General features: G+C 31.3%; 44 protein-coding genes, 4 tRNA genes, 3 rRNA genes and 1 pseudogene (1 of these 52 only partly in view). 46 read left to right on the top strand and 6 right to left on the bottom strand.

All coding sequences use genetic code 11. The annotated features are described in order from the left end of the window. From BLV71_RS03620 to BLV71_RS03590, 7 genes are all read left to right on the top strand, one after another. Nucleotides 1–1,027 (top strand): 16S ribosomal RNA (locus BLV71_RS03620); the annotation flags it as partial. An 82-nt stretch (nt 1,028–1,109) separates the two neighbouring features. Continuing rightward, nucleotides 1,110–1,184, top strand: a tRNA-Ile gene (locus tag BLV71_RS03615). Nucleotides 1,185–1,273: 89 nt separating this feature from the next. Continuing rightward, nucleotides 1,274–1,350: transfer RNA gene (locus tag BLV71_RS03610), tRNA-Ala, on the top strand. Between the two features lie 159 nt (nt 1,351–1,509). Continuing rightward, a 23S ribosomal RNA gene (locus BLV71_RS03605) occupies nt 1,510–4,374 on the top strand. A gap of 101 nt (nt 4,375–4,475) precedes the next feature. Then, a 5S ribosomal RNA gene (gene rrf / locus BLV71_RS03600) occupies nt 4,476–4,584 on the top strand. 187 nt (nt 4,585–4,771) lie between these two features. Beyond that, nucleotides 4,772–6,868: a phosphate acetyltransferase gene (gene pta, locus BLV71_RS03595; RefSeq protein WP_093869207.1), complete on the top strand. Its 2,097-nt coding sequence runs from the start codon at nt 4,772–4,774 to the stop codon at nt 6,866–6,868. Nucleotides 6,869–6,892: 24 nt separating this feature from the next. Beyond that, entirely contained in the window at nt 6,893–8,074 is a 1,182-nt protein-coding gene (locus BLV71_RS03590) for an acetate/propionate family kinase (protein WP_093869206.1), read from the top strand. A gap of 32 nt (nt 8,075–8,106) precedes the next feature. Here the strand turns inward: BLV71_RS03590 and BLV71_RS03585 are convergent, their stop codons facing one another. Genes BLV71_RS03585 through BLV71_RS03570 form a run of 4 tightly spaced genes read right to left on the bottom strand, consistent with a single transcriptional unit; the run spans nt 8,107 to nt 15,678 of the window. Beyond that, nucleotides 8,107–9,567 (bottom strand): glutamate synthase subunit beta, encoded by a 1,461-nt coding sequence (locus tag BLV71_RS03585; RefSeq protein ID WP_093869205.1) that lies wholly within the window; start codon nt 9,565–9,567, stop codon nt 8,107–8,109. A gap of 3 nt (nt 9,568–9,570) precedes the next feature. Beyond that, nucleotides 9,571–14,070 carry a glutamate synthase large subunit gene (gltB, locus tag BLV71_RS03580; protein ID WP_093869204.1) on the bottom strand — a complete coding sequence of 1,500 codons (4,500 nt, stop codon included), beginning with the start codon at nt 14,068–14,070 and terminating at the stop codon, nt 9,571–9,573. Nucleotides 14,071–14,093: 23 nt separating this feature from the next. Beyond that, nucleotides 14,094–15,329 carry an ammonium transporter gene (locus BLV71_RS03575; RefSeq protein ID WP_093869203.1) on the bottom strand — a complete coding sequence of 412 codons (1,236 nt, stop codon included), beginning with the start codon at nt 15,327–15,329 and terminating at the stop codon, nt 14,094–14,096. A gap of 10 nt (nt 15,330–15,339) precedes the next feature. Continuing rightward, nucleotides 15,340–15,678, bottom strand: coding sequence for a P-II family nitrogen regulator (locus tag BLV71_RS03570; protein WP_093869202.1), 339 nt, complete (start codon nt 15,676–15,678; stop codon nt 15,340–15,342). 717 nt (nt 15,679–16,395) lie between these two features. Here BLV71_RS03570 and BLV71_RS03565 point away from each other — a divergent pair. After that, nucleotides 16,396–17,181, top strand: coding sequence for a tRNA pseudouridine synthase A (locus BLV71_RS03565; protein WP_093869201.1), 786 nt, complete (start codon nt 16,396–16,398; stop codon nt 17,179–17,181). On the opposite strand, the gene BLV71_RS03560 is transcribed toward BLV71_RS03565, so the two are convergent. Together BLV71_RS03560 and BLV71_RS03555 are read right to left on the bottom strand one after the other, a co-directional pair. Then, complete coding sequence (locus BLV71_RS03560) at nt 17,171–17,854, bottom strand: GNAT family N-acetyltransferase (RefSeq protein WP_093869200.1); 684 nt, start codon at nt 17,852–17,854, stop codon at nt 17,171–17,173. The two genes, BLV71_RS03565 and BLV71_RS03560, sit on opposite strands and share 11 nt — an antisense overlap. Before the next feature lie 64 nt (nt 17,855–17,918). Next, the gene (locus BLV71_RS03555; protein ID WP_093869199.1) at nt 17,919–19,061 is read right to left on the bottom strand and encodes an acyl-CoA dehydrogenase; all 1,143 of its coding nucleotides are present in this window, start codon (nt 19,059–19,061) and stop codon (nt 17,919–17,921) included. 93 nt (nt 19,062–19,154) lie between these two features. On the opposite strand from BLV71_RS03555, the gene BLV71_RS03550 reads away from it, so the two are divergent. From BLV71_RS03550 to BLV71_RS03370, 38 genes and pseudogenes are all read left to right on the top strand, one after another. Further along, nucleotides 19,155–20,219, top strand: coding sequence for an anhydro-N-acetylmuramic acid kinase (locus tag BLV71_RS03550; protein WP_093869198.1), 1,065 nt, complete (start codon nt 19,155–19,157; stop codon nt 20,217–20,219). Nucleotides 20,220–20,390: 171 nt separating this feature from the next. Continuing rightward, on the top strand, nt 20,391–21,617 hold the full coding sequence (locus tag BLV71_RS03545) for a Glu/Leu/Phe/Val dehydrogenase dimerization domain-containing protein (RefSeq protein ID WP_093869197.1): 1,227 nt from the start codon (nt 20,391–20,393) through the stop codon (nt 21,615–21,617). A 23-nt stretch (nt 21,618–21,640) separates the two neighbouring features. Further along, a complete protein-coding gene (nhaB, locus tag BLV71_RS03540) occupies nt 21,641–23,113 on the top strand; it encodes a sodium/proton antiporter NhaB (protein WP_093869196.1) in 1,473 nt (490 codons plus the stop codon). Between the two features lie 115 nt (nt 23,114–23,228). Next, nucleotides 23,229–23,915, top strand: a complete 687-nt coding sequence (locus BLV71_RS03535; RefSeq protein WP_093869195.1) for a MotA/TolQ/ExbB proton channel family protein — start codon at nt 23,229–23,231, stop codon at nt 23,913–23,915. Beyond that, nucleotides 23,915–24,307, top strand: coding sequence for an ExbD/TolR family protein (locus BLV71_RS03530; RefSeq protein WP_093869194.1), 393 nt, complete (start codon nt 23,915–23,917; stop codon nt 24,305–24,307). The genes BLV71_RS03535 and BLV71_RS03530 overlap by 1 nt, the downstream gene beginning before the upstream one ends. Nucleotides 24,308–24,309: 2 nt before the next feature. Continuing rightward, nucleotides 24,310–25,131, top strand: coding sequence for an energy transducer TonB family protein (locus tag BLV71_RS03525; RefSeq protein WP_093869193.1), 822 nt, complete (start codon nt 24,310–24,312; stop codon nt 25,129–25,131). 72 nt (nt 25,132–25,203) lie between these two features. After that, a complete protein-coding gene (locus BLV71_RS03520) occupies nt 25,204–26,412 on the top strand; it encodes a bifunctional folylpolyglutamate synthase/dihydrofolate synthase (protein WP_093869192.1) in 1,209 nt (402 codons plus the stop codon). A 70-nt stretch (nt 26,413–26,482) separates the two neighbouring features. Beyond that, nucleotides 26,483–26,557 (top strand) — tRNA-Val (locus BLV71_RS03515). A gap of 26 nt (nt 26,558–26,583) precedes the next feature. After that, a tRNA-Val gene (locus BLV71_RS03510) sits at nt 26,584–26,658 on the top strand. A gap of 117 nt (nt 26,659–26,775) precedes the next feature. Further along, nucleotides 26,776–27,759 carry an SDR family oxidoreductase gene (locus BLV71_RS18470; protein WP_093869191.1) on the top strand — a complete coding sequence of 328 codons (984 nt, stop codon included), beginning with the start codon at nt 26,776–26,778 and terminating at the stop codon, nt 27,757–27,759. A gap of 3 nt (nt 27,760–27,762) precedes the next feature. Continuing rightward, nucleotides 27,763–29,046, top strand: coding sequence for a nucleotide sugar dehydrogenase (locus BLV71_RS18465; RefSeq protein WP_093869190.1), 1,284 nt, complete (start codon nt 27,763–27,765; stop codon nt 29,044–29,046). Next, nucleotides 29,046–29,987, top strand: a complete 942-nt coding sequence (locus tag BLV71_RS03495; RefSeq protein WP_093869189.1) for a Gfo/Idh/MocA family oxidoreductase — start codon at nt 29,046–29,048, stop codon at nt 29,985–29,987. Before BLV71_RS18465 ends, BLV71_RS03495 begins: the two co-directional genes overlap by 1 nt. A gap of 252 nt (nt 29,988–30,239) precedes the next feature. After that, nucleotides 30,240–31,618, top strand: a pseudogene (locus BLV71_RS03490) (nucleotide sugar dehydrogenase). Between the two features lie 9 nt (nt 31,619–31,627). Then, complete coding sequence (locus BLV71_RS03485; RefSeq protein WP_176974344.1) at nt 31,628–32,566, top strand: UDP-glucuronic acid decarboxylase family protein; 939 nt, start codon at nt 31,628–31,630, stop codon at nt 32,564–32,566. Nucleotides 32,567–32,611: 45 nt separating this feature from the next. After that, on the top strand, nt 32,612–33,799 hold the full coding sequence (locus tag BLV71_RS03480) for a UDP-N-acetylglucosamine 4,6-dehydratase (protein WP_093869187.1): 1,188 nt from the start codon (nt 32,612–32,614) through the stop codon (nt 33,797–33,799). A gap of 19 nt (nt 33,800–33,818) precedes the next feature. Beyond that, a complete protein-coding gene (locus BLV71_RS03475) occupies nt 33,819–35,351 on the top strand; it encodes a lipopolysaccharide biosynthesis protein (protein WP_093869186.1) in 1,533 nt (510 codons plus the stop codon). 1 nt (nt 35,352) lies between these two features. Further along, nucleotides 35,353–36,279 (top strand): glycosyltransferase family protein, encoded by a 927-nt coding sequence (locus BLV71_RS03470; protein ID WP_093869185.1) that lies wholly within the window; start codon nt 35,353–35,355, stop codon nt 36,277–36,279. A gap of 4 nt (nt 36,280–36,283) precedes the next feature. Further along, nucleotides 36,284–37,204: a DegT/DnrJ/EryC1/StrS family aminotransferase gene (locus BLV71_RS03465; protein WP_218131765.1), complete on the top strand. Its 921-nt coding sequence runs from the start codon at nt 36,284–36,286 to the stop codon at nt 37,202–37,204. Further along, entirely contained in the window at nt 37,191–37,418 is a 228-nt protein-coding gene (locus BLV71_RS18735; protein WP_218131764.1) for a DegT/DnrJ/EryC1/StrS family aminotransferase, read from the top strand. The genes BLV71_RS03465 and BLV71_RS18735 overlap by 14 nt, the downstream gene beginning before the upstream one ends. Next, complete coding sequence (locus BLV71_RS03460) at nt 37,411–38,577, top strand: ATP-grasp domain-containing protein (RefSeq protein WP_093869184.1); 1,167 nt, start codon at nt 37,411–37,413, stop codon at nt 38,575–38,577. The genes BLV71_RS18735 and BLV71_RS03460 overlap by 8 nt, the downstream gene beginning before the upstream one ends. Before the next feature lie 39 nt (nt 38,578–38,616). Next, nucleotides 38,617–39,174, top strand: coding sequence for a GNAT family N-acetyltransferase (locus BLV71_RS03455; protein ID WP_093869183.1), 558 nt, complete (start codon nt 38,617–38,619; stop codon nt 39,172–39,174). Between the two features lie 37 nt (nt 39,175–39,211). Beyond that, complete coding sequence (locus BLV71_RS03450) at nt 39,212–40,201, top strand: 3-oxoacyl-ACP synthase III family protein (protein ID WP_176974343.1); 990 nt, start codon at nt 39,212–39,214, stop codon at nt 40,199–40,201. A 33-nt stretch (nt 40,202–40,234) separates the two neighbouring features. Further along, complete coding sequence (locus tag BLV71_RS03445) at nt 40,235–40,909, top strand: SDR family NAD(P)-dependent oxidoreductase (RefSeq protein WP_093869182.1); 675 nt, start codon at nt 40,235–40,237, stop codon at nt 40,907–40,909. Between the two features lie 35 nt (nt 40,910–40,944). Continuing rightward, nucleotides 40,945–42,168, top strand: a complete 1,224-nt coding sequence (locus tag BLV71_RS03440) for a glycosyltransferase (RefSeq protein WP_093869181.1) — start codon at nt 40,945–40,947, stop codon at nt 42,166–42,168. Then, nucleotides 42,152–43,222, top strand: a complete 1,071-nt coding sequence (locus tag BLV71_RS03435; RefSeq protein WP_218131763.1) for a nucleotidyltransferase family protein — start codon at nt 42,152–42,154, stop codon at nt 43,220–43,222. The genes BLV71_RS03440 and BLV71_RS03435 overlap by 17 nt, the downstream gene beginning before the upstream one ends. Beyond that, complete coding sequence (locus BLV71_RS03430; protein WP_093869180.1) at nt 43,219–43,767, top strand: acyltransferase; 549 nt, start codon at nt 43,219–43,221, stop codon at nt 43,765–43,767. The genes BLV71_RS03435 and BLV71_RS03430 overlap by 4 nt, the downstream gene beginning before the upstream one ends. Nucleotides 43,768–43,769: 2 nt before the next feature. Further along, on the top strand, nt 43,770–44,879 hold the full coding sequence (locus tag BLV71_RS03425; RefSeq protein WP_093869179.1) for an EpsG family protein: 1,110 nt from the start codon (nt 43,770–43,772) through the stop codon (nt 44,877–44,879). A 6-nt stretch (nt 44,880–44,885) separates the two neighbouring features. Beyond that, nucleotides 44,886–45,890: a polysaccharide biosynthesis protein gene (locus BLV71_RS03420; RefSeq protein ID WP_093869178.1), complete on the top strand. Its 1,005-nt coding sequence runs from the start codon at nt 44,886–44,888 to the stop codon at nt 45,888–45,890. 8 nt (nt 45,891–45,898) lie between these two features. Then, entirely contained in the window at nt 45,899–46,339 is a 441-nt protein-coding gene (locus BLV71_RS03415; protein ID WP_093869177.1) for a dTDP-4-dehydrorhamnose 3,5-epimerase family protein, read from the top strand. Continuing rightward, nucleotides 46,324–47,457: a polysaccharide biosynthesis C-terminal domain-containing protein gene (locus BLV71_RS03410; RefSeq protein WP_093869176.1), complete on the top strand. Its 1,134-nt coding sequence runs from the start codon at nt 46,324–46,326 to the stop codon at nt 47,455–47,457. The genes BLV71_RS03415 and BLV71_RS03410 overlap by 16 nt, the downstream gene beginning before the upstream one ends. Nucleotides 47,458–47,469: 12 nt before the next feature. Further along, nucleotides 47,470–48,606: a non-hydrolyzing UDP-N-acetylglucosamine 2-epimerase gene (gene wecB / locus BLV71_RS03405; RefSeq protein WP_093869175.1), complete on the top strand. Its 1,137-nt coding sequence runs from the start codon at nt 47,470–47,472 to the stop codon at nt 48,604–48,606. Nucleotides 48,607–48,609: 3 nt separating this feature from the next. Beyond that, nucleotides 48,610–49,779: a glycosyltransferase gene (locus BLV71_RS03400; protein WP_093869174.1), complete on the top strand. Its 1,170-nt coding sequence runs from the start codon at nt 48,610–48,612 to the stop codon at nt 49,777–49,779. A 70-nt stretch (nt 49,780–49,849) separates the two neighbouring features. After that, nucleotides 49,850–50,914, top strand: coding sequence for a glycosyltransferase family 4 protein (locus tag BLV71_RS03395; RefSeq protein WP_176974342.1), 1,065 nt, complete (start codon nt 49,850–49,852; stop codon nt 50,912–50,914). Between the two features lie 9 nt (nt 50,915–50,923). Continuing rightward, nucleotides 50,924–51,535: a sugar transferase gene (locus BLV71_RS03390; RefSeq protein ID WP_093869172.1), complete on the top strand. Its 612-nt coding sequence runs from the start codon at nt 50,924–50,926 to the stop codon at nt 51,533–51,535. After that, nucleotides 51,519–52,277, top strand: a complete 759-nt coding sequence (locus BLV71_RS03385) for a GNAT family N-acetyltransferase (RefSeq protein WP_176974341.1) — start codon at nt 51,519–51,521, stop codon at nt 52,275–52,277. Before BLV71_RS03390 ends, BLV71_RS03385 begins: the two co-directional genes overlap by 17 nt. Further along, nucleotides 52,274–53,188, top strand: coding sequence for a DegT/DnrJ/EryC1/StrS family aminotransferase (locus BLV71_RS03380; RefSeq protein ID WP_093869170.1), 915 nt, complete (start codon nt 52,274–52,276; stop codon nt 53,186–53,188). Before BLV71_RS03385 ends, BLV71_RS03380 begins: the two co-directional genes overlap by 4 nt. Beyond that, entirely contained in the window at nt 53,181–54,260 is a 1,080-nt protein-coding gene (locus BLV71_RS03375; RefSeq protein ID WP_093869169.1) for a GNAT family N-acetyltransferase, read from the top strand. Before BLV71_RS03380 ends, BLV71_RS03375 begins: the two co-directional genes overlap by 8 nt. 45 nt (nt 54,261–54,305) lie before the next feature. After that, nucleotides 54,306–55,430: the 5' portion of a DegT/DnrJ/EryC1/StrS family aminotransferase gene (locus tag BLV71_RS03370; RefSeq protein ID WP_093869168.1), read on the top strand. It continues 15 nt past the right edge of the window; only the first 1,125 of its 1,140 coding nucleotides appear in the window; its start codon is at nt 54,306–54,308; its stop codon lies beyond the right edge, outside the window.

Raw genomic sequence — 55,430 nt, 5'->3', positions numbered from 1 at the left:
AATAAGCACCGGCTAACTCCGTGCCAGCAGCCGCGTAATACGGAGGTGCAAGCGTTATCCGAATCATTGGTTTAAAGGGTCCGCAGGCGGTCAATTAAGTCAGAGGTGAAATCCCATAGCTTAACTATGGAACTGCCTTTGATACTGGTTGACTTGAGTTATACGGAAGTAGATAGAATGTGTAGTGTAGCGGTGAAATGCATAGATATTACACAGAATACCGATTGCGAAGGCAGTCTACTACGTATATACTGACGCTCATGGACGAAAGCGTGGGGAGCGAACAGGATTAGATACCCTGGTAGTCCACGCCGTAAACGATGGACACTAGTTGTTGGGATTTATCTCAGTGACTAAGCGAAAGTGATAAGTGTCCCACCTGGGGAGTACGATCGCAAGATTGAAACTCAAAGGAATTGACGGGGGCCCGCACAAGCGGTGGAGCATGTGGTTTAATTCGATGATACGCGAGGAACCTTACCAGGGCTTAAATGTGGTCTGACAGCTTTAGAGATAGAGTTTTTCTTCGACAGATCACAAGGTGCTGCATGGTTGTCGTCAGCTCGTGCCGTGAGGTGTCAGGTTAAGTCCTATAACGAGCGCAACCCCTATCGTTAGTTGCTAACAAGTAAAGTTGAGGACTCTAGCGAGACTGCCGGTGCAAACCGTGAGGAAGGTGGGGATGACGTCAAATCATCACGGCCCTTACGTCCTGGGCTACACACGTGCTACAATGGTATGGACAATGAGCAGCCACTATGCGAATAGGAGCGAATCTATAAACCATATCACAGTTCGGATCGGAGTCTGCAACTCGACTCCGTGAAGCTGGAATCGCTAGTAATCGGATATCAGCCATGATCCGGTGAATACGTTCCCGGGCCTTGTACACACCGCCCGTCAAGCCATGGAAGCTGGGGGTGCTGAAGTCGGTTACCGCAAGGAACTGCCTAGGGTAAAACTGGTAACTAGGGCTAAGTCGTAACAAGGTAGCCGTACCGGAAGGTGCGGCTGGAACACCTCCTTTCTAGAGAAAGATGGTGAGTTACAAAAGAGGTACATTTTGCTCTTTGCTGTTAATTTTAAAACACACTAATATATAGCTATTATAGTCTCGTAGCTCAGCTGGTTAGAGCGCTACACTGATAATGTAGAGGTCGGCAGTTCGAGTCTGCCCGGACTACAAATAAAGAAGTATATATTAGGAAGGAAATTCTGGAAGTTAGAGAATTCAACATTCATAATTGAGGATTCATATTCTGAATTTCATAATGGGGGATTAGCTCAGCTGGCTAGAGCGCTTGCCTTGCACGCAAGAGGTCATCGGTTCGACTCCGATATTCTCCACCATTAGACTATAGGTCTAAAAACGTTCATTGACATATTGGTAAAAATGATATCGTAAAGAATCAAGATAGAGAAGTTAGATTACGATCTAACAACAATATTTTTATAAAAATAAAGAATTATAAAGAGCTCGTTGTAGTAGAGATACTGCAGCAAAAAGTACAATAAGCTAAATAAGGGCGTATGGCGGATGCCTAGGCTTTCAGAGGCGATGAAGGACGCGATAAGCTGCGATAAGTTACGGGAGTGGCACACACATTATGATCCGTAAATTTCGAATGGGCAACCCGGCATGTTGAAGACATGTCACCTATTTATAGGAGCAAACCCGGAGAACTGAAACATCTAAGTACCCGGAGGAAGAGAAAACAATAGTGATTTCCGTTAGTAGCGGCGAGCGAACGCGGATTAGCCAAACCAATGCTGTTACGGCAGTATTGGGGTTGTAGGGCTGCGACATTAGAGTCTAAGTGAACTAGAATCGTTTGGAAAGACGAACCAAAGAGAGTGATAGTCTCGTATAGGTAAGCGAAGATAATATAGCAGTACCCTGAGTAGTGCGGGACACGAGTAATCCTGTATGAATCTACCGGGACCATCCGTAAGGCTAAATACTCCTGAAAGACCGATAGTGAACTAGTACGTGAGGGAAAGGTGAAAAGAACCTAAGTAAGGGAGTGAAATAGAACCTGAAACCGTACGCCTACAAGCGGTCGGAGCACATTTACTGTGTGACGGCGTGCCTTTTTGCATAATGAGCCTACGAGTTACTGTTGCTAGCAAGGTTAAGGATTTAAGGTCCGGAGCGAAGCGAAAGCGAGTCTGAATAGGGCGACATAGTTAGTAGTAGTAGACGCGAAACCGAGTGATCTACCCATGGCAGGTTGAAGCTGTGGTAACACACAGTGGAGGACCGAACCAGTTGACGTTGAAAAGTCTTTGGATGACCTGTGGGTAGGGGTGAAAGGCCAATCAAACTCGGAAATAGCTCGTACTCCCGAAATGCATTTAGGTGCAGCGTTGAGCGAAAGTTTTATAGAGTAGAGCTACTGATTGGATGCGGGGCTTCACCGCCTACCAATTCCTGACAAACTCCGAATGCTATAAAATGTTACTCAGCAGTGAGGGCATGGGTGCTAAGTCCATGTCCGAGAGGAAAGAACCCAGACCATCAGCTAAGGTCCCCAAATATATGTTAAGTTGAAAAAACGAGGTGAAACTGCTTAGACAGCTAGGATGTTGGCTTGGAAGCAGCCATTCATTTAAAGAGTGCGTAACAGCTCACTAGTCGAGCGGTTTTGCATGGATAATAATCGGGCATAAACATATTACCGAAGCTATGGATTTTATACTAAGTATAAAGTGGTAGGGGAGCATTCTATTTGCGCAGAAGGTGTACTGTAAGGTATGCTGGAGCGGATAGAAAAGAAAATGTAGGCATAAGTAACGATAAAGGGGCGAGAAACCCCCTCACCGAAAGACTAAGGTTTCCTCAGCGATGCTAATCAGCTGAGGGTTAGTCGGGACCTAAGGCGAATCCGAAGGGAGTAGTCGATGGCCAACAGGTTAATATTCCTGTACTTCTTATAATTGCGATGGGGTGACGGAGTAATGAAAGCACCGCGAACTGACGGAATAGTTCGTTGAAACATGTAGGTATTAGACTTTTAGGTAAATCCGCTAGTCTAGCTGAAGTGTGATAGTACAACAAGTCTTCGGATGCGTTGATAGTGTGCCTAAGGGCTTCCAAGAAAAACCTCTAAGCTTCAGATTATGAGAACCCGTACCGTAAACCGACACAGGTAGTTGGGATGAGAATTCTAAGGTGCTCGAGAGATTCATGGCTAAGGAACTAGGCAAAATAGACCTGTAACTTCGGGAGAAAGGTCGCCAGCAGCAATGCTGGCCGCAGTGAAAAGATCCAGGCGACTGTTTATCAAAAACACAGGGCTTTGCTAAATTGAAAGATGATGTATAAGGCCTGACACCTGCCCGGTGCTGGAAGGTTAAGTGGAGGGTTTAGCTTCGGCGAAGATCTAAAATGAAGCCCCAGTAAACGGCGGCCGTAACTATAACGGTCCTAAGGTAGCGAAATTCCTTGTCGGGTAAGTTCCGACCTGCACGAATGGTGCAACGATCTGGATACTGTCTCAGCCATGAGCTCGGTGAAATTGTAGTATCGGTGAAGATGCCGATTACCCGCAGCGGACGAAAAGACCCGTGAACCTTTACTATAGCTTCGTATTGACTTTGGATAAGTAATGTGTAGGATAGGTGGGAGATAATGAAGCGGCGTCGCTAGGCGTTGTGGAATCATCCTTGAAATACCACCCTTTGCTTATCTAGAGCCTAACTCAGCGATGAGAACAGTGCGTGGTGGGTAGTTTGACTGGGGTGGTCGCCTCCAAAAGAGTAACGGAGGCTTCTAAAGGTTCCCTCAGCACGCTTGGTAACCGTGCGTAGAGTGCAATGGCATAAGGGAGCTTGACTGAGAGACATACAGGTCGATCAGGTACGAAAGTAGAGCATAGTGATCCGGTGGTTCCGCATGGAAGGGCCATCGCTCAAAGGATAAAAGGTACTCCGGGGATAACAGGCTGATCTCCCCCAAGAGCTCACATCGACGGGGGGTTTGGCACCTCGATGTCGGCTCGTCACATCCTGGGGCTGGAGAAGGTCCCAAGGGTTGGGCTGTTCGCCCATTAAAGTGGCACGCGAGCTGGGTTCAGAACGTCGTGAGACAGTTCGGTCTCTATCTGCTGTGGGCGTTAGAAATTTGAGTGGATTTGACTTTAGTACGAGAGGACCGAGTTGAACTGACCTCTAGTGTACCTGTTGTCACGCCAGTGGCACTGCAGGGTAGCTACGTCGGGAAGGGATAAGCGCTGAAAGCATATAAGCGCGAAACCCACCACAAGATGAGATTTCTTTAAAGGGTCGTGGGAGATTACCACGTTGATAGGCTATAGGTGTAAGTGCAGTAATGTATGTAGCCAAGTAGTACTAATAACCCATAGGCTTATGTACGTACTTCCCCTCCTTGTGAGGGGAAGCAAACTCTTTGAAACTTTACAATATTATATTTATCAATATGTTAACTTATACAGTTGAAATACACTGAAACAATTTAAGGTGATTATTGCAATGGGGCTCACCTCTTACCATTCCGAACAGAGAAGTTAAGCCCATTAGCGCCGATGGTACTGCCACAGGTGGGAGAGTAGGTCGTTGCCTTTCTTTTAAACCGTTCTTTAGTAAGATAAAGAACGGTTTTTTTTTGTTCCAAACTATACTTCTTTATTAAAACCTAAATAATCAGTAGTTCAATACTGTGGGGAGTATTAGCTTATGTATTTGTTTTAAACTTTTATTAATTTTTCAATTATTATATTGATTTAGCTTAATTTTGCAAAAAAAGGAAGTAATGAATAAAGCAATTTATATAGCAGCAAGTGAAGCAAACTCAGGTAAATCAATGCTTAGTCTTGGTCTAATGCAATTATTTCTTAGAAATAAACCAAAAGTAGGTTATTTTAGACCCATTATTGATAATCCTATAGAAGGAGCTAAGGATAATCACATAAACACAATTCTTAATTATTTCAAATTAAAAACTAAATATGAAGATTCGTATGCATTTACTCGTTCAGATTTAATAAAAAAATTAAATGATGATCAAGAAGATGAAGTTATTAATATAATAATAGAGAAATATAAAAAACTAGAAGAAGAAAATGATTTTGTAATAGTTGAAGGAACTGATTTTTCCGATCATGCAGCTGTAATTGAAATGGATTTAAATGTTTTAATTGCTAAAAATTTAGGAACTCCAGTTATTATTGTTTCAGGTGGTGTTAATAAAACATTAGAAGAATTTATTCAAAGTTTGCGCTTAACTTACGATTTATTTAATAGTAAAGATGTACAAGTTATAGCGGTTGTAGCTAACAAAGTTCAAGAAGAGAATATTCCAGTTATCTTAGATCAAGTAGGAAAAAACTTATCTAATTCTGTTTCTATTAATGCTATTCCAATTAACAAGAAGTTAAATAACCCAACTATTAAAGAATTTCTGAATGAAATTGATGGAAAGGTTTTATTTGGAAAAGAATTATTGAACAATGCAACTGGTGATATAAAGGTTGGAGCCATGCAGTTATCACATTTTTTGCATCATTTAGCAGAAGATAGTGTAGTTGTTACTCCAGCGGATAGATCTGATATTTTATTAGGTACATTACAAGCAAATATTTCAACTAATTATCCATCAATATCTGGTATTATTTTAACTGGAGGGATGGAACTTAATCCGTCTATAATTAAATTAATTGAAGGTTTGGAAAAAGTTGTACCTATTCTTTGGGTAGAAGAAGGAACTTTTGCTATTACCTCAAAATTAAGTAATGTTAGATCTCATATATATGCCGAAAATGTTGATAAGATTAAAATGTCAATTAATATTTTTGAAAAATACGTTGATGTTTCTTCTTTGAGAGAAAAATTATCAAATTTTAAAGGAACAGAAACTTTAACTCCTAGAATGTTTCAATATAATTTATTGAAAAGAGCAAAAGAACAAAGAAAGCATATAGTTCTTCCGGAAGGAAGTGATGATAGAATTTTAATTGCAGCTTCACAATTGCAAAAGAATAATGTTGTTGATTTGACTATTTTAGGTAAAAAAGTGAATATTGAAGCTTCTATAAAAAGATTAAACATTCCTTTTAACTTTGATAAAACGCCTATTATTAATCCGATAGAATCAAAATATTTTCAAGAATTTTCTAATACTTTATATGAATTAAGAAAACACAAAGGAGTAAGTCCAGCAATGGCAGAAGATTTAATGGCAGATGTTTCTTATTTCGGAACTATGATGGTTTTTAAAGGCATAGCAGACGGTATGGTTTCTGGTGCAGCTCATACCACACAACATACTATCAAACCAGCATTACAATTTGTAAAAACCAAGCCAGGTTTTTCTGTTGTATCATCAATATTTTTCATGTGCTTAGAAGATAGAGTATCTGTTTTTGGAGATTGTGCTATTAATCCAAATCCTACGGCAGAACAGCTAGCTGAAATAGCAATTTCATCAGCTGACTCAAGTATTGCTTTCGGTATAGACCCTAAAATAGCAATGCTTTCTTATTCATCTGGTTCATCTGGAAAAGGTGAAGATGTTGATGTTGTAAGAAGAGCTACAGAGATAATTAAAGAAAAAAGAACTGATTTAAAAGTAGAAGGACCTATACAATATGATGCAGCTGTAGATCCAAGTATTGGAAAAAAGAAACTGCCAAACTCTAAAGTGGCAGGGCAAGCAAACGTGTTAATTTTTCCTGATTTAAATACTGGAAATAATACCTATAAAGCAGTGCAACGTGAAACTGGAGCTTTAGCAATTGGTCCTATGCTACAAGGTTTAAATAAACCAGTGAATGATTTAAGTAGAGGCTGTACCGTTGATGATATTTTTAACACTGTAATATTAACAGCAATACAAGCACAGGAAAAATAAATCATTTAATTATAAAGATAATTTATGAAGATATTAGTTATTAATTCAGGGAGTTCATCTATTAAATATCAATTGTTTAGTATGCCTGAACAAGATGTGATTTGTCATGGTTTGATTGAAAGAATTGGTTTAAGTGATAGTGCAATTCATTATGCATCAAAAACTGAAAAGATAGAAGAGTTAACAACCCTTAATAATCATAAAGAAGGATTAGAAAGAGTAGTGAATCTTCTTTTAGATGATAAGATAGGGGTAATTAAATCTACTGAAGAAATAAAAGCGGTAGGGCACAGGGTTGTTCATGGAGGAAGTACTTTTACGAATATTGTAGAAGTAACTAAAAAAGTTAAAGATAAAATCAAAGAACTATTTTCATTAGCACCATTACACAATCCTGCAAATTTGGAAGGAATAAATGTAGCCGAGGCTATTTTTAGTGCTGCAAAGCAGATTGCTGTTTTTGATACAGCATTTCATCAAACAATACCGGTTATAGCTCATAAATATGCTATTCCAAATAAATTTTTAGTAGAAAATAATATCCGTTTATATGGTTTCCACGGTACGAGTCATAAATATGTTTCTGAACTAGCTAATGAATATTTAAAGAAAGAAAAATCTAAAATTATTACTATTCATTTAGGAAATGGTTGTAGTATGACAGCTATAAAAAATGGAATAAGTATTGATCATAGTTTAGGGTTTGGACCTGTTACAGGATTAATTATGGGAAGTCGTTCTGGTGATATTGATCATAGCTTAATTTTTTATCTAATAAATGAATTAGGATATAAAATAGACGATGTCTATACTATGTTGCAGGAAGAAAGCGGGATGTTAGGGTTAACTGGTTATAGTGATTTACGTGATATTGAAAAAGAAGCTTCTCTAGGTAATGTAGCTTGTAAATTAGCTTTAGACATGAATGCTTATAGAATTAAAAAGTATATCGGTTCTTATGTAGCAGCTATGAATGGTTTAGATGCTATAGTTTTTACAGCTGGAATTGGAGAGAATTCAAGTATGATAAGAAATTTAGTATGTACCGAAATGGAAACTTTTGGTATTGAATTAGATAAAAATAAAAATGATATTAGAGCTAAAGAGTTAATAGATGTTAGTTTAGATTCATCAAAAGTAAAAATATTGGTTATACCTACAAATGAAGAATTAGAAATAGCAAAACAATCATTCAATTTATTATAAAAAAAACTCCTTAATTTTTTAAGGAGTTTTTTTTAGTTATTTGAATTTAGTAAATCACCTTGACCTTTATATGGTAAGAGATTCTTTTTAAGAAGAAATTTATTAACAGATTTAGCAGCTTCTCTTCCTTCAGAAATAGCCCAAACAATTAATGATTGACCTCTTCTCATATCACCAGCTGTAAATATTTTAGGAATATTTGTTTGATATTCTTTTGCCGAATAATTACCTCTTTGATTGGTTTTAAGTTCTAATTGTTCAGCTAATGTTTTTTCAGGACCAGTAAAACCAAGTGATAAAAGAACTAAGTCACAAGGCCATATTTTTTCTGAACCTGATTGTTCAATTAGAACTGGTTTTTTATTTGAATCAACTTCCCATTTTACTTTAACCGTTTTTATGCCAGTTAAATTTCCTGAATCATCTGTCAAAAATTCTTTAGTGTTAATTAACCAATTTCTATCGCAGCCTTCGTCATGAGAAGTTGTAGTTTTTAGTTGTAAAGGCCAAAAAGGCCATGGAGTCGAAGTATCTCTATTTTTAGAAGGCTTAGGTAATATTTCAAAGTTAACTACTGAACTAGCTCCTTGCCTATTTGCAGTACCAACACAATCAGATCCAGTATCACCACCACCAATAACAATTACATTTTTATTCTTTGCATTTATAGCTATTTCCTGTTTTTGGTTATATAGGGCTTTTGTTTGTTCTTTTAAATAATCCATAGCTTGATGAACTCCATTTATAGTAAACTTATTTATAGGTAAATTTCTAGGAATTGTAGCTCCTCCACATAAAACAATTGCATCAAATTTTTGTAATTTTTCAATACTATAATTTATCCCAACATTTACATTAGTTTTAAAAATAATACCTTCTTCTTCAAGAATATTAATTCTTCTATCAATAATATTTTTTTCTAATTTAAAATTAGGTATACCATAACGTAATAAACCACCAAGTTTATCGTCTCTCTCAAAAACAGTAACTAAATGGCCACTTCTATTTAATTGTTGAGCGACAGCTAATCCAGCTGGACCTGAACCTACTATTGCAATAGTTTTTCCAGTTCTTTTAGTAGGAGGTTTAGGTTTAATCCAACCTTCCTTGAACCCTCTCTCGACTAAATATTTTTCTATGTTTTCGATAGAAACAGGAGCGTCAATAATACCTAAAACACAAGCTTTTTCGCAAGGAGCAGGACATAGTCTTCCTGTAAATTCTGGAAAATTATTAGTACTATGAAGTATGTTAAGAGCTTTTTTCCATTCGCCCCTATGTATATAATCATTAAAATCAGGAATTAAGTTTCCTAACGGACATCCACTATGGCAAAATGGAACTCCACAGTTCATGCATCTTGATGCTTGACTTTTTAATGTGTCTTGATTTAAACTAATAGTAAACTCATTATAGTTCTTTAAACGTTTACTAACTGGTTGTTGCTTTTCGTTAATTCTCTTGTATAATTTAAAACCTCCAATTTCTCCCATTGTCTATGCTGTTAATTGTTTTACCTCTTTATGTGTTTTCTGTATTGCTTTTTTGTATTCTTTTGGAAAAACTTTAATGAAATTCATTGATTCTTTTTTCCAGTTCAACAAAACTTTATTAGCAATGTTGCTTTTTGTATGAGTGTAATGGTTATTTATTAACTGATATAACTCATTTAAATCTGAAGATGAGGGAGCTTCTAAATCAACCATTTCTATATTACATAGTGATTTTTTATAACTGTTATTTTTATTGTATAAGTAAGCAATCCCTCCACTCATCCCAGCGGCAAAGTTTTTACCAGTATTACCAAGAACAATTACTTTTCCTCCAGTCATATACTCACATCCGTGATCTCCAACTCCTTCAACAACAGCAATAGCACCTGAATTTCTAACAGCAAACCTTTCTCCTGCAATACCATTTATATAAACCTCTCCAGCTATTGCTCCGTATAAACTAACATTACCCGTAATAATATTTTCTTCAGCTTTAAAACTTGCAATTTGAGGTTTTTTTATAATTAATTTACCTCCTGAAAGTCCTTTACCTAAATAATCATTGGTTTCTCCTTCAACACTTAAGGTTAGTCCTTTACAAGCAAATGCTCCAAAACTTTGACCGGCTGAACCGATGAAGTTTAGTTGTAACGTGTTTTCAGGAAGCCCGTTTTCTCCATGGATTTTTGAAATTTCATTAGAAAGAATTGCTCCAACTGATCTGTTAGTGTTTTTTATCTGATATTCAAAAGACATTGGTATTTTCTTTGAAATTGCAGGTTTAGCTTCTTTATAAATTCTTAAATCAAGCACATTTTTTAATTCATGATCTTGTTGTTCAGTATTACAAAGTAATTTGTTTTTTGTTTTTGGTTGATAAAGAATATTAGATAAATCAATGCCTTTTGCTTTATAATGATTGATAGCTTTTTTTGTGCTTAGTTTATGTACTTGACCTACCATTTCATTTATTGTTTTGAAACCAAGTTTAGCCATGATCTGTCTAAGCTCTTCAGCAACGAAATACATGAAATTAATTACGTGCTCAGGTGTTCCTTTAAAGTTTTTTCTTAATTCTGGATCTTGAGTAGCAATACCAACTGGGCATGTATTTAAATGACAAGCTCTCATCATTATACACCCTGATGCAACCAAAGGAGCAGTAGCAAAACCGAATTCTTCAGCTCCTAAAAGAGTAGCGATGGCCACATCTCTCCCGGTTTTTAACTGTCCATCACATTCTAAAACAACTCTATTTCTTAGATTGTTTAAAATTAAAGTTTGTTGGGCTTCAGCAATTCCTAATTCCCATGGAAGTCCAGCATGTTTTAGTGAAGTTAAAGGAGAAGCACCAGTTCCTCCATCAAATCCCGACACTAATATAACATCTGCTTTAGCTTTTGCAACCCCAGCTGCAATGGTTCCAACTCCTACTTTTGATACTAACTTAACATTAATTCTAGCTTCTCTATTTGCATTTTTTAAATCGTAAATTAATTGAGCTAAATCTTCAATAGAATAAATATCATGATGTGGAGGTGGAGAGATAAGACCAACAAAGGGCGTTGAATTTCGTACTTTAGCTATCCAAGGAAATACTTTCTCGCCAGGTAATTGCCCGCCTTCTCCAGGCTTAGCACCTTGTGCCATTTTAATTTGGATTTCCTTAGCATTCGTTAAATAATTACTAGAAACTCCAAATCGACCAGAAGCAACTTGTTTTATAGCACTCTTTTTTGAATCTCCATTTTTTAAAACTTTAAACCTTTCTATATCTTCACCACCTTCTCCAGAATTACTTTTACCTCCAATTCTATTCATTGCTATAGCTAAGTTTTCATGAGCTTCCTTACTAATAGAACCATAAGACATGGCACCAGTTTTAAAACGTTTTACGATCTCTGTCCAAGGTTCAACTTCATCAATAGGTATTGGATTCAAATTATTAAATTCTAATAAACCTCTAATCGTCATTAAATTTTCACTTTGCTCATTAATTAATTTGGAATAAGTAGCATAGCTTTCTTTACTTTTTAGTCTTACTGCTTGTTGAAGTTTAGCAATTGAGTTTGGATTAAATTGATGGTTTTCACCATTTCTTCTCCAACGGTAATCACCTCCAATAGGTAATTCAAGATTTGCTTCAATTTTTTTAGAAGGGAAAGCACTTTTATATCTAGATAAGATATCTTTTTCTAATACGTATAAACCAATACCACCAATTCTTGAAGGGGTGTTAGGGAAATATTTATTAGTAAAAGATTGTTTTAATCCTAAAATTTCAAATATTTGGGAAGCTCTATATGAATGCAAAGTAGATATTCCAATCTTATTCATAATTTTGAGTAACCCTTTACCTATTGCTGTATTGTAATTTTTAACAGCATTAGCTTTGCTTAGGTTTTTTATAGTTCCTTGTGCTACTTCTTGTTCAATAATTTCATTAACTAAATATGGATTTACTGCACTTGCTCCATAGCCAAAAAGAGTGGCAAAATGATGTGGTTCTCGTGCTTCAGCAGTTTCTATTACAATTCCGAATTGTGAACGTTTACCTTTTCTGTTTAAAGAATGATGTAAATATGAACAAGCAAGTAAGGCTGGTATTGGGGCTTTTTTATTAGTAATTCCGCGATCAGATAAAATTATAATATTTGTGCCTTTATCTATTGCTTTTTCAGCTTTGTCTAATATGTTATCTAAAGCGATTTCTAAGCCATTTACACCTCTTTTATGTTTATATAATATGGGAATTAATTTAGATTTAAAATCAGGATGTTTTATATTTTTAATCTTATCAAGATCTTCATTAGAAATTACAGGATTTTGAATACGAAGCTTTTTTGCTTGCTCTGGAATTGTATCAAATATGTTTCTGTCTCCACCAATTGCTAAACTAATGTCTGTGATTATTTCTTCACGGATGCCATCAAGAGGAGGGTTTGTTACTTGAGCAAATAATTGCTTAAAGTAGTTATATAACAATTGTGATTTATTAGATAGTACAGCTAAAGGGGTGTCAGTTCCCATTGAACCTATAGCTTCTTTAGATTTTGTAGCCATTGGGTTAATAACTGTAGAAATGTCTTCAAAAGTGTATCCAAAAGCTTTTAAACGTGTTTTGTAATCAGTTACTTCATATGTTGGAGGGTTTTCAGTATAAGGAACTTCTGCTAAAGGAAGCGAGTGATCTTTAATCCATTTTTTATAAGGGTGCTTGTGTATTATTTGATCTTTAACTTCTTTATCTTCTATAATTTTTCCAGCGTTCATATCAACCAAGAATATTTTCCCAGGTTCAAGTCTTCCATGTTTAGCAACGTTTTGAGGAAGTACTTCAACAACACCAATTTCTGAAGCCATAATAACAAAACCATCTTTGGTAACTGTATACCTTGATGGGCGTAACCCATTCCTGTCTAATACTGCACCTATATAATTTCCATCTGTAAATGGTATGGATGCTGGGCCATCCCAAGGCTCCATGATACATGAATTATATTCATAAAAAGCCTTCTTTTCATTTGACATTGTTTGGTCTTTTTCCCATGCTTCAGGAACCATCATCATGAGAACTTCAGGAAGGGTTTTCCCTGTCATTAATAATAACTCAACAACCATATCCATTGAGGCTGAATCTGATTTGTTTTCATGAATTATAGGGAACAGTTTTTTAATGTTGTTTTTAAACAATGGGCTTTTCATGAGCTCTTCACGAGCACGCATTCTACTTACGTTTCCTTTTAATGTATTGATTTCACCATTATGACACATATAACGAAAAGGTTGTGCTAAATCCCAAGAAGGAAAAGTATTTGTTGAAAATCGTTGATGTACTAACGCTAAACGAGTAACTACATCTTCTTCTTGTAAATCTTTATAATAAATGCCAATATCTTCAGGTATTAACAATCCTTTATAAATAATAGTTGTAGTTGATAAAGAGGGTACGTAAAAATAATTAGCTTCAGATAATTTTGAGTTTGCTATTATGTGTTCAGTTATTTTTCTTGCAGCAAATAATTTAGCATTAAACTCTAAATCTGTTAAGCTCTGAGCGTTTTTATCAATAAATATTTGTTTTGTATAAGGTTCTGATTTTGCAGCGATGTTTCCAATACAATTGCTATCAACAGGAACGTCTCTCCATCCTAAAATTCTTAAATCTTGATTTTTAAGTTCTTCTTCAAAAATATTAATACAAAAATTTAATTGATATTTATTTTGAGGAAGAAAAACCATACCAACTGCATATTCTTTATACGATGGGATTTCAAAATTACAAACTCGTTTAAAAAAATCATGAGGTATATCAATAAGAATACCTGCTCCATCACCAGTTTTTCCATCAGAACTAACGGCACCTCTATGCTCTAATTTAACAAGTATTTCGAGGGCATTATGTATTATTTTATTTGATTTTTTACCGTGTAAATTACAGATAAAACCAGCTCCACAATTATCTCTTTCAAATTCATTTAAATATAATCCTTGATCTTTCATTATTTGATGGTTTTATAGTTTAATTATTCGTTTAATCTAAATTCAGGATAAGCACTAATACCATGTTCTGATTTGTCTAAGCCTTTTAGCTCGTCCTTTTCTGAAACTCTTATTCCTATAGTTTTTTTAAGTGTATAAATGATGATAAATGATGTGGATATACAAAACAAGGCATATGCAATAACTCCAATAAGTTGAGATACAAATTGATTAAGGCTAGCAAGGTCTCCAAAAATACCAACCGCTAAAGTTCCCCAGATACCACAAAAAAGATGAACAGCAATAGCACCTACTGGGTCATCTAACTTACAAGTGTCAATAAGAGCAACAGCTAATACAACCAAAATACCGGCAATTGCTCCAATAATAATAGCATTCGTAGGAGACATTAAATCTGCACCAGCAGTTATTCCAACAAGTCCTCCTAATATTCCATTTAAAAACATTGTTAAATCATAGTTTTTATAAATGATTGAAGAACTAATAAAAGAAAATACACCTCCGCTTGCAGCAGCTAAGCAAGTTGTAACTAGGGTTAAAGATGTTTTGGTGGGGTCTGCTGATAAAACTGAGCCACCATTAAACCCAAACCATCCAAACCAAAGTATTAACACACCAGCTGTAGCTAAAGGAATATTATGACCAGGAATGGCAAATGATTGATTGTTTTTAAATTTTCCAATTCTTGGTCCCAACAACCAAATAGCAATTATAGCTGCCCATCCTCCAACTGAGTGAACTAAAGTAGAGCCCGCAAAATCATAAAAAGGAGTTTCTAAGTTTTCTAAAAAGCCTTTGCCCCATTTCCATGATCCAGCTATTGGATACACAAATCCAACATAAATTACTGTGAAAAGAATAAAAGGGCCAAGCTTCATTCTTTCTGCTACTGCTCCAGAAACTATGGTAGCTGCTGTTGCCGCAAACATCCCTTGAAATAAAAAGTCTGTCCAAAAAGTAAAACCATTGTTGTAGGTTAAATCTAACACATTATTAGTTAATGGAGGGGTTAAACCAACTCCAGAAAAACCAATGATACCAAATGAACCTTCCCCAAAATTTGGATACATTAAATTGAATCCAATTAAAAAATATAAAAGTAAGCCTACGGTAATTATAAAAATATTTTTAAATAAAATATTCAGAGTGTTTTTTTGTCTGGTAAGTCCAATTTCTAAAAAAGTAAAGCCTAAGTGCATAATAAAAACAAGGGCAGTACAAATCATCATCCATAAATTATTTACAGTAAGTATATCCATGTTTTATTTTTTAATTTAAAGTGTTATTTCCTTTTTCACCAGTTCGTATGCGGTAGCTTTCTTCAATGCTAGAAACAAATATTTTACCATCTCCAACTTCACCAGATGCAGCAGCTGATAAAATTGCTTGTATTGCGGGTTCTTTAAATTCATCATTAACTACAATTGATAAATATCTTCTTTGAATGTCGCTAGTGCTAAAAGAGACACCTCTATAAACGTGACCTTCTTTTTCATTTCCTAGTCCAGTTACATCCCAATAAGAGAAAAAGTTAACACCAATGTTATGTAAAGCTTCTTTAACTTGATGGAATTTTGATTTTCGAATTATGGCTTCTATTTTTTTCATTAAATAATGATTATTTAGGTTGTTAATAGTCAATACTTGTTGCTTGCTTAGTATAAAAGACTAAACATTAATGATGTAATTTTAAAATTTACTAGACACTAACTCAAGGTTAGTTAATTACTCTACGATGGTATATTTATTCCGAAATTTAACAGAAGCTTGGATAAACTTAGATTGTTTATCAATATTGTTATAATGGCTAAAAAAGAAAGTCCTCTTTCTTTCTAAATATTTAATAAAGCATACGTTTTTAAATAATGGTTTTTGTGATAAAAAATAAAAAAAATTATGCTTAATATTTTTTAAATAGATGTATGGTATATGTGTTAAATATGTTTTCAGAGTATTAAAATATTAGTTCGTTACTCTACAAATCTCTAATAAAACTACTTAAAAAACAAATGGTTAGTGGGGTTGTGTTTAGCGAAAACGTTTTCATGATTAAGGGATGAATTAAAAAAACACCCTTTTAAATAACAATATATTAAATAGTGGTGTTTAGAAGTGTTTTAAAATTCAGACTACTCAAAAAAGAGTAGAAAAATCACGAATATCATAAAAATGAATTATTATCAATAAAAACACTAATTTGTAAGTTTTTGTTTATTTTTATTTTTGTTTTTGATCTTTTTAATGTGTTATTATTTGTTTTTTAATGTTTTTTGTGATAAAAATGTAATTTTATATTTGGGTGTGTTTGATGTAGATTTGTAAACTATGAATTACACGTGCTCATATTTAATAAATGTTCAATACCTTGGTTTTCGTTTTCATGGTTGGCAAAAGCAGCCAAATTTAAAAACAGTACATTGGGCAATTGACAAAACATTAAAATTTGTTTGTAAAGGGGTTAGAAATAAATCTGTTGGAGTAGGAAGAACCGATGCAAAAGTATCGGCTACTGATTACCATTTCCAGCTATTTATTGATAAAAAACTTGAAGAAGATGAATTTATTAAAAGTTTTAATAAAAATTCACCATCGGACATTAGAGCACTATCAATTGAACCAATATTAGACGAGTCGTTTAATATTATTCAACATAGTAAAGTTAAAGAATATCGATATTATTTTTCTTTTGGAGAGAAAAATCATCCTTATTGTGCTCCATTTCTTACAGGGATATTAGTAGACCTAAACATTGAATTAATGAAAAAAGGAGCAAACTTATTTAAAGGGTTTCATAACTATAAAAGATACTGTACTAAACCTTCTGAAGAAACAAAAGTTGAAAGAGAGATTATTGAATGTAATATTGAAGAAAATACTGAATTAACTGCTTCTTTTTTTCCAGAAACAAGTTACGTATTAATTGTAAGAGGAGAAGGCTTTTTAAGAAATCAAATTCGATTAATCATGGGAGCTTTATTTGAATTAGGTAAAGAAAATTATGATTTAGAATTTATAGAAAAATCATTGAATCCAAAAAGTGATATAGAGTTTTTAAAAACGATAGCACCATCTTCAGGTTTACATTTACATAAAATTGAATTTAAACATTAATATAATGTCTCCATATTATCTTTCTAATAGTCTTATAGCCTAAACTTTCATATAATTTAATGGCACCAGTATTTATGTCGGCAACATGTAATATTGGTGTTTTGTTTTTTTCTATAATTTTCTTCGTTGTATGTGCTACTAATTGTTTAGCGAATCCTTTTCTAGTATAATCAGGGTGTGTTACTACTGCACTAATTTCAATAAAATCATTTAATTGTAACCGTTCTCCTGTAGCAGCAATAAGCTTATTGTCTTTAATTATTCCATAATAATCACCCATTTCAAAAGTTCTTTTTTTATAATAACCAGGCATTACCAACCAAACTAGATCATACAGTTCATTAATATGTTTCTCAGTTAGTTTTATTATTTCAGAATCGTATTTAGGCTCTTTAAGTGTTTTAAGGATCATTTGATCACAAGGAACAATTCTATTTAATTTAGTGTTAGAACTATTATTCGGTTCTTGACCAACAACAAATAAACTAGAAGTTAAGTTAGCGTATTTTTCTATTGCGTTTTTAGTTTCATTTAAATTAGTAAAAGCTCCAAACGGGCAAACATCTGGGTCGTAAAATTTAACACCATTGTAGTCAACAGTAAATTTACTATGTGCTTCACATAAAGAATACCATACAGGGTTTTCTAATTTTTTTAATATATCCTCAGTCATAGTATAAAAATAAAAAAGTCCATCGATAACGACGGACTTTTTAATGATAATATTTTTAATTAATTTACCCTTTAATTAAGCTTCTAGAAATTACAATTTTTTGAATTTCAGAAGTACCTTCATAAATTTGAGTAATTTTCGCATCACGCATTAAACGCTCAACATGATATTCTTTTACAAAACCATTACCTCCGTGTATTTGAACAGCCTCAACAGTTTGTTCCATTGCAACTTTAGAAGCATATAACTTAGCCATTGCACCAGATTGATCATAGTTTATACCAGCATCTTTATCACAAGCAGCTTTCATTACAAGATGACGTGCAGCTGAGATTTCTGTATACATATCAGCTAATTTAAAAGCGATAGCTTGATGATTACATATTTCAGTGCCAAAAGCTTTACGCTCTTTAGAGTATTTTAAAGCTAATTCATAACCTCCAGATGCTATTCCTAATGCTTGAGCAGCAATACCAATACGACCACCAGATAAAGTTTTCATGGCAAATTTAAAACCAAAACCATCTTCTCCTATTCTGTTTTCTTTTGGAACTTTTACGTCATTAAACTGTAGTGTATGAGTATCAGAACCACGAATTCCTAATTTATCTTCTTTTGGACCAATATGAAAACCTTCCATACCTTTTTCAACAATAAAAGCGTTAATACCTCTATGTTTTTTACTACGATCTGTTTGCGCTATCACTAAAAAAACGTCAGCACGACCACCGTTAGTTATCCAGTTTTTTGTACCATTTAATAAATAGTGATCACCTTTATCTTCGGCAGTAGTTGCTTGTGAAGTAGCATCACTACCAGCTTCAGGTTCACTTAAACAAAAAGCACCAATTTGTTCACCAGTAGCTAATTTTGTTAAGTATTTTTGTTTTTGCTCTTCATTACCGTAAGCCTCCAAACCGTAACAAACTAATGAGTTATTTACCGATACCATTACAGATGCAGAAGCATCAATTTTAGATAACTCTTCCATAATCAATACGTAAGAAACGCTATCCATTCCACTTCCTCCATATTTAGGATCTACCATAATCCCCATAAAACCTAGTTCTCCCATTTTACGAACTAGTTCGTTTGGAAATTCTTGTTTCTCGTCTCTTTCAATTACTCCTGGTAATAATTCGTTCTGTGCAAAATCGCGTGCAGCATCACGAATCATTAAATGCTCTTCTGTAAGATTAAAATCCATTACCTATTAATGTTTATTAAATTCGTAAAAAATGTTTCCAAAGATACTTTTTTAATGTGAAATATTCAATGAATTTTTATATTTTTACTGAATATGTTAGAAGACTCTTATAGGATTATTGGTTTGATGTCAGGAACTTCTTTAGATGGAATAGATTTGGTTTATGTTGAGTTTAAGAAGTCTAATTTTCAGGAGTTTGAAATTTTGTTTTCTGAAACCATTTCTTATTCTAAAATTTGGAGAAAACGGTTAGAAGAAGCTATTTCTTTTTCAAAAGAAAAATTAATTGAACTAGATGTGTTATATGGTAATTTTTTAGGAAAGGTTATTAAAAAATTTATACAAGAAAAAGGCATTGAGAAAATTGATTTTATTGCATCGCATGGACATACTATTTTACATCAACCTGATAAAGGATTTACTTTACAAATAGGCAATGGACAAATAATAGCTAATGTTACTCAACAAAAAGTTATATGCGATTTTAGAAGTCAAGATGTAGAATATGGAGGGCAAGGAGCTCCTTTGGTTCCAATAGGTGACAAGTTATTATTTTCAAATTATGAGTATTGTGTAAATCTAGGTGGTTTTGCAAATGTTTCATTTGAGAAAGGTAATGAACGATTAGCTTTTGATATTTGTCCAGTTAATATTGTACTTAATTATTATACAAGAAAAATTGGTTTAGAATATGATGATGGTGGTCATTTAGCATCTAAAGGATTAATAAATAAAGAATTATTAGAAGCGTTAAATAATTTGTCGTTTTATAAGGCAGTATCTCCAAAATCATTAGGATTGGAATGGGTTAAAGAGTTTATTTATCCTCTAATTGATAAAAATGAAAAAGATATTCCATCTATATTAAGAACTTTTATTGAGCATGTAGCTATACAAATTGGTTCAATAATAAAAGAATCTTCCAGAACTTTATTTACTGGAGGAGGTGTTTTTAATGCATTTTTAATAGAACAAATAAAATTCTACACAAATCAAAGAGTAGTTTTACCTAAAAAAGAACTTGTAGATTATAAGGAAGCTTTAATTTTTGCTTTTTTAGGATTGTTACGTGTTGAAAATCAGGTTAATTGTTTAGCATCAGTAACTGGGGCAGCAAAAGACCATTCTTCTGGTGAAATTTTTTATCCAAATAATTAACTTTTAACAGTTTGAGCAATCATATTTTTACAGTAAGTTTGTACGTTAGTAATAATTAATAGTATATAAAAATGGATCAACTTTAACTCCCCATTGGGGTAAATTTTTTAGAATAACAAGTTTTAACGAATTAAGAGAAAGAACATATAGTTGAACATAAATTTATATAAGATGAAAGAATTATTAAAAAAATACGAAGAAAAGCAACCAGAGATAGTTTTTAATTGGAAAGATTCAGAAACTGAAGCAGAAGGTTGGACAGTTATAAACTCATTAAGAGGAGGTGCTGCTGGTGGTGGTACTAGAATGCGTAAAGGATTAGACAAGTACGAGGTAATGTCACTTGCTAAAACAATGGAAGTAAAGTTTACAGTATCTGGACCTGCAATTGGAGGTGCTAAATCTGGAATTAATTTTGATCCGCATGATCCTCGTAAAAAAGGTGTTTTAGAGCGTTGGTATAAAGCTGTAGCTCCATTGTTGAAAAATTATTATGGAACCGGAGGTGATTTGAATGTAGATGAAATTCATGAAGTAATTCCTATTACTGAAGACAGTGGTGTTTGGCACCCACAAGAAGGAGTTTTTAATGGGCATTTTAAACCAACTGAGGCTGATAAAATAAATAGAATTGGGCAGTTAAGACATGGAGTGATAAAAGTATTAGAAGACGAGAGTTTATCACCAAGTGTAACTAGAAAATATACTGTGGCAGATATGATTACAGGATATGGGGTTGCTGAAGCTGTACGTCATTACTATGATATATATGGAGGTAATGTTGAAGGTAAAAGAGCTATTGTTCAAGGTTTTGGGAATGTAGGTTCTGCTGCTGCATACTATTTAGCTCAAATGGGAGCTAAAGTTGTAGGTATTATTGATAGAGTTGGAGGAGTTATTAATGAAGAAGGTTTTTCTTCTGAAGAAATAAGAGATCTGTTTTTAAATAAAGACGGAAATACATTGGTAGCTGAAAACATGATTCCTTTTGAAGAAATGAACGCTCGTATCTGGAATTTACCATGTGAAATATTTGCACCATGTGCTGCATCTAGATTAGTTAAACAAGAACAAATAAATCAGATGATAGAAACTGGTTTAGAGGTTATTTCTTGTGGAGCAAATGTTCCTTTCGCCGATAAAGAAATTTTCTTCGGATCTATAATGGAAGATACTGATAAAAAAGTAAGTTTAATTCCAGATTTTATTTCTAATTGTGGAATGGCAAGAGTGTTTGCTTATTTCATGGAGCGTAGAGTTGAAATGAGTGATGAAGCAATTTTTGAAGACACATCTAATACAATAAGAAAAGCATTGCAAAGAACTTTTGCAAAAAGTGCATCAAAAACAAAAATAAGTGAAACGGCTTTTGAAATAGCTTTAAAAGAGTTAGTGTAAAGGCTACAAATTAAATAGATACTATGTTTAAATATTTTTTAGGGAACAGTCCTAGGTGGTTTAAAATGACCATGATTGGTTTTTTAATCTTTAATATAATTTCTTTTTTCGTTTTAGGAAAAACAATAACAGCTTGGCTTTTTATAGGGGAATTTATATTTACTCTTGCAATGGCTTTAAAATGTTATCCTCTCCAATCAGGAGGGTTGTTAGCAATAGAGGCAATAGCCTTAGGATTAACCACACCTAAAAATGCATATCACGAAGTAGATCAAAATCTAGAGGTTGTTTTGCTTTTAGTGTTTATGGTAGCAGGTATTTATTTTATGAAGCCTTTATTAATGTATATTTTTAGTAAGGTTTTTACCAAAATAAAATCTAAAGTAGTATTGTCATTACTTTTTGTTTTTTTATCAGCAGTACTTTCAGCATTTTTAGATGCACTTACAGTAACCGCTGTTTTAATTAGTGTAGCGGTAGGTTTTTATGGAGTTTATCATAAAATTCATTCTAGTTCATCTGATTATGACCATGATGGTATTTTAGATAGAAAAGAATTGAGTGGAGAAACATTAGAGCAATTCCGTAGTTTTTTAAGAAGTTTAATAATGCATGGAGTTGTAGGTACAGCTTTAGGAGGTGTATGTACTTTGGTTGGTGAACCACAAAATCTTTTAATAGGAGAAAGAGTTGGGTGGGATTTTATTGAATTCTTTTTAAAGATGGCTCCGATAACTATACCGGTTTTATTTGCGGGTTTACTTACTACTGTAGTTTTAGAAACAACAGGTTGGTTTGGCTTTGGTGAAAAATTACCAACAGTAGCCGCTGAAATTATTGAGAGTTATACGATTGAAGAAGATAAAAAACGAACTGATAAACAAAAATATGGATTAATAATTCAAGGGGTATCTGCGATATTATTAATTGCAGGATTAGCGTTACATGTTGCTCCAGTTGGTTTTATTGGATTAGCTTTAATAATCGTTCAAACAGCTTTCATGGGGATAATTGACGAGCATCAATTAGGACATGCTTTTGAAGAAGCTTTACCTTTTACAGGATTATTAGTTGTATTTTTTGTAATAGTAGCAATGATTCACGATCAACATCTATTTAGTCCTATTATACAATGGGCTTTAGATCAGGATCCGGCATCACAACCAGGTTTGTTTTATGTAGCCAATGGTTTTTTATCTGCAATTAGTGATAATGTGTTTGTTGCAACTGTTTATATTGGAGAAGTTGAAAGTGCATTTAAAAGTGGGATAATTGATAGAGAACATTTTGAGAAGCTAGCAATAGCAATTAATACGGGTACTAATTTACCTAGTGTAGCAACACCAAATGGGCAAGCTGCATTCTTATTTTTGTTAACATCGTCATTAGCGCCTTTAATTAACCTTTCTTATGGAAAAATGGTAAAAATGGCATTACCATACACAATAGTTTTAGGAGGTTTAGGATATTTAATGGTAAAATTACTATTGTCTTAAACTTTTAAAAGATATTTATTTTATATTTATAAATCCTGAATTGAACAATTCAGGATTTTTTTAAACAATTTAAAAAGAACTCAATCGTTAGTAATTAAAACTTAAAATTATTTTAATGTTAGCATATTTTCAAGAAAAAACAGAATTGCTAGAAGAAGCAACACAAGAAAAAACATTATCTATCTATAAGTTGATTATGGATGGAGGACCAGGTGGTCAAATTATTATAGCTTTATTATTTGTGCTTTTAGCTGTAGCATTATATATTTATTTTGAACGTTTTTTTGCTATAAAAGCTGCTTCTAATGTGGATAAAAACTTTATGAATCAAATTAAAGATCATATTACTGGAGGGAAATTGGAAAGTGCAAAGGCATTATGTACAAATACAAATACACCTACCGCTAGATTGATTGGTAAAGGGATATCAAGAATTGGTAAACCATTAGAAGATATAAATAAAGCTATTGAAAATGCCGGGAAATTAGAAGTGTATCAATTAGAGAAAAATGTTAGTGTGTTGGCTACAATTGCAGGAGCCGCACCAATGATAGGTTTTTTAGGAACAGTAATTGGAATGATAGTTGCAATTCATGAAATAGCGAATGCAGGAGGTCAAATAGATATAAAAATGTTGTCTGATGGGTTATATACAGCCATGACAACAACTGTAGCAGGTTTAATTGTGGGGATTATAGCTTATATTTCATACAATCATTTGGTAGTTAGAACAGATAAGGTAGTTTATCAAATGGAAGCTAAATCGGTAGAGTTTTTAGATCTTTTAAATGAGCCTGTATAATGAACTTAAGAGGAAGAAATAAAGTAGATCCAAGTTTTAACATGTCGTCAATGACTGATATTGTTTTTTTGTTGTTAATATTTTTTATGCTTACTTCAACGTTGGTTACAGTAAGTGCAATTGATGTTTTATTGCCTAAGGCAGGTGGTAAAACTGAAAACAATACTTCTATTGCAGTAACCATAACTAAGAACTCGGCTTTCTATATTGATAAATCTAAAGTGAATGTTGCTAACTTAGAAAGAGAGATTTTGTCTAAAGTAGGAGGGGATAAAAAGAAAACAGTAGTTATTAGAGGAGATAAGAATGTTCCTTACAAAAATGTAATGAAGGTTATTGATATAGCGAATAAGAATAAATTAAAAATGATTTTAGCTGTAAAAGGCAAATAAATATGTCGATATTAGATACAAAACATAAGAAAAAGTCAGCAGTAATAACAGCAGTTATACTGTTATTATTGTTGTTTGGGATTTTTAATTATGGAATGAAATATCTTGATCCACCAATAGAGTACGGATTAGCTATTAATTTTGGTAATTCTAATGTAGGAAGTGGAGAACCTGTTGAAAAAACTAAAAAACAGTCAGTATCTGAAAAAGTTGAAGAAGTTGTTGAAGAGAAGGTTGAAGAAACTCCTTCAGAAACAATTAAAGAGGAAGTAATTACAGATGATACTGCTAAAGATGTTCCAGTAGTAGAAAAAAGTAAAGAAAAAAAAGAAAAAGTAAAAGAAGTACCTAAAGAAGTTAAGCCTAAAGAAAAACCAAAACCTAAGCCTTCAAAAGCTACAAAGGATGCATTGAATAGTTTGCTAAATGGTACATCAAAAGATGGAGCAAATACAGGTGAGGGAGATGATTCAAAGCAAGGTGTTAAAGGGAATAAAGATGGAGATCCGAATTCCTCTAAATATTATGGTAATTCAGGAAGTGGTTCTGGAGGGAACTATAATTTAGCTGGAAGAAAAGCCGTTTCTAAACCAATTAAAAAGCCCGACTGCCAGGAAGAGGGAGTGGTAGTTGTAAGTATAGAAGTAGATAAAAACGGTAAAGTGATAAAAGCTATAGCCGGGGTAAAGGGATCAACAAATACAGCTCCTTGTTTATTGAAACCTGCAAAAGAGGCAGCTTTAAGAACAAAGTGGAACCCTGATAGTAATGCACCAACTAAACAAAAAGGAACTATTGTATATAAGTTTTCCTTATCTCAATAATTTTATAAATATAATCGAAGTAACTTAATATTTTAGTCTAAATATTTCATTTAGATGATTCAATTATAGCTAATGAACTACCAAGAAACTTTAAGTTGGATGTTTGCGCAGTTACCTATGTATCAAAAGGAAGGTAAAACAGCGTTTAAAAAAGATTTAACGAATATAAAAGCATTCTCAAATCATTTGAATTATCCTTATAGGGAGTTTAAAACGATACATGTAGGAGGTACGAATGGGAAAGGGTCAACAAGTCATATGTTGGCATCAATATTACAGGAAGCCGGATATAAGGTAGGATTATATACTTCTCCTCATTTAAAAAATTTCACAGAACGAATTAGAGTTAATGGTGAAGAAATTTCTAAAGATACAGTTGTAAATTTTATTTCAGAAAATAAAACATTTTTGGAAAGCCAAAGGTTATCGTTTTTTGAAATGACAGTTGGGTTGGCTTTTGATATTTTTAAAAAAGAAAAAGTTGATGTTGCAGTAATAGAAGTAGGTTTAGGAGGAAGATTAGATTCAACAAATGTAATAACCCCTGAAGTGTCAGTGATTACCAATATAGGTTTGGATCATACGCAGTTTTTGGGAGAAACTATGTCAGAAATAGCTTTTGAAAAAGCAGGGATAATAAAAAGAAATGTTCCAGTTGTAATTGGAGAACGTCAAAAAGAAACAACTACTACTTTTATTGACAAAGCTAAAGAATGTAACTCAGAAATAATATTTGCATCCGATATAAAAAGTAAGTATAAAACAGATCTATTAGGAGATTATCAAGCAAAGAATACAAAAACAGCTGTTGAGGTGATAAAACAGTTGAAGAATTTTTCTGTGACAGAAGAAAATATAATAAATGGTCTGTTGAGTGTAGTAAAAAACACAAATTTAAAAGGGAGATGGCAAATATTACAGGAGTCTCCTAGGGTAATTTGTGATACTGCTCATAATAAAGAAGGATTATTTTATGTATTAAATCAACTTAAAAAAGAAAAATTTGAAAAAATACATATTGTTTTAGGAGTTGTATCTGATAAAAATTTAGAAGAGATATTGCCGATGTTTCCAAAAAACGCAAAATATTATTTTTGTAAACCAAATATTCCAAGAGGATTGTCGGAAATTGAATTAAAAGAAAAAGCTAAAGGTTATAATTTGAATGGTGAATCTTTTTTGTCTGTAAAAGAAGCGGTTAAGGAGATGATGCTAAGGATGGGGAAAAGTGATGTAGGGTATATTGGAGGGAGTACATTTGTTGTTGCAGAAATTTTATGAAAAAAAACTAAAAAAACTGTTGGTAGTTTTAAAAAACAGTTATATATTTGCACCCGCAATTAACAAGCAAGGGCGCGTAGCTCAGTTGGTTCAGAGCACTTGGTTTACACCCAAGGGGTCAGGGGTTCGAATCCCTTCGCGCCCACAACCTTGAATAGTTAATTGCAATACGGGCGCGTAGCTCAGTTGGTTCAGAGCACTTGGTTTACACCCAAGGGGTCAGGGGTTCGAATCCCTTCGCGCCCACAGTAAAAAATCCTCTTCATTTTTTTTGAAGAGGATTTTTTTTTAATAATATTTAGTTAATGTAGATTTTAGTATATTCGTTGGCTGAAAAAGAGTGTTAATTTTTCTTTAAAAATTATGGATATAAACCTTTCTGGAAAGAAAATATTAGTTACAGGTGGAGCAGGATTTATTGGTTCTAACCTTTGTAATGAATTGTTGAAAAAAAACAACCAAGTAGTTTGTCTGGATAATTTTGCTACTGGTAAATTAGTGAATATTGAAGCTTTAATACCTGATTCTAATTTTAAGTTGATTGAAGGAGATATTCGTAATTTAGATAATTGTAAAAAAGCTGTAGATAAAGTTGATTATGTTTTACATCAAGCTGCATTAGGTTCGGTTCCTCGTTCTATAAAAGATCCAATTACCTCAAATGATGTAAATGTTGGAGGGTTTTTGAATATGTTGGTGGCATCAAGAGATGCAGGAGTGAAGCGTTTTGTGTATGCAGCAAGTTCATCTACTTATGGTGATTCTGAATCAATGCCTAAAGTAGAAGATGTTATAGGTAAACCTTTGTCTCCTTACGCAATTACTAAATACGTAAATGAATTATATGCAAATATTTTTTCATCAACTTATGGGTTAGAAACAATAGGGTTGCGTTACTTTAATGTTTTTGGAAGAAAACAAGATCCTAATGGAGCTTATGCCGCTGTAATACCTAAGTTTGTTAGTCAGTTAATGACTGGTGAATCTCCAGTGATAAATGGAGATGGAACATACTCTAGAGACTTTACATATATAGATAATGTAATTCAAGCAAATTTGTTAAGTTTAGTAGCTAGTAAGAAAGAAGCTGTGAATACAGTTTATAATGTTGCTTTTGGTGACCGAAATACGTTAAATGATTTAGTTGGATATTTAAAAGAATATCTTTCTGAGTTTAATGAATCGATATCAAAAATAGAAATAAAACACGGTCCAAATAGAGCAGGAGATATACCTCATTCACATGCAAGTGTAAAGAAAGCAAAAGATTTATTAAATTATAGCCCTCAGTTTTCTTTGCAAGAAGGACTTAAAGAAGCTGTAAAGTGGTATTGGGAAAATTTATAAAAAATGAAAGAACCAAAAATAGCAATAATTGGATTAGGGTATGTTGGCTTGCCATTAGCAAGACTGTTTGCAACAAAATACTCAGTTGTAGGTTTTGATATAAATAAAGAACGAGTAGATGAATTAATGTCAGGGACTGATGCCACATTAGAAGTTTCTGATAAAGTATTACAGTCTGTATTAATTAGTGAGTTATCAATCGAAAAAGGATTATTTTGTACAACTTCTTTGGATGATATAAAGGATTGTAATTATTATATAATTACAGTTCCAACACCTGTTGATAAAAATAACAGACCAGTTTTAACTCCTTTAGTAAAGGCAAGTGAAACGGTAGGAGAGGTATTAAAGGAGGGAGATATAGTTGTTTATGAATCAACGGTGTATCCTGGTGCTACTGAAGAGGAATGTATTCCAGTGTTAGAAAAGGTTTCAGGATTAGTTTTTAATAAGGATTTTTATGGAGGATATTCACCCGAAAGAATTAATCCAGGAGATAAAGAGCATACTGTTGAGAAGATATTGAAAGTTACTTCTGGATCAACTCCAGAAATAGGGCAGAAAGTAGATGAATTATATAAATCAGTTATAACAGCTGGAACTCATTTAGCTCCTACAATAAAAGTAGCGGAAGCAGCAAAGGTAATAGAGAATTCACAAAGAGATATTAATATTGCTTTTGTGAACGAATTAGCTAAGATTTTTGGTTTAATGGATATTAACACGCATGATGTTTTAGCAGCAGCAGGGACGAAATGGAACTTTTTACCATTTAAACCTGGTTTAGTAGGGGGGCATTGTATTGGTGTTGACCCTTATTATTTAGCTCAGAAAGCCCAAGAATATGGATATCACCCAGAAATAATTTTAGCGGGAAGACGCTTGAATGATAGTATGGGGGATTATGTGGCATCTGAGGTTGTTAAACTAATGATAAATAAAGATGTAAGAATAAAAGACGCTAAAGTATTAGTGTTAGGGATAACTTTTAAAGAAAATTGCCCTGATGTGCGTAATACGAAAGTTGTAGATGTAGTATCAGCTTTAAAAGCATACGGTACTAATGTCGTAATATATGATCCATGGGCAAATGAAGAAGAAGTAGTTTATGAATATGGATTGGTTTCTTTGAAAGAATTGCCGTCAGATAAATTTGATGCAATAGTATTAACTGTTGCTCATAATGAATTTAAAGAACTAGATTTTTCGTTGATAAAGAAAGAGAAATCTGTTGTATACGATGTTAAGAATATACTTTCTGATACAATAAGAGATAAAAATTTATAGTGAAGAAGAATTTTGCACTTATAGGAGCAGCAGGTTATATAGCTCCACGTCATTTAAAAGCGATTAAGGAAACGGACAATAATTTAATTGCTGCCTTAGACAAATTTGATAGTGTAGGTGTGATGGATAGTTATTTTCCTAATGTAGATTTTTTCGTGGAATTTGAACGTTTTGATCGCCATATAGAAAAGATAAAACGTCAACAAAATATTTCATTAGATTATGTAAGTATTTGTACGCCAAATTATTTGCATGATTCACACATACGAATGGCGCTTCGAAGAGGAGCAGATGCTATTTGTGAAAAGCCTTTAGTGTTAAACCCATGGAATGTAGATGCGCTTGAAGCGATCGAAAAAGAATCAGGGAAAAAAATAAATACAATTCTTCAGTTACGACTACACCCAAGTATTGTAGCTTTAAAAGAAAAAGTAAATAAGGAAGACGAGAATAAGAAAGGGAAGTATGATATCGATTTAACATATATAACTTCTCGAGGAAATTGGTATGATGTTTCATGGAAAGGAGATAAAAGTAAGTCGGGTGGTGTTGCTACAAACATAGGAATTCATTTTTATGATATGTTATCTTGGGTTTTTGGTGATGTACAAGAAAGTATTGTACATCTTAGAGAAAAAGATAAATCGGCAGGATATTTAGAATTTAAAAAAGCTAGGGTGCGATGGTTTTTGTCAATTAATGAAGATTCATTACCAAAAGAAGTTAAAGAGAAAGGACAGAGAACTTATAGATCAATAACTGTTGATGGAGATGAAGTTGAATTTAGTGGAGGTTTTACAGAATTACATACTAAAAGTTATCAAGAAATTTTAATAGGAAATGGGTTTGGTTTATCAGATGCTAGGCCTTCTGTAGAAATTGTATATAATATTAGAAATATTGATTTAACAACAAAAGGATTAAAACATCCCTTTGTGTAACAAAAAAATGAGAGCAGCTATTGTAGGTTTAGTTATATCATTTTTAATAGTTAAGAATTCTATTTTAGTTAACAATTAAGATTTAAGGTTAAAAGGAATGAAGTTATCACTGATTATTTGAAGAGTAAGTAAATTTTAATCAGTTTTTTTTCTTTATGATGTTTGAATATTAGTGAATTAACTTTGTAGTACAAGTTGGTTTATAGTTTTAAAAATTATATGTTATAAATTTATTTTGTAATAAGAGAGAGTATGAAGATAAAAAATATTTGTTGTATTGGAGCTGGGTACGTAGGGGGACCTACTATGTCAGTTATTGCATTAAAAAATCCAGAAATAAAAGTTACTGTTGTAGATTTAAATAAGGAACGTATTTCAGCTTGGAATGATTCTGATTTAAATAATTTACCAATTTATGAGCCAGGCTTAAAGGAAGTAATTAAAGAAACTAGGGGCGAAATTTGTTTTTTTCAACTGAGGTTGATAAAGCTATTGATGAAGCTGAAATGATTTTTATTTCAGTTAATACACCAACAAAAACATATGGAGAAGGGAAAGGAATGGCTTCCGATTTGAAGTATGTTGAATTATGTGCCCGCCAAATAGCCCAAGTAGCTAAGAATGATAAAATAGTAGTAGAAAAATCTACATTACCAGTAAGAACAGCAGAAGCCATTAAAAGTATATTTCAAAGTAATGGAGCTAGTGTTAGATTTGATGTATTATCAAACCCTGAGTTTTTAGCTGAAGGTACAGCAGTTAATGATTTATTGAAGCCTGATCGAATTTTAATAGGTGGAGAGAATGAATATGCAATTAATTGTTTGGTAAAAATTTATGAAAATTGGGTTTCATCTGAGAAAATTTTGAAAACAAATTTATGGTCTTCAGAATTGTCTAAATTAACTGCAAATGCTTTTTTAGCGCAACGAATTTCATCAATTAATTCAATTTCAGAATTATGTGAAGCAACTGGAGCAGATGTTGATGAAGTTGCTAATGCAATTGGAACGGATAGTAGAATTGGAGGTAAGTTTTTAAAAGCATCAGTGGGTTTTGGGGGGTCTTGTTTTCAGAAAGATATACTAAATTTAGTATACTTGGCTAAATCATTTGGTTTGGAAAAAGTGGGAGCTTATTGGAGTCAAGTTATTGAAATGAATAATCATCAAAAAGAGCGCTTTGTAAAAAAAATTGTAAAAACACTATTTAATACTGTTTCTGGAAAGAAAATTGCTTTTTTAGGATGGGCTTTTAAGAAAGATACTAATGATACTAGAGAGTCTGCAGCAATCTATGTAGCCGATAAACTTTTAGAAGAACAAGCCAAAATTCAAGTTTTTGATCCTAAAGTTAATTATCAACAAATTTTATCTGATTTAGATTACCTAGGAACAAGAACAAATAAAGAAAATAAAGAATTAATATCAAGTTCTAAAACACCCTATTTAGCTTTAAAAGGAGCGCATGCTATAGCTGTATTAACTGAATGGGATGAATTTAAAGATTACGATTGGAAAAAAATTTATGATGAGATGGAAAAACCTGCTTTTATTTTTGACGGAAGAGATGTTTTAGTCAAAGAAGAGTTAGAAGAGATAGGTTTTAAATTATATACAATAGGTAAATAAATTATATACATGAAAAAAATTTTAGTTACAGGAGGAGCAGGATTTTTAGGTTCTCATTTATGTGAAAGGTTATTAAAAGAAGGAAATGAAGTTATTTGTTTAGATAATTATTTTACAGGGAATAAAAAAAATGTAATCCATCTATTGGATAATCCACTTTTTGAATTAATCCGACATGATGTTACAGAACCCTTTTATGCGGAAGTAGATCAGATATACAATTTAGCTTGCCCAGCTTCACCACCTCATTATCAATATAACCCTATAAAAACAATAAAAACATCAGTTTTAGGAGCTTTAAATATGCTTGGATTAGCAAAGAGAGTAAATGCTAAAATATTACAAGCTTCTACAAGTGAAGTTTATGGTGATCCTGAAGTTCATCCACAAACTGAAGATTACTGGGGTAATGTAAATCCTATAGGACTAAGGTCTTGTTATGATGAGGGTAAGAGATGTGCAGAATCTTTATTTGTCAATTATAAAGATCAAAATGACGTAAAAATAAAAATTATTAGAATATTTAACACGTATGGTACAAGGATGAACCCTTATGATGGTAGAGTTGTTTCAAATTTTATAGTGCAAGCATTAAAAGGAGAAAACATTACTATTTACGGTAATGGAAAACAAACTAGGAGCTTTCAGTATGTTGATGATTTAGTTGAAGGAATGATAAGAATGATGAATTCAGATGATTCATTTTCCGGCCCAGTTAATCTTGGAAATCCAAATGAGTTTACAATGCTTGAATTAGCTGAAAACATATTGAAATTAACTAAATCGAAATCTAAAATTGTTTATCAACCTTTACCTCAAGATGATCCAATGCAAAGGCAACCAAACATTTCTTTAGCTTACGAAAAATTAAATGGATGGAAGCCAGAAGTAGATCTTAAAGATGGGTTAGAGAAGACAATTAAATATTTTGAACAAATAGTATTATAATCTTTAGATAAATAATTTATTGTAAACTTAAGAATGAATTAAATTATGAATGTTTTAAATATAATAGGACGCCAAAATAAACTTTTTTCGGAGGACATAGTTAAACACAAAAATGAACTTAGTGATATTGTAAGGAACTCTCGTTTTCTAGTTATTGGAGGAGCAGGATCAATAGGACAAGCTGTCACAAAAGAAATATTTAAAAGAGATCCCAAAAAACTACATGTAGTCGATATTTCTGAAAATAACATGGTTGAATTAGTTCGAGATATTAGAAGTTCTTTAGGGTATATCCAAGGTGATTTTCAAACATTTGCTTTAGATATTAGTTCATTAGAATATGATGCATTTATTGAGCAAGATGGAGTATATGATTATGTTTTAAATTTATCAGCATTGAAACATGTAAGAAGTGAAAAGGATCCATATACATTAATGAGAATGATTGATGTTAATATATTTAATACCGATAAAACAATACAGCAATCCATTAAAAAAGGTGTAAAGAAATATTTTTGTGTTTCTACAGATAAAGCAGCTAATCCTGTAAATATGATGGGTGCATCTAAACGAATTATGGAAATGTTTTTGATGAAGAGAAGTGAACAAATTAACATTTCTACAGCTCGTTTTGCAAATGTAGCATTTTCTGACGGCTCACTTTTACATGGGTTTAATCAAAGAATTCAAAAAAAACAACCAATTGTAGCACCTAATGATATAAAACGATATTTTGTAGTTTCGGAAGAAGCAGGAGAATTGTGTCTAATGTCATGTTTACTTGGGGGAAATAGGGATGTTTTTTTTCCGAAATTAAACGAAGCACTACATTTAATTTCTTTTTCGGAGATTGCTGTTAAATATCTTAAAAGTATAGGGTACGAATCTTTTTTATGTAAAAATGAAAAAGAAGCGAGAGATCTAATTAATAAATTACCTAATGAAGGTAAATGGCCTTGCTTGTTTACAGCGAGTGATACTACCGGAGAAAAAGATTTTGAAGAATTTTATACAGAAAATGAAATCCTAGATATGGAGCGTTTTGTTAACTTAGGAATCATTAAGAATGTATTTAAAGTTGAAAATAAGAAGTTAGACTTTTTTGAGAATAAAATTAATGAGTTGAGGAAAGTGAAAAAATGGAATAAAGAACAAATTATAGACTTATTTAATGAAATGATTCCAAATTTTGAACATAAAGAAACTGGTAAGTATTTAGATTCTAAAATGTAATTTTTGGTACAAAATATTGATGAAAAACGCAAAAAAAGTAATATTTAATACTGGAGTTTTATATTTTAGGTTGATAACTGGATTGGTTATTGGTTTATTGACAACACGATTAGTGTTAAAAGCACTTGGCGAAACTGATTATGGTATTTATATGCTTGTCGCAGGAGTCGTAGCCATATTGGGTATCCTAAGTTCTAGCATGTCTAACACTTCTATGCGCTATATGGCGCATAGTCTTGGCTCAAATGATAAAAAACGAATATTAAAAACCTTTAATACAACATTGTACCTGCATTTTATGATAGGATTTATTGTTGTTGTTTTTATGATAGTAATTGGTTTATTAGGTTTTAAATATTTGTTTAATATTCCAATTCATAAAGTTTTTGAAGCAAAGGTTGTTTTTGGTTTTATGGTAGTTACTACTTTAGTTACAATTATATCTGTACCATACGATGCAGTAATGAATGCTCATGAAAACTTCTTAGTTTTGTCTGCAGTTGATATATTGGGAGATATTCTAAAATTTGGAATAGCTATATATTTAACATACTCAACAAATAACTTATTGATAAAGTATGGTTTTTTAATGTTACTTGTTCAAGTGATTTTAAGAATTATAAAACAATGGTACAGTATAGTTAAATATCAAGAATGTAAGATAAAATTACGTTATTTTGATAAAACAATTATGAAATCAATAACGTCATTTACTGGATGGAATTTATTAGGTTCATTAGGAGCTATGGCGGTAACTCAAATGAGGGGGGTATTATTAAATATGTTCTTTGGAGTAAAATTGAATGCAGCAGAAGCAATATCTAGATCAGCGAGCACAGCTGTAAATATGGTTTCAACAAATATGACAAGAGCAATAAATCCGAGACTAGTAAAAAGTGAGGGAGAAGGAGACCGAAAAGGCATGTTATACATGACAGGAATTAGCACTAGATATTCTATTTTTTTATTTGGACTATTTGCAATACCTGTTTTTTTAGAAGCTTCTTATTTGTTGAAAGTTTGGTTGATAGATGTTCCCGACTTTGCAGTCGTGTTTTTTCAAATATCTATAGTTACTTTGCTGTTAGAAAAATTCACGTTTCCAATAACAGATGCTATAAGAGCTATTGGTGATATAAGAGAATTTCAAATTATTGAAACAATATTATTTCTGTTAAATATACCATTTGCTTATGTCGCTTTTAAATTAGATTATTCTCCAGTAGCTATTTATATTATTGGAGTTTTGATTTCATTATTTATATTTATAAATAGACTTTATTTTGGATATAAAATATTTGAATTAAGCCCCTTATCTTTTATCAAAGAGTCCATATTACCAATATTAATACCTATTTTAATTGCATCAATTATAACGCTAATTCCATTTTTATATATTGTTACAACCGGCTTATGGAAGTTAATTATAATTGCTGTGGTTTATATGACCAGTCTAGTGATTCTTTTTTGGAGAATAGGAATGCAAACAAAAGAGAAAGAAAAAATTAAAAAATATTTGTTTTTTTTTAGAAACAAAATAACAGTTAAATAAGATGAGTTTAAATATAGCATCACCGGTATTATTAATAGCATTTAATCGTCCAGATACGACAAGAGAAGCCTTTGAAAGTATTAGAAAAGTAAAGCCAAAAAAATTGTACGTAGCAATAGATGGTCCAAGAAGTGACAAAGAAGGCGAAGATGATTTGTGTAAAGAAGTAATTGAAATTACTAAAAAAGTTGATTGGGAATGTGAAACAAAATATTTAATAAGAGAAAAAAATGTAGGCTGTAAATATGGTGTGTCAAAAGCTATTTCATGGGCGCTAGAAAGTGAAGATAGAGTTATTGTGATTGAAGACGATATAATACCAGTACCATCTTTTTTTGCTTTTGCAGAAGAGCTATTAGAAAAATATAAAAATGATGATACAATAGCAATGATAAGTGGAAACAACTATACTCCTATTGAAAGTATGGATGTTGACTACACTTTTTCAAAATATGGACACATATGGGGCTGGGCAACGTGGAAAAGAGTTTGGGATCAATTCGATGTTGAAGTACCAAATCTTCAGAAAGCTATAGATTCTAATTTGTCGAGCATGGACTTTGTAGATAAAAAAGAAAAAAAAAATACTAAAAAAGCTTTTAAAAAACTGTCTTTAAAGATTGCTACTAAAACAGAGAATACGTGGGATCATCAATTTGTCTTTTTTAGATTTCAAAATAACTTATTATCTATTGTGCCAAAATTCAACTTATGCTCAAATATAGGAGAAAGTAGTTCAAGGACAAATACTATAGCTTCTTCAAATGATTTTTATTACCCATCGGATAATAGTTTTGTTTTGAAAAAACATCCAAATGAGGTGACACGTAATTTGGAATATGATAAGTACCACTTCAAAAAACATATCAATGGAAAAACATTTTTTGAAAAAATATTATATAAAATTAATAAAAAATTAAAAAATTAAAAAAATGGAATATAATATACCACTATTTAAGTTAAATTTTGGAGAAGAAGAAATTGAAGCAGTAACAAATACTATTCGTTCTAAATGGATTTCTACAGGGCCTAAATGTGAAGAACTTGAAAACCTCTTTAAAGAAATGTTTGATGTTAAGTATGCTATTAGTATTTCTAATTGTACTGATGGATTACATTTAGCTATGATTACTAATCATATTGGTGTTGGAGATGAAGTTATATGCCCGTCTTTAACTTTTGCAGCTTCAGTAAATTGTATTCGCTATGTTGGAGCAACTCCTGTTTTTTGTGATATTACTGGTTTGGATAATATGAATATCAACCCAGTAGAAGTAGAAAAGCTTATAACACCTAAAACTAAAGCAATAGTTGTAGTTCATATGGCAGGTTTTCCTGTTGATATGGATGATATTATGCGAATAGCAAAGAAGCATAATTTAAGAGTAATAGAAGATTCATGTCACGCTCCTCTATCAGAGTATAAAGGAAATAAGTTAGGTACAATTGGGGATATAGGAACGTTTAGTTTTTTCTCTAACAAAAATATAAGTACTGGAGAAGGAGGTATGATTATCACAAATAACGAAGAAATAGCCAAACGATGTAGATTATTAAGATCTCATGGAATGACTACAATGTCATATCAGAGAGCAAAAGGACACGCGACGACGTATGATATTGTTGATTTAGGGTATAATTTTAGGATGGATGACATTAGAGCATCGATAGGAGTTGTTCAAATGAAAAAACTTAAATCTGATTTAATTAAACGTGAAGTGGTTAGAGAGTTTTATCTAGATGCACTTAAAGATATAGAACAAGTTATTATTCCTTTTGAAAAAAACAAAGAGTTTGTTTCGAATTATATAATGCCAATTGTATTAAAAGATTCTACGGTTGAAAAAACGTGACGCTGTTCGGGATTATTTACATAGTAAAGGAGTTCAAACAAGTAATCATTATCCTCCTATACATAAATTTTCTGTGTATAAAGAATATAGTAAAGTTTTACCTATTACAGAGTATGTTTGTGATAATGAAATAACTTTGCCAATGTATGCTTCTTTAACAAAAGAAGAAGTTAAATATATAGTTTTGACGTTAGAAAATGCATTAAATGAATAAATCTATTTTAATATTTGGTGTAGCTAAATTACAGCGCTCATTAATTGAACAAGCAAAGAAATTAGGATTGTTCACAATTGGTATAGACCCAGATTCTAATGCTGAATGTAATGGGTTAGTTGATGTTTTTAAAGTAATAAGCGGTGACGATTATACGGGAACATTAGAAATCGCAAAAAAATATAATATTTCAGGTGTAATTACTTCAGCAACAGATAAGCCTTTAGTTATGATGGCTAGAATAGCTGAAGCATTAAATCTTCCATTTATATCAGTAAAAAGTGCTGCAATTTCTACTGATAAATATTTAATGAAAAATGCTTTCAGAGAAAAAGGAATCCCTTTTGCAAAAGGTAAATTAGTTAAAGAAATAGAAAAATTTAATTATCCAATTATATTAAAACCAGTAGATAACTCAGGTAGCAGAGGAGTAATTTATTGTGAGAATAAGGTTGCTGCTGAAAAAGGTTTAAAAGAGACTAAGTCTTTTACTAAGCAAGAAAGTATTTTGGTAGAGGAATATATTGAAGGAAATGAATATAGTATCGAAAGCCTTCATTTTGGAGGGAAATCATTTGTAATTCAATACACTGAAAAAATCACAACTTCTATACCTTATAATGTTGAACTAGGACATAATCAACCTGCAAATATTAGCGAAGAATATAAAGAGCAAATTGAATTAATTATATTAAAAATTGCAAAATCTTTAGGTTTTAATAATTGTGCCTCTCATACAGAATTGAAAATAGGAAAAAAAGGTATCTTTGTAATTGAAAGTAGCCCGAGACTAGGAGGCGATTTTATTACATCTCATTTAGTAAAGTTATCAACAGGTATAAATATTGAGCAAGAGTTAATAAAAATAGCTATAGGAGAAGCACCAGTATTGAAAGAATCATTAAATAAAAGTGCCATCGTGCGTTTTTTGAACTTTGGAGATGGGGTAGTAAACCAGCTTAATTTTCCAGATGAGCCTAAAAAGAAATGGAAGTTAGAGCATTTTTCTTTTCATCTAAAAGTTGGAGATAAAATACCGGAAATTAAAAATAGTTTAGATCGATATGGTGAGGTTATTTTAAGTAGTGACATAATATCAAATGCAATTAAAAATTATAATATTTTTTTGATAGATTTGAAAAATAGAATTAAAATTTAGAGAGAGAAAATATTTTAATATTAAGTTAATATAAAGAGTATGTATAAAAGTAAAAGAATTCGCTTAAGAGCATTTACAGAGAATGATGCTAAGTTGATTGCAGAAATGAGGTCGGATTTTGAGGGGGTAAAAGCAGCAGGAGGACGTCCATTTCCGACAAACGAAAATAGTGAAAAAGAATGGATTTCAAAAATGTATCCTAACGGGTTGTTATCAAATATTACATTTGCTATTGAAGAAAACGATACTAATTTATTTGTAGGTTATTGTACGGCAAGTAATATTAATTACATAAATTCAAATGCACATGTGGGATTGTTTTTTCATAAACAAGGTAGAGGTAAAGGTTACTTTAAAGAAGCTTCAATTTTATTTTATGGATATTTATTTAATGAATTAAATCTTCATAAGGTTCATTCTTATGCATTAACCTATAATGACATTGCTATTATTTCGGATAAAAAGATTGGGTTTAAGGTAGAAGGAACTATGAAAGAGCATGTATATCAAGGAGGAGCTTATCAAGATGCTTTAGTATTGGGGTTGTTGAAAAAGGATTTTTTAGAAATTAATGATTTAAATGCATATGTTATTTAATCAGTTTAATAGATTTTTATTAAAATAGAAAATAGAAATGAAGCAATTAATTAGGAATGTAAAAATTTTAGGTACAGGTTCATATGTGCCTGAGACTATTTTTACAAATGAATATCTTGAAACAATAGTTCCGACAAATTCAAAATGGGTTTATGAGAATGTTGGAATAAAAGAGAGGCGCGTAGCTTCAGAAGATCAGGCAACCAGTGATTTATCTAAGATAGCGGGACAAAGAGCAATAGATAGTGCTGGGTTGAAAAATGAAGATATTGATTTAATTATTGTTGCTACTTCAACTCCCGATAGAAAAGCACCATCTACTGCAGCATTTGTACAACACAAATTAAATTGTTTTAACGCCGCAGCATTCGATTTAACAGCGGTATGTAGCGGTTTTTTATTTGGTATGTCAGTTGCTAGTCAATATATTGCTTCTGGAGTTTATAATAATGTATTGGTTATAGGAGCAGATACTTTTACCAAGATTACAGATTGGAAAAGAAGGGACGCTATTTTTTTCGGTGATGGTGCCGGAGCAGCTGTTGTTACTTCTGCAAATGTCACTGAAGGATTTTTGGCCTATAGATTATACACAGATACTTCAAAAAACATGCTTGGTTTTACAATCCCAGGCGGAGGGTCAGAAATACCTTTACACGCCGACAATATGGAAGAACAATATTTTCAAATGGACGGAAAGGCTGTTTTTGCTTCAGCTACAAGAGCACTTCCAAAGGCTATTAACCAGGTTCTTGAAGATACAGGGTTATCAATTAATGATATTGATTTAATGATTCCTCATCAACCAAGTATTCGGATTTTAAAGAAAACAGCAGAGATAATTGGTTTGCCTTTTGAAAAAGTTATGACAAACATGGAAAAGTATGCAAATACTTCTGGAGCAACAATCCCTATATTGTTAGATGAACTTAATAAGTCAGGAAAACTTAAACATGGTGACATTATCTTATTTGCTGCTGTTGGTAGTGGATGGACGTATGGGGCTTCAATAATTAAATGGGCTTAATGCTTAATAAACTAAATAAAGAATAGTAATAATATGATATTAATAATTGGTGCTTCTGGTGGTATTGGTAAATTTCTTTTTGAAAAGTACAAATCAATAGATTCTCAAGTAATAGGAACGTATAATTCAAGTTCTTCAAATGTTGTTGAATTATCAAAAGTTGACGTAACAAACTTTGATCAAGTGTTTAATTGGATTGAAACGAATAAAACGTCACTTAATAACATTACATTGATTAATTGTGCAGGAATTAGTTATAACTCTTTTGCGCATAAAAGTGATCCTGAAAAATGGAAGAAAGTTATTGAAGTTAATTTAATAGGTAGCTTTAATACTATTAGAGTAGTATTACCAATTATGAGGGAACAAAATTTTGGAAGAATCATTAATTTTTCATCTGTTGTTGCATCAAAAGGAACTGCTGGTACTAGTGCTTATTCAGCATCAAAATCAGCATTATGGGGTATGGCTAAATCCTTAGCTCAAGAGAACGCTTCTAAAAATATTACTATCAATAATATTAACCTTGGCTATAGTGAGTTAGGAATGATAGAGCAAGTACCTGAAGCTTTTTTAAACACATTAATTCAACAAATCCCAGCAAAGAAATTATGTGATTCTACTGATATCTTTAGAACTGTAGAATACCTTAGAGAATGTAATTATACCAATGGTTCTTCTATTGATATTAACGGAGGTCTAATATAAACAATTATTGTATTATTTAAAATTGTATTCTGAATATGAATAAAAGCAAGATAGTTTGGATTTGTAGTTTTGGGAATGATGAGATAAAAAAAATCGTTGGCGGAAAGGATAATGTTTTTGTTTCTCCTTGGATTTCAGAATTAATTAAATTGTTTAGGGAAAAAGAAGACATTGAATTAGTTATTATTTCACCTAATTATTATGGTAATAAAAATGAATCTTTTAAATTAGGGAAAATACAGGTGAAATTATATAAGTATAGATCGTCAATGCTGCCTGCGAAAGCATACAATTTCACTTTTAATTATAGAATTGCTACAAATTCGGTTTTAAAAATTGTTAAGGACTTAAAGCCAGATATCATTCATTTACACGGTTCAGAAAATCCTCTTTATTCGGCAAGTGTAATTCCTCTAATGAGTAAATACCCTGTTTTAGTTACATTACAAGGTTTTGTTAGTTTGTCTTCTGTTCCCAAAAACTTTATAAGTAGATATATTCGTTGGAATAGGATTCGGTTTGAAAGAATAATTAATACAAAAGCGAATTATTTTACAAGCGCGAACGAAGAAGGTATAAAAAGACTTAATGAATTTACAACTACTGCAAAAGTATATGGAGATCATTATCCAACAACAACACCAAATGTTTCTTCTATTGATTGCCCTAATAAAGAATTTGATATTGTTTATTATGCAAAAATTTCGAAGGATAAAGGAGTTGAAGATTTACTGGAAGCTTTAAAAATCTTAAAAAAATCAAGACCAAAAATCAAGGCGATCATAATTGGGGGAGGAAATAAGGTGTATGTAAGCTATATTAAATCTTTAATTGAGAAATTAAATTTAAGTAATAATATTGAGTTTGCTGGTCATCAACCCACACAACAAGATGTTTTTAAATTGGCTATTAAGGCTAAGGTTTATGTATTACCAACTCATTTTGATGGATTGCCTGGTTCACTTCGTGAAGCAATGTTTATGAAAATTCCGGTTATAGCAAATGCTGTAGGAGGTATTCCAGAATTGAATGATAAAAAAGAATGTGTTACTTTGGTGGAAAATAAAAATGTTTCTGAACTTGTAGAAAAAATTAAATTAGTATTAGATGATACAGAGCGAACTAATAGGTTGGTTGAAAATGCTTATACTTTAATTACAGGTAAATACGATAATAAAAAGATATATTCAAATATATTGAATATATATCAAGATATATTAAAAGAAAATTTAAATAAAAATAATGAAAAAACAAATTGATTTAAATGATTCCATCTATATTGATTTGGATGTTTCGGTACTAGCAGCTCTTGAAAGAATGGATTCTTTGAAACGTAAATTATTAATCATTCTGAAGGAAGGCCTTTTTTATGGTGTTTTAAGTATTGGAGATATTCAAAGAGCAATTCTTAATAAGATTCCTTTAGAAAGTAAAATAGAATCTATTCTGAGAAAAGAGATTACTATATGTTATGATACGGATGATTTTGAAAAAGTAAAAGAAAAAATGATCAGGTTGAAGGCTGAATGTATGCCTATTATTGATGGAAAGAATAAACTGGTTAATGTTATTTTCTGGGAAGATGTATTTGGAGTTGGGCAAAAACGAAAAGAAGTTTCATTAAATATTCCAGTTGTAATAATGGCAGGAGGTAAAGGAACTAGATTAAAACCTCTTACAAATATATTACCGAAACCTTTATTACCCATTAACGAGAGAACGATTATTGAAGATATAATGAATCGTTTTGTTGAGGTTGGATGCAGTGATTTTCATTTATCAGTAAATTATAAAGCAAAAACAATTAAGGACTACTTTAAAAATTTAAATAACCCAGATTATTCAATTAACTATTTCCAAGAAGATAAACCTTTGGGAACAGCAGGGTCTATGTTTCTAATAAAAGATAAAATAAATTCAACTTTTTTTGTTTCTAATTGCGATATTTTGATAGATCAAGATTTAGAAGAAGTTTATAATTATCACAAAGAGAATGGAAATGAAATAACTATGATTTCTGCAATTAAACGATATAAAATTCCATATGGGACGATTGAGACTAAAAAAGATGGAGTTTTAGAAAGGTTAGATGAAAAACCAGATTTAATATTTCAAATTAATACGGGGGTGTACGTTTTAGAACCAAGTGTATTAAAATATATTCCTGAGAATGAGTTTTTTCATATAACTGAATTAATAGAGATTATAAAAAAGGCTTCTGGTAAAGTAGGAGTTTTTCCTATAGCGGAGAATAGCTGGCAAGATATCGGAAACTGGAGTGATTATGACAAAATATTAGAAAAGATAAAATGAAAATTGTTTTAAAAATTTTTAGAAAAATTTATCACTATTGTTTTGCTACTATAAACCATGTTGGATATGCCAAATATATTGGAGTAAATATGGGAGAGAGAGTCTATATTTATGGAAGTCCATTAGAAATGTTTAGTACCGAACCTTGGTGTATAAAATTGGGGAATAATGTTCATATAACTAGAGAAGTTTTATTCGTAACTCACGATGGAGGAACTTTATTATTTAGGGATAAAGTCCCTGACTTGGAGATTACTGCCCCTATTGAGATAGGAAATAATGTTTATATTGGAGTAAGGAGTGTAATTCTTCCTGGTGTAACTATAGGAAACAATTGTATAGTAGCAGCTGGTTCTGTAATTGCAAAAGATGTCCCTGATAATTCAGTTGTTGGTGGTGTACCTGCAAAATTTATTAAATCAATCGACGATTATTTTGAGGGAATAAAAAAGAGATCACTTCATTTAGGGCACTTAAAAGGAAAAGAAAAAGATAAAGCTTTAAAAAAGTATTTTGAAACCCTCAATGTGAATTCAAAAAAGTAAGAATGATTAGACTTTTTATATTAATAATAATAATATTCAGCACTGTTTTATTTCAAAATAAAACAGGAAATATTAATAAAAGAAGAAAAAGTTATATAATATTCATATCTATTATTTTGATATTACAATCAGGTTTAAGAAGTTGGGCTGTAGGTTCAGATACATATCAATATTATTTTAGATTTGAATACATTAAAAGTGATTCTTGGAATCATCTATTAACATCATTAATTGATTTTGGAATTAAAGATCCTTTTTATTCTATTTTTCAAAAAGGATTTCAGTTTTTTTCCGAAAGCTATCAGCTATATTTACTCTTTGTAGCTTTTATATTCATGACTGCTTTTGGTCGATTTATTTATAAAAATACATTAACCATAAATCATGCAATGGTTTCTTTTATTATTTACATGGGGTACTTTTATGGGTTTTATTCTATCACTGGCATTAGACAAACTTTGGCAACTGCTTTTCTATTATGGAGTTATGAATATCTAAAAGGGAAAAGGTATTTTATGTTTATTTTATTTGTATTAATAGGAGCCTTATTTCATATATCGGCAATAGTATTTATTGCATTGTTATTTGTTTTGGAGTATAAGAATTATAGGAGAATTTTTATATTTGCATTAATTAGTTTCCCTATAGTTTTTTATTTTAAGAACATATTAGCCATTGTTTTAGTGTCTTCATCTGGTTTAGAAGATCGATTTGGAACTTATACGGAACAATATAAAACAGGAGGGTCTTTTATTTTAACTTTATTTCAAATAATATTGGCAATTTGGGGTGTAATACAAATTAAAAGAATGAGTAGTTTAGATAATAATGTTCATAGAAAATACAATGTTTATGCGATAGCATTATTATTACTTCCACTTCAATGGGTAAACCCTAGTGCAGGACGAGTTGCCCAATATTTTTCTATAATTATGGTTGTTTGGATTCCTTTTTTATTAGATGCTACTAGTATGAAATCAGTTAAAACACAAAAAATTATATATTTTTTCACTATAATTAGTTTTGTGTCACTGACTCTTTTTTCAATGCGATCAATAGATGAGTATAAATTTTTTTGGGAAGATAAAGAACAAATACAATATTATAAATAAATAAAAATGCTAAAAAATAAAATATTATTAATAACAGGTGGTACTGGGTCTTTCGGAAATGCTGTACTTAATAGATTTTTAGATACAGATCATTTTAGTGAGATTCGTGTATTCTCAAGAGATGAGAAAAAACAAGAAGATCAAAGAAGAAGATTATCACATCCAAAAGTAAAGTTTTACATAGGTGATGTAAGAGACCCACAATCTTTAGAGACAGCTGTAAGAGGTGTTGACTACATATTTCATGCTGCAGCATTAAAACAAGTACCATCATGTGAGTTTTTTCCTGTAGAAGCAGTAAAAACAAATGTATTAGGAACTGAAAATGTTTTAGAAGCTGCTATTAGAAATAATGTTAAAAATGTAGTGGTTCTGAGTACTGATAAAGCAGTATATCCAATTAATGCAATGGGGATCTCCAAAGCAATGATGGAAAAAGTATTAGTTGCCAAATCAAGAAATGCAGGAAGTACAGTGATTTCAGGAACACGTTATGGAAATGTAATGGCGTCAAGAGGTTCGGTAATTCCTTTATTTGTTGATCAAATTAAGTCAGAACAAAACTTAACGTTAACTGATCCTAGTATGACACGCTTTATGATGACCTTAGAGGATGCAGTTGACTTGGTGTTATTTGCGTTTGAAAATGCTAATCCTGGCGATATGTTTGTGCAAAAAGCGCCAGCAGCAACTGTTGAAGTATTAGCAAAAGCATTATTAGATATGTACAAAAGTGACAGTCAAATAAAAGTGATTGGAACGCGTCACGGAGAAAAACTATACGAATCTTTGTTAACTCGAGAAGAAAAAATAAAAGCGGAAGATATGGGTGATTATTACCGAATTCCAGCTGATAATAGAGACTTAAACTATGCCAACTACTTCTCAGAAGGAGAGATAGATATGAGTACCATAGAAGATTATCATTCGCACAATACAGAGCGTTTAGATGTTGAAGGGATGAAAAAACTTTTGCTTAAACTAGATTTCATCCGAAAAGACGTAAAGTAACTATCTATATGAGTAAACTAGTACCAAAAATCATTTCTGGAGGAAATTACACAGACAAACGTGGACAACTCGAATTCTACAACGAATTTAATATGTCACCAATAAAACGTGTATACTTTACAACACATTTTGATACAAATGTTACCAGAGCTTGGCAAGGACATAGCATTGAAAGTCGTTGGTTTAACTGTGTCAAAGGAAGTTTTATTGTGAAATTGGTAGAAATCGATGATTGGGAAAACCCTTCAGATAATTTAAAAGTTTACGAATACGAATTATCTGCGAATAAGCAAGAAATATTATACATTCCAAATGGTTTTGCAAATGGTTTCAAAGCATTAGAGAATAATGCAAAACTTATGATTATGTCAAACTACGGATTCAACGAAATAGAAAACGATCAAATTCGATTTGATCAAAACAACTGGGCCAAATGGGACAAAAACTAACAGTAGGAATCACAGGGCAAGGTGGTTTTATGGGAAGTCATGTATATAATTTTTTAGGTACAAAAACAGAAGATATTGAACTTGTTAATTTTGAAAGAAACTACTTTGAAAATGAAGTGGATCTTCAAAAATTTGTAAAATCATGTGATGTTATTGTACATACTGCTGCAATGAATCGTCACGAAGATCAACAAGTAATTTATGATACGAATGTTGGTTTAGTTCAAAAATTAGTGAATGCCTGTACAGTAACGAATTCTAAACCAAAAATCATTTTTTCTTCTTCTACTCAGGAAGAAAAAGATAATTTATACGGAAAATCAAAACGTGACGGAAGACAATACCTAGAAAATTGGGCAATTAAAAGTGATGCAAGTGTAGCTTCTCTTATAATTCCAAATGTATTTGGACCTTTTGGAAAACCATTCTACAATTCATTCATAGCAACGTTTTCCTATCAAATTGTACAAGGTGAAGAACCAACAGTAATCAATGATAGTAAAGTAAATTTAATATATATTAACGAGCTATCCCAAGCTTTCTATAATGAAATTGTGAAGCGAGGTGCTGAAAATATTCAATCATATGTAGTTCCACATACATCATCACGTAAAGTATCAGAAATCTTAGCATTATTAAAAGATTTCAAAATACAATATGTAGACAATGGACAAGTGCCAAAAGTAGATTTAAATTCATTTGAACTAGATTTATTTAATACGTTTACGAGTTTTATCCCGAAAGAGTATTTCCCAAGAAAATATATAAAGCATACAGATAACAGGGGGGCTTTTGTGGAAATTATGCGTGCAGATTCAGCAGGACAATCGTCGTATTCAACAACAGTTCCAGGAATAACAAGAGGAAATCACTACCATACTCGAAAAGTAGAGCGTTTTGCAGTTATTAGTGGAAGGGCATCTATTAAACTTCGAAAAATTGATTCTGACGAAGTTTTTGAATACATTTTAGAGGGAGCAGAGCCAGCTTATGTTGATATGCCAATTTGGTATACACACAACATTAAAAATATTGGAGACACAGAATTAATAACTTTATTTTGGATCAATGAACCATACAATTCAGATGATGCAGATACATATTTTGCAAAAGTATAATATAACAATACAATGAAAAAACTTAAAGTAATAACAGTTGTAGGAACACGACCAGAAATTATTAGATTGTCTTGCACGTTAATTGCATTAGATAGGAATGAGGCTATAGAACATGTTTTAGTTCATACTGGACAAAATTATGATTATGAATTAAACGAAATATTTTTTGATGATTTAGGTTTACGAAAACCTGATTATTTTTTAATGGCAGCAGGTAAAAATGCAAGTGAAACTGTTGGGAATATCTTAATAAAAATTGATCCGATTTTAGAAAAAGAAGACCCTGATGCATTTTTAGTATTAGGTGATACAAATTCTTGTTTATGTGCGATCCCTGCAAAAAAACGTAAGATTCCTGTATTTCATATGGAAGCAGGAAATCGTTGTTTTGATCAGCGTGTACCTGAAGAAACAAATAGAAAAATTGTTGATCATGTTTCAGATATAAATTTGACTTATAGCTCAATTGCTAGGGAATATCTATTACGTGAAGGATTACCTCCGGATAGAGTTATAAAAACGGGAAGTCCTATGTTTGAAGTGCTACATAAGTTTTTACCAAATATCCAAGCTTCAGATGTATTAAAAAAACTAAATATAGAGAGACATAAGTTTTTCGTCGTTTCTTCACACCGAGAAGAAAATATTAGTAATCCAAAAAATTTTAATGGTTTAATAGAATCATTGAATTTAATAGCAGAAAAATATAATTACCCTGTAATTGTATCAACACATCCGCGTACAAGAAATATGTTAAAGGCTGAAGCTATTAGAACACATAAAAATATTCAGTTTTTAAAACCATTAGGATTTTACGATTATAATGCTTTACAAAAAGATTCGTTTGCTGTATTATCAGATTCAGGAACAATTTCAGAAGAATCATCAATATTAAATTTTCATGCATTAAATATTCGTGAAGCACATGAAAGACCAGAAGCAATGGAAGAAACATCCGTAATGATGGTTGGTTTAAGGCCTGAACGCATAATGCAAGGTTTAGCTGCATTAGAAGTTCAAGAAAGAGAGTCAAATAGAAATTTTAGACCTGTGTATGATTATTCAATGCCAAATGTTAGTGAAAAAATGGTAAGAATTATTATTTCTTATACAGATTATATTAACAGAGTAGTATGGAGTAAAGATTAAAGAATGAGTAAAAAAGGAACGGTTATATACATTGGAGGGTTTGAAATGCCTGATAAAAATGCAGCAGCTCAAAGAGTTGTATCTAATGGGAAGGCAATAAAGAGTTTGGGACATGAAGTTGTTTTTATAGGGTTGTCAAAATCAATAAAAAAAGATAGTACTAAAGAAAAATATTTCAATTCAGATGTTTATTCTAAAAAATATCCAATTAATTCTTTAGAGTGGTTTAAACATTTTATTTCTTTTAAATATTATATAGACATAATTAAATCTTATGATAATGTAAAAGCTTTTGTTTGTTATAATCTATCTTCAATATCACTTCTTAGGTTAAAAAGATGGGCCAAAAAGAGGGATATACTAATAATTGCTGATTGTACAGAGTGGTATGAAGTAGCTAAAGGAGAATCTTTTATTAAAAGCGTGATTAAGTCATTTGATATTTTCATGAGAATGAAAATAATTCAACCAAAGTTAGATTCTGTTATAGCAATAAGTAAGTATTTAGAAGAGTTTTATATAGAAAAAGGTGTAAAAACAATAAAAATACCTCCTTTAATAGATTCTAATGATGAAAAATGGAAACATAAACTTAATAAAAGTAAAGATAATATAATTCAAGTTGTATATGCAGGCTCTCCTTTTTCATTAGAAACAAAAGGACAAAAAGATAGATTGGATCAAATTGTTAAGTTGTTTATAGAGTTTAGTAAAGAAATAAGTATAAAATTAAATATAATTGGAGTTGATAAAAAAACGTTTATTGATTTTTATAAAAATTTTAATGGAGAATTAAAAGATGATTCAATTGTTTTTTATGGAAGAGTGTCTCATGAAGAAGCTATAGAAAAATTGAAGAACAGTGATTTTTCAATTTTTCTTAGAGAAAATACATTAACTAATAAGGCTGGATTCCCTACAAAATTTGTTGAAGCTATAACATCTGGAGTACCAGTTTTAACTAATAGGAGTAGTAACTTATCAGATTTTTTAATAGAAGGAGAAAATGGATTTTGGTTAGATAATACAAGCATTATTACTTTAGAAGATAGTTTGCGTAAAACTTTATTTAAAGACAAGTATGAGTTTCTTCAAATGAGAGAAAAAAAAATGAATAAAAAACTTTTTGATTTTCGAAATTATATATCGGAATTTGAATCAATACTAAATTAAATTGAAGAAAATAATAAGGATAACGACAGTACCTGAATCTTTGGGGCTACTTAAGGGGCAGTTAAATTTTATGAAAAGTCACTTCGAAGTTATAGGAGTTTCTTCCGAAGGTAAAATATTAAAAGAAGTAGAGAAGAGTGAAGGTATTAGAGTAATACCTGTTAATATGACGAGAACAATTACACCTATAAAGGATTTTACAGCTCTGGTACAACTTTATTTCGTTTTTAAAAAAGAAAAACCTTTTATAGTACATTCTCATACTCCTAAGGCGGGAACTTTGGCAATGATTGCATCGAAATTTGCTAATGTACCTCATAGATTTCATACTATAGCAGGTATGCCTTTATTGGTAGCTAAGGGGAATAAAAGAAAACTTCTTGACTTTGTTGAAAAGATAACTTATAAATGTGCTACAAAAATATATCCTAATTCAAATGGTCTGAAAGATATAGTAATTAAGAATAAGTATGCTCCAGAGTCAAAAGTTAAAGTAATAGGTAATGGAAGTAGTAACGGAATTGATACGTCATATTTCAATCCATCACTTTATAGTAATGAAGATAATGAAAAGTTACGTAAAGAGTTGAATATAAGGACGGATGATTTTGTATTTACTTTTGTAGGTAGACTAGTAGGAGATAAAGGTGTAAATGAAATAGTAAATGCTTTCTATAATTTAAATAAAGATAAAGCAAAATTATTATTATTAGGTTATATGGAAGAAGAGTTAGATCCATTAAATCAAGATGTTTTAGATCAAATAAAACAACATCCTAACATTATGGCGGTTGGATTTAAAAATGATGTAAGACCTTATTATGCTATTTCTGATGCGTTAACTTTTCCAAGTTATAGAGAAGGTTTTCCAAACGTAGTTATGCAAGCTTGTTCAATGAATCTAAACTGTATTGTTTCTGATATAAATGGATGTAATGAGATTATAGAGAACGGTGTTAATGGATGGATAGTACCTGTTAAAAACACAGAAAAGTTAAAGGAAAAGATGATATGGTGTTTGGATAATATCCAATTTTCTAAAACTATGGGGGAAAAAAGTAGAAAAAAAATCATCGAATCATATGAACGCAAGTTTGTTTGGAATGAGATATTAAATGAATATAAAAAAATATAATATAAGAAAATGTATAGATCATTTTTTAAAAGAGTAATTGATTTTCTTTTTTCTTTTTTAGGCTTACTATTAATTAGTCCTATATTTTTAATTGTTTTAGTATTATTGTATATATTTAATGAAGGAAAACCGTTCTTTTTTCAAGAGAGACCAGGTATGAATGAAAAAATATTTAGAATAATTAAATTCAAGACAATGAACGATAAAAAAGGGAATGATGGAGAGTTATTACCTGATTCAGAAAGATTAACCAAAGTTGGCTCTATAATACGGAAAACATCATTAGATGAGTTACCACAATTATTGAATGTTATTAAAGGGGATATGAGTTTAATTGGACCAAGACCTTTGTTGTTAAGATATTTACCTTTTTACACAGATAAAGAAAGAATAAGACATACTATAAAACCTGGTATAACAGGTTGGGCACAAATTAACGGAAGGAATACTGTAAGTTGGGATGAAAGATTGGCTTATGATGTTGAATATGTCAAAAAATTAAGTTTTATGTTTGATGTAAAAATTTTATATAAGACAGTATTAAAAATTATTGTTTCAGAAGATATTGTTATAGATCCTGAATCTATCATGAAAAATTTTGATGATGAACGAAGAATTTGAAGTAAGTGAGTTATTAGCTAAGGATGTTGATACTGTTGTGAATCTTGTTAGAACCTCTTTTAAAAAGAGCTATATAATACCATCAATATATAGAGGAGAAGGAATAAATAAATTTATTTTAAATGAGCTTGAAAATGAATTTTCTCCATATAAATATTTTGTTCTCTATATTAATAATAAAGTAGTCGCTTATACAGAATATAAAATGTTTAAAAAACAGAATATGGCTTTTTTAAATATAATATCGGTAAGTAATGAATACAAAAATCAAAGGATAGGAAGTAGAATATTTGAATATTCTAAGAAATATTTTCAGAAAAAAAGATTTCAATCTATAGAATTGGATGTCTATTCAACTAACTTATTGGCAGTTGATTGGTATAGTAAGTATGGGTTTAAGAAATTAAATTTTAAAATATTTTATGAATTAGAACTAAATAGAAGTAGCGAAAATAAAAATAGTATTTATATTAAAAATTTCCCCCAATATAAAGAAATGAAAAAAATATTTGGATTTTACTTTATAGATATTAGTATTCAAGATAAAGATATTAAAATTGGAGTTATAGAGAATGATCTTTTTATTAGAGGGAATTATGATGAATCTGTAAATAGTCATCTAATTTATATTAGTAAAGCTCTTGAAATAAGAAAGATATATTATATAGGGAATGAATATCAATTTTCTGAATTGAAATTTATTGATCAAATAGAGAGAATGGGATTAAATATAGAATTATGATCACAAAAAAAGCATTAAATAAAGAGCTTTATAAAAGAGAATGGATTTTAACGAATTCAGCCAGGGAAGCCTGGAGTAAAATTATACAAGAATATAAAATTTTTAACCCTAAAGGAAAAGTACTATTACCATCATATATAGGATGGTCATCTAATGAAGGAAGTGGTATCTTTGATTCAGTATCTAATTCAGGTTTAGACTATGATTTTTATGATCTAGGGGTAAAATTAGAAATAAATTTTGAAGATTTAAAGATAAAAATAAATGAAAACGATGAACCTTTAGTTTTATTAGTTCATTACTTTGGTTTTATTGATGTGAAATATGACGAAATAACGAGTTGGTTAACAGATAACAATGTTTTTTTTGTTGAAGATGCTGCTCATGCTTGGCTAACAGATTTAATTGGAGGGAAATCTGGAAGGAAAGGAAATTTTTCTTTTTACTCTTTACATAAATTACTTCCTTTGTCAAAAGGAGGTATGATGGTAAGTAATATGCCTAAAAACAATAAAGAAATTTCTAAAATTAATCCTTTTGTAGAATTAAATTATGATCTCTTATCTATTTTTAATATTAGAAGAGCAAATTATAAATATTTGTGCAGTTTATTAAAAGATCTATCTGGGATAGAGATAGTTTATGAAAAGTTAGAAGACGGTATTTGCCCCCAAACATTACCAATTATAATTAAAAATTATAATAGAGATAATCTTTATGAAGAGATGAATGAAGCTGGTTTTGGAGTAGTAAGTTTATATCATACAATGATTAATGATTTAGAATCAAATAAATCTCTTGCTTCTAGTGTAGCCTCAAAAAAAATAATGAATTTACCTATACATCAGGATGTTTCTAAAGTGGAATTGAAAAAGATGGCATTAAAATTAAAAAATATATTAAATGTTTGATGTTATATATATAGATTCGGGAGAAGGAGAGAAAGATTATAAGAAATTACTAGAGAAAAGTAAAAATACAGAACCATATTTTTTACTTGATTATATTAATGTTTTTGGAGAAGGTACTAAGAATTTAATATGTTTTTATAGTGAAAATAATTATGGAGATATTATCTTCATGCCAGGGTATATAAGGTCAATATCGATTGCAGATCAAGTAACACCATATTTTGATTTTATAACTCCTTATGGATACACAGGTCCATTTTTTTCTAATAAAATTGGAAAAAATGAAATATTATTATTTTGGGAAAATGTTGAGAATTGGTACAACAACAATAACGTTGTAAGTGAATTTATAAGATTTAATTTAGCTAATAATCATTTATATTATTCTGGATATACTGTTAAAACAATGTTGAATGTTAAAGGAGAAATTCTTACTGAAGAAGATCAGTGGAAAGCATTTGATAGAAAAGTTCGAAAAAATATAAATAAAGCTATAAGAGAAGAAGTTTATAGTAATATTTATTATGATACTATTTCTGATAATCACGTTGAAGAATTTTATAAAATTTATGAAGAAACTATGATTCGTACGAATGCAAAGAATAGTTTTTTTTATAGCTTAAAAGGGTTTAAAGAATTTATAAATAATAACCCTAAATTTTGTGCAATTTGTACTGTGTATTTTCAAGAAAAACCTATTTCTTCTGAACTTATTTTAATATCTCAAGATTCTGTTTATTCTTTTTTAGGAGGGACAAATGAAGCTTACTTTGATAAAAGACCAAATGATTTCTTAAAAGTAAAAATTATTGATTGGTCTAGAGGTAAAGGTAAAGCTTTTTACACTTTAGGAGGAGGATATGGATTCGAGGATGGAATTTTTAAATATAAGAAGTCTTTTTTTCCTAAAAATGTTGTTAATTATTATACAGGGAGAAAAATTATAAATAAAGAAGCCTACGAGAGTTTATTGTTAAAGCTGAATAAATTTAGAGAGTCTAAATCATTAAAAGAATTGAAGGAAGAAGATGAGTCTTTTTTTCCATTATATAGAATGTCAATAGAAGAATAAGAAGTAAGGACGTTTTATATATTAATATTTAATTTATCTAGTAAAATGAAAAAAGAAAAGATATGGCTTTCTAAACCACATATGGGTGGAGGAGAACAAAAATATGTTCAAGAAGCGTTTGATACAAATTGGGTCGCTCCATTAGGTCCTAATGTAAATGGTTTTGAAGATGATTTAGAAAAATATATAAAAGAACAATCTCATGTGACCTGCTTAGTTTCTGGTACTTCGGCCATTCATTTAGCACTAATTTTATCTGAAGTTGGATTAAATGATGAGGTTATTTGTCAGAGTATGACATTCTCAGCTTCCGCGAATCCTATAAAATATCAAGGTGCCAATCCTATTTTTATAGATAGTGAGAAAGACACTTGGAATATGTGCCCTATTACATTAGAAGAAGCTATTAAAGATAAAATAGCTAAAGGGAAGAAACCTAAAGCAATTATTGTAGTACATTTATATGGAATGCCTGCGAAGATGGATCAAATAGTTAATATTTCAAAAAGATATGAAATATCTCTAATTGAAGATGCCGCTGAAGCATTGGGGTCTACATATAAAGGTCAAAAATGTGGAACTTTTGGTGATTTTGGAATTTTATCTTTTAATGGAAATAAAATAATAACGACTTCGGGAGGAGGGGCGTTAGTTTGTAATACTTTAAATGATAAGAAGAAAGCTATTTTTCTTTCTACTCAAGCGCGTGATAATGCACCACATTATCAACACTCGCATGTAGGTTATAATTACCGAATGAGTAATATAGTTGCTGGGATTGGAAGAGGACAAATGGAAGTATTAGATAAACATGTTGGTTTTAGAAGAAGTAATAACCAATTTTATCAAGATATTTTTGAAAACATTGAAGGAATCACTGTACTTAAAGAACCATCTAAAGATTATTTTTCGAATCATTGGTTGAGTTCCATTATTATAGATGAAAATATAGTTGGTTTTTCTAGAGAAGATCTAAGACTTAGTTTGCTAGAAGAAAATATTGAATCTCGTCCACTATGGAAACCAATGCATCTACAGCCAATTTTTAATAAATATGATTATTATGGTAGCCATGTAGCTGAAAAGTTGTTTAATGATGGATTATGTTTGCCATCAGGATCTAACTTAACAGAAATGGATAAGGAAAGAATAGAAAAAGCAATTAATAAA

Source organism: Tenacibaculum sp. MAR_2010_89 (assembly GCF_900105985.1).
Taxonomy (GTDB): Bacteria; Bacteroidota; Bacteroidia; order Flavobacteriales; family Flavobacteriaceae; genus Polaribacter; species Polaribacter halocynthiae.
The sequence above is the reverse complement of the archived record's forward strand: the minus strand, read 5'-3'. Positions and strand labels throughout refer to the sequence as shown.

What these genes read in the sequence shown, in the direction of transcription:
- pta (WP_093869207.1), top strand. Translation starts at nt 4,772, where the DNA reads ATGAATAAAGCAATTTATATAGCAGCAAGTGAAGCAAACTCAGGTAAA.
- BLV71_RS03590 (WP_093869206.1), top strand. Translation starts at nt 6,893, where the DNA reads ATGAAGATATTAGTTATTAATTCAGGGAGTTCATCTATTAAATATCAA.
- BLV71_RS03585 (WP_093869205.1), bottom strand. Translation starts at nt 9,567, where the DNA reads ATGGGAGAAATTGGAGGTTTTAAATTATACAAGAGAATTAACGAAAAG.
- gltB (WP_093869204.1), bottom strand. Translation starts at nt 14,070, where the DNA reads ATGAAAGATCAAGGATTATATTTAAATGAATTTGAAAGAGATAATTGT.
- BLV71_RS03575 (WP_093869203.1), bottom strand. Translation starts at nt 15,329, where the DNA reads ATGGATATACTTACTGTAAATAATTTATGGATGATGATTTGTACTGCC.
- BLV71_RS03570 (WP_093869202.1), bottom strand. Translation starts at nt 15,678, where the DNA reads ATGAAAAAAATAGAAGCCATAATTCGAAAATCAAAATTCCATCAAGTT.
- BLV71_RS03565 (WP_093869201.1), top strand. Translation starts at nt 16,396, where the DNA reads ATGAATTACACGTGCTCATATTTAATAAATGTTCAATACCTTGGTTTT.
- BLV71_RS03560 (WP_093869200.1), bottom strand. Translation starts at nt 17,854, where the DNA reads ATGACTGAGGATATATTAAAAAAATTAGAAAACCCTGTATGGTATTCT.
- BLV71_RS03555 (WP_093869199.1), bottom strand. Translation starts at nt 19,061, where the DNA reads ATGGATTTTAATCTTACAGAAGAGCATTTAATGATTCGTGATGCTGCA.
- BLV71_RS03550 (WP_093869198.1), top strand. Translation starts at nt 19,155, where the DNA reads ATGTTAGAAGACTCTTATAGGATTATTGGTTTGATGTCAGGAACTTCT.
- BLV71_RS03545 (WP_093869197.1), top strand. Translation starts at nt 20,391, where the DNA reads ATGAAAGAATTATTAAAAAAATACGAAGAAAAGCAACCAGAGATAGTT.
- nhaB (WP_093869196.1), top strand. Translation starts at nt 21,641, where the DNA reads ATGTTTAAATATTTTTTAGGGAACAGTCCTAGGTGGTTTAAAATGACC.
- BLV71_RS03535 (WP_093869195.1), top strand. Translation starts at nt 23,229, where the DNA reads ATGTTAGCATATTTTCAAGAAAAAACAGAATTGCTAGAAGAAGCAACA.
- BLV71_RS03530 (WP_093869194.1), top strand. Translation starts at nt 23,915, where the DNA reads ATGAACTTAAGAGGAAGAAATAAAGTAGATCCAAGTTTTAACATGTCG.
- BLV71_RS03525 (WP_093869193.1), top strand. Translation starts at nt 24,310, where the DNA reads ATGTCGATATTAGATACAAAACATAAGAAAAAGTCAGCAGTAATAACA.
- BLV71_RS03520 (WP_093869192.1), top strand. Translation starts at nt 25,204, where the DNA reads ATGAACTACCAAGAAACTTTAAGTTGGATGTTTGCGCAGTTACCTATG.
- BLV71_RS18470 (WP_093869191.1), top strand. Translation starts at nt 26,776, where the DNA reads ATGGATATAAACCTTTCTGGAAAGAAAATATTAGTTACAGGTGGAGCA.
- BLV71_RS18465 (WP_093869190.1), top strand. Translation starts at nt 27,763, where the DNA reads ATGAAAGAACCAAAAATAGCAATAATTGGATTAGGGTATGTTGGCTTG.
- BLV71_RS03485 (WP_176974344.1), top strand. Translation starts at nt 31,628, where the DNA reads ATGAAAAAAATTTTAGTTACAGGAGGAGCAGGATTTTTAGGTTCTCAT.
- BLV71_RS03480 (WP_093869187.1), top strand. Translation starts at nt 32,612, where the DNA reads ATGAATGTTTTAAATATAATAGGACGCCAAAATAAACTTTTTTCGGAG.
- BLV71_RS03475 (WP_093869186.1), top strand. Translation starts at nt 33,819, where the DNA reads ATGAAAAACGCAAAAAAAGTAATATTTAATACTGGAGTTTTATATTTT.
- BLV71_RS03470 (WP_093869185.1), top strand. Translation starts at nt 35,353, where the DNA reads ATGAGTTTAAATATAGCATCACCGGTATTATTAATAGCATTTAATCGT.
- BLV71_RS03465 (WP_218131765.1), top strand. Translation starts at nt 36,284, where the DNA reads ATGGAATATAATATACCACTATTTAAGTTAAATTTTGGAGAAGAAGAA.
- BLV71_RS03460 (WP_093869184.1), top strand. Translation starts at nt 37,411, where the DNA reads ATGAATAAATCTATTTTAATATTTGGTGTAGCTAAATTACAGCGCTCA.
- BLV71_RS03455 (WP_093869183.1), top strand. Translation starts at nt 38,617, where the DNA reads ATGTATAAAAGTAAAAGAATTCGCTTAAGAGCATTTACAGAGAATGAT.
- BLV71_RS03450 (WP_176974343.1), top strand. Translation starts at nt 39,212, where the DNA reads ATGAAGCAATTAATTAGGAATGTAAAAATTTTAGGTACAGGTTCATAT.
- BLV71_RS03445 (WP_093869182.1), top strand. Translation starts at nt 40,235, where the DNA reads ATGATATTAATAATTGGTGCTTCTGGTGGTATTGGTAAATTTCTTTTT.
- BLV71_RS03440 (WP_093869181.1), top strand. Translation starts at nt 40,945, where the DNA reads ATGAATAAAAGCAAGATAGTTTGGATTTGTAGTTTTGGGAATGATGAG.
- BLV71_RS03435 (WP_218131763.1), top strand. Translation starts at nt 42,152, where the DNA reads ATGAAAAAACAAATTGATTTAAATGATTCCATCTATATTGATTTGGAT.
- BLV71_RS03430 (WP_093869180.1), top strand. Translation starts at nt 43,219, where the DNA reads ATGAAAATTGTTTTAAAAATTTTTAGAAAAATTTATCACTATTGTTTT.
- BLV71_RS03425 (WP_093869179.1), top strand. Translation starts at nt 43,770, where the DNA reads ATGATTAGACTTTTTATATTAATAATAATAATATTCAGCACTGTTTTA.
- BLV71_RS03420 (WP_093869178.1), top strand. Translation starts at nt 44,886, where the DNA reads ATGCTAAAAAATAAAATATTATTAATAACAGGTGGTACTGGGTCTTTC.
- BLV71_RS03415 (WP_093869177.1), top strand. Translation starts at nt 45,899, where the DNA reads ATGAGTAAACTAGTACCAAAAATCATTTCTGGAGGAAATTACACAGAC.
- BLV71_RS03410 (WP_093869176.1), top strand. Translation starts at nt 46,324, where the DNA reads ATGGGACAAAAACTAACAGTAGGAATCACAGGGCAAGGTGGTTTTATG.
- wecB (WP_093869175.1), top strand. Translation starts at nt 47,470, where the DNA reads ATGAAAAAACTTAAAGTAATAACAGTTGTAGGAACACGACCAGAAATT.
- BLV71_RS03400 (WP_093869174.1), top strand. Translation starts at nt 48,610, where the DNA reads ATGAGTAAAAAAGGAACGGTTATATACATTGGAGGGTTTGAAATGCCT.
- BLV71_RS03395 (WP_176974342.1), top strand. Translation starts at nt 49,850, where the DNA reads ATGAAAAGTCACTTCGAAGTTATAGGAGTTTCTTCCGAAGGTAAAATA.
- BLV71_RS03390 (WP_093869172.1), top strand. Translation starts at nt 50,924, where the DNA reads ATGTATAGATCATTTTTTAAAAGAGTAATTGATTTTCTTTTTTCTTTT.
- BLV71_RS03385 (WP_176974341.1), top strand. Translation starts at nt 51,519, where the DNA reads ATGAACGAAGAATTTGAAGTAAGTGAGTTATTAGCTAAGGATGTTGAT.
- BLV71_RS03380 (WP_093869170.1), top strand. Translation starts at nt 52,274, where the DNA reads ATGATCACAAAAAAAGCATTAAATAAAGAGCTTTATAAAAGAGAATGG.
- BLV71_RS03375 (WP_093869169.1), top strand. Translation starts at nt 53,181, where the DNA reads ATGTTTGATGTTATATATATAGATTCGGGAGAAGGAGAGAAAGATTAT.